Below are 57,671 nucleotides of genomic sequence, written 5' to 3'. Positions count from 1 at the left end.
AAAGAGCAAGGAATTGATCTTAAACAAGCCAAACCAATTACTATGGGAATGTGGATCGGCGGAGACCGTGATGGAAATCCATTTGTAACAGCTGAAACACTTATGCGTTCTGCTACTATCCAAAGTGAAGTGATCTTGAACTACTATATTAGCAAGATTTCTAGTCTCTATCGTACCTTCTCTCTCTCGACTAATTTATCAAAAACTAGTAAAGCTGTTGAAGAAATGGCTGCTCAGTCTGGAGATACATCAGTCTTTCGTGAGAAAGAACCCTATCGTCGTGCCTTTCATTTGATTCAGTCCAAATTGATTCAAACTCTCTTGAATTTAAAAGAATGGTCTGTTGTTGGCTCGTCAGCTGATGAACGTCATCCTGTTGAACGTCTTCTTGGTACTCAAGGGCATCAACAAGGAGTGATTACAGACTATATTAGTAATCGACTTTCAGGAGCTATTCAAGAACTGGCTGAAGATCGTCCACCATTTTACGAAACAGTTGAAGAGTTCAAAAAAGATCTATATACCATTAAGGATTCATTACTTGAAAACAAGGCAGAGTCCTTACTCACAGGTGAATTTGCAGAACTTTTAGAAGCTGTAGAAGTATTTGGTTTCTTCTTGGCTTCCATCGACATGCGTCAAGATTCAAGCGTCCACGAAGCCTGTGTAGCTGAATTGTTAGCATCTGCTGGAATCAATGACCACTATAGCGATTTGTCAGAAGATGAAAAGTGCGACTTGCTTTTGCATGAATTGTTAGAAGATCCTCGAATCTTGTCAGCGACTCATGCTGAGAAGTCTGAACTTCTCGAAAAGGAATTAGCCATTTTCCGAACTGCACGTGAATTAAAAGACCGTTTAGGAGAAGATGTCATTCGTCAAACGATTATCTCTCATGCAACCAGCGTGTCAGATATGCTTGAGTTGGCTATTATGCTAAAAGAAGTTGGCCTGGTAGATGCTGAAAAAGCGCGTGTTCAGATTGTTCCACTCTTTGAAACAATTGAGGACTTGGACCATTCTGAAGAAACAATGAGAAAGTATTTCTCTCTACCACTTGCTAAGAAATGGATTGCTTCTAAAAACAATTACCAAGAAATCATGCTTGGCTACTCTGATAGTAATAAGGATGGCGGTTATCTATCATCTTGTTGGACACTCTATAAGGCCCAACAACAATTGACTGCTATTGGTGATGAATTTGGAGTCAAAGTAACCTTCTTCCATGGTCGTGGTGGTACCGTTGGCCGTGGTGGTGGCCCTACTTATGATGCCATTGCTTCTCAACCACTCAAGTCTATCAAGGATCGTATCCGTTTGACAGAGCAAGGGGAAGTTATCGGAAACAAATACGGAAACAAGGATGCAGCCTACTATAACCTCGAAATGTTGGTTTCAGCAGCTATCAACCGTATGATTACCAAGAAGAAGAGTGATACCAATACGTCAAATCGCTATGAAGCCATCATGGATCAAGTGGTGGAACGCAGTTACGATATCTACCGTGAGCTAGTATTTGGAAATGACCATTTCTATGATTATTTCTTTGAATCTAGTCCAATCAAGGCTATTTCAAGTTTCAATATTGGTTCTCGTCCAGCAGCTCGTAAAACGATCACTGAAATCGGTGGTCTACGTGCTATTCCTTGGGTATTCTCATGGTCACAAAGTCGTGTTATGTTCCCAGGTTGGTATGGTGTTGGTTCAAGCTTTAAGGAATTTATCGACCAAAATCCAAAAAATATTGAATATCTTCGTGATATGTATCAAAATTGGCCATTCTTCCAGTCACTCCTATCCAACGTCGATATGGTCTTGTCAAAATCAAATATGAACATTGCCTTTGAGTACGCTAAACTGTGTGAAAGTGAAGAAGTTCAAGCAATTTACTATACCATTTTAGATGAATGGCAGTTGACTAAGGACGTTATCTTGGCTATTGAAGGCCATGAGGAACTCTTGGCAGAAAATACTTATTTGAAAGACAGTCTCAACTACCGCATGCCTTATTTTAATATCCTTAACTATATTCAGTTGGAATTGATTAAGCGTCAACGTCGAGGTGAGCTATCTTCAGATGAAGAAAGATTGATCCATACGACTATTAACGGAATTGCTACAGGATTACGTAATTCAGGCTGATACAAGTTAGATTTTATAAAAAACGTAGGAATTTTTGTTAATATTTAAAATATTTTATGAAAACCCTTGACAAGTTTTAGTAAAATGATATAATTTAAGCATTCAGAAAGTAATCATTGAAATTTTTTAGAGAGTCTGTGGTTGGTGGAAACAGATAGGTGGAAGTGATGAAATTGGGCTGAATGTTATTAAGAATTTGAAATCATAAGAATTCGGTGAGCACACCTTACAGTGCAACTCGTTTTAGCGAGTAAGAGCGATAGGACTAGTTCCTATAATTGAGGTGGCACCGCGCATCGACGTCCTCACACAAGTTTTTTGTGTGAGGACTTTTTCTATGGGGAGGAAAAAATTATGGAAATCAAACGATGGCGTCGCTTGAATAAGTGATTGAATAAAAAAATAATAAGATAAGAAGAAATAAGGAGAAAATTATGAAAAACAAACGTCTACTCGGTATTATCGTAGCATTAGCACTTGTAGTTGGAGGAAGCTTGGTATATTCTAGCTTAACGAAACAAGAAACTAAAACTGAGACAGCTAATAAAACAGCTAAGGTTGGTGTTCTTCAGTTTGTAAGCCACCCATCGCTTGACTTGATCTACCAAGGTATCCAAGATGGACTTGCTGAAGAAGGCTATAAAGGTGACCAAGTCAAAATCGACTTTATGAACTCAGAAGGTGACCAAAGTAAGGTTGCGACAATGAGTAAACAATTGGTGGCAAATGGAAATGATGTCGTTGTCGGTATTGCAACACCAGCAGCTCAAGGTCTTGCAAGTGCAACAAAAGACCTTCCTGTTATCATGGCAGCTATCACAGACCCAATTGGTGCTAACCTTGTACAAAACTTGGAAAAACCAGGTGGGAACATCACAGGGGTATCTGACCACAACCCTGCTGAACAACAGGTTGAATTGATCAAAACATTGACTCCTGATGTGAAAACAGTTGGAGCTCTTTACTCAAGTAGTGAAGATAACTCAAAATCACAAGTTGAAGAATTCAAAGCATACGCTGAAAAAGCTGGTTTGAAAGTCGAAACATTCGCAGTTCCTTCAACGAACGAAATTGCTTCAACAGTGAACGTTATGACTGGTAAAGTAGATGCAATCTGGGTTCCAATCGATAACACAATCGCATCTGCATTCTCAACTGTCGTTTCAAGCAATCAAACAGCTAAAAAACCAATCTACCCAAGTGCGACTGCCATGGTAGAAGCTGGAGGTTTGGCATCAGTCGTTGTTGACCAACACGATCTTGGTGTTGCTACTGGTAAAATGATTGCCAAAGTCTTGAAGGGTGAAAAACCTGCAGATACACCAGTCAATGTCTTCTCAACTGGTAAATCAGTGATCAACAAAAAAGTTGCTCAAGAACTTGGAATCACAATTCCTGAATCAGTTCTCAAAGAAGCTGGTCAAGTAATCGAATAAGAATAAAGGAGGAGTTGGAGACATCTCCTCCAATTTTTAGAATAAAGGAAACGAATCAAACATGCTAATATCAATTATTTCACAGGGATTGGTCTGGGCTATCCTAGGTTTAGGAATCTTTATGACCTTTCGTATCCTGAACTTTCCAGATATGACAACGGAGGGCTCTTTCCCCTTGGGAGGAGCTGTAGCAGTGACTCTGATTACGCAAGGAGTTAATCCTTTTCTTGCGACTTTAGCAGCCATAGGAGCAGGTTGTCTTGCTGGTTTAGCAGCGGGGTTATTATATACCAAAGGGAAAATTCCAACTCTTTTATCAGGAATTTTAGTCATGACTTCTTGTCATTCTATCATGCTTATGATTATGGGACGGGCTAACCTTGGGCTCTTAGGAACAAAACAAATCCAGGATGTTCTTCCATTTTCATCAGAGGTTAATCAATTACTGACAGGTTTAATCTTTGTGACTTTGGTTATCCTTCTCATGCTTTTCTTCCTAGATACCAAACTTGGACAGGCCTATATCGCTACAGGGGATAATCCAGACATGGCTCGTAGTTTTGGTATCAATACAGGACGTATGGAGCTTATGGGCTTGGTCTTGTCAAATGGTGTAATCGCACTTGCTGGCGCACTTATCGCTCAACAAGAAGGTTATGCCGATGTCTCTCGTGGTATCGGTGTTATCGTTGTTGGTCTTGCCAGCTTGATTATCGGTGAGGTTCTCTTTAAGAGTCTTACCCTTGCAGAACGCTTGGTTACCATTGTAGTTGGTTCCATCAGCTATCAATTCTTGGTATGGGGAGTCATTGCTCTCGGCTTTAATACTAGCTACCTCCGTCTATACAGTGCCCTTATCCTAGCAACTTGCTTGGTAATTCCAACCCTTAAGGATAAATACTTGAAAGGAGTCAAGTTAAGCAAATGACAGCAATTGTAGAATTAAGAAATGCCACAAAAATTGTGACAAATGGCTTTGACGAAGAAAAGATTATCCTAAATGATGTTTCACTTGATATTTATGAACACGACTTTATCACAATTTTGGGTGGAAATGGTGCAGGGAAATCAACCCTCTTTAATAGCATTGCGGGAACTTTACCTTTAACCAGCGGTAGCATTCGAATCATGGGTGAGGATGTGACTCATTTCAGCCCTGAGAAACGTGCTAAGTATCTCTCTCGTGTCTTCCAAGATCCCAAAATGGGTACTGCCCCTCGTATGACAGTTGCAGAAAATCTCTTGATTGCTAAGTTTCGTGGAGAAAAACGTGGTTTATTTCCAAGAAAACTCTCAGCCTATAAAGAAGAATTTCAAGCAACCATTGAGAAGGTGGGAAATGGTCTAGAAAAACACTTGGATACACCGATTGAATTCTTGTCAGGTGGACAAAGACAGGCCTTGAGCCTCTTGATGGCAACCTTGAAACGTCCAGAGCTCCTTTTACTGGATGAACACACAGCTGCTCTTGACCCTAAAACAAGTGTCGCCTTGATGGAATTGACAAATGACTTTATCAACAAGGACCATCTAACAGCTTTGATGATTACTCACCATATGGAAGATGCTCTCAAGTATGGAAATCGCTTGATTGTTATGAAAGATGGACAAATCATCCAAGATTTGAATAAGGGTGAAAAAGCCAAGATGAAAATTTCCGATTACTATCAACTTTTTGAGTAGATAATTTTTAAATCAAGCATCCTTAAAAACTTAGAAGTAGGCTTTTGCTTCTAAGTTTTTTGGTGAATTTTAAATATTGCTTTTTTTCCTTTTCGTCAGTTTTACTTTGGAGTATAATCAGTATAAGAATATTAAACTTTGATAGGAGTAGGAGATAAAAAGATGACTTACACACAAGAAGATTTTCAAGAATGGATTTTTCAAATTGGATTTAAGATGGACTATTTTACTAGGGAGTTTGCTGAGGAACAAGGCCTTCATTTAGACTATAGCATGCAGTCTTTGGATGATTTGGAGGCTTGGATCTTGGCTCACTACGAAGACCACCATTCTTTGATAGCAGACCGCCAGATGTTGGATTATTTGACCGTTTATATCGGTGAAACCTTCCGTAAGCACCTAGGAGGTAAATGGTTTATTGATCTTAATAATAAAAAGAATGCCTATTATTCTATGCCTGTATTGACCGACCCATCATATAGAGGAGAAGTTTATATAGCACCTATGACTTTTGCAACGGCTTGTATTAGTAGAAAAGATGGTCAGTATATTAGCAGAATATTGAAAAATAATCTTGAAGATCAAGTGCAATAGGATTTTATTTCTTTTGTTTTTCTTTCAAATATTAGAATGATTTGCTCAGAAGATTCAGTTTTTCATGATAGCTGGAAACTTATGAAATAGTCTCATGTAAAGTGTATGAAATGGTTTACTTTTTTTCAGAAATAAGCTATACTAGTTAGAGTAAACTGTGATAAAATGGAGGTATTGTCTATGGTTGACAAGAGACTCATCGAAGAGATCAAAAACAATACCAATATTGTCGAAATCATAGGAGAAGTGATTTCCTTACAAAAATCTGGACGGAACTTTTTAGGGCTCTGTCCTTTTCATGGTGAAAAGACACCTTCCTTTAATGTCGTTGAAGATAAGCAGTTTTACCACTGTTTTGGATGTGGTCGGTCTGGAGATGTTTTTAAGTTTATCGAGGAATATCAGCAAGTAAGCTTTGCGGATGCGGTGAGGATATTAGCTGAGAGACTTGGGATTCAGATGACAGCGCCTGTTCAAAGTTCTGTACAGCCTAGGTCACCCCATCAAAATCTCTACGATATGCATGACAAGGCTGCTCGGTTTTATCATGCTATCCTCATGACGACTAAGATGGGTGAGGAGGCGAGGAACTATCTCTATAAACGTGGCTTAACGGATGAAGTTCTCAAGCATTTTATGATTGGTTTGGCTCCAGCAGAACGCTCTTATCTATATCAGCGTTTAGCAGATGATTATAGTGAGAAGGACTTGCTGGATTCAGGTTTGTTTTATCTATCTGAGAGTAACCAATTCTTTGATACCTTTCATAATCGCATTATGTTTCCTCTTTCAAATGATCAAGGAAAGGTGATTGCCTTTTCTGGTCGTGTATGGCAAGAGACTGATTCTCAAACTGGAAAGTATAAAAATAGTCGAGCGACGGCAATTTTTAACAAAAGTTACGAATTATATCATTTGGAGAGGGTAAAAAAAGGATCGGGCAAGGCTCCTGAAATCTACCTGATGGAAGGGTTTATGGATGTCATTGCGGCTTATCGTGCTGGTATTGAAAATGCAGTTGCTTCTATGGGTACCGCACTGACGAGTGAACATGTGGAGCATCTGAAACGCTTTACCAAAAAAGTGATCGTCACCTATGACGGAGATAAGGCTGGGCAAGCTGCGACGGCTAAAACCTTGGACGAGCTTAAAGATATACCTGTCCAAGTAGTCCAGATTCCTGACGCGATGGATCCGGATGAATATTTGCAGAAAAACTCTCCTCAAGACTTGGCTTATCTCTTAACCAATACACGCATCAGTCCAGTTGAGTTTTACATCCATCATTTCAGACCGGAAAACAGTGAAAATCTACAAGCTCAGATTGAATTCATAGAGAAAATTGCTCCCTTAATCGCCAAGGAACCCTCTATCACAGCTCAGAATTCCTACATTCACATTTTGACGGATCACTTGCCATCTTTTGACTATCAGCAAGTCGAACATATTGTCAATGAAAGTCGTGTTAGACAGAGAAAGGAGAAGGTCAGGGAGACCTATAGTCCTAGTCCTATCACTATGTCTGTCACCAAGCAACTGACAGCAGTGATGAGAGCGGAGGCTCATATTCTCTACCGAATGGTGGAACATCCCTTGGTGCTCAATGACTACCGCTTAAGAGATGACTTTATCTTTGAAACTCCAGAGTTTCAGACCTTGTATGGACTCTTGATTGATAATGGAAGTATCTCATCTGAGGATTTGGCTCATCAGACTAGAGAAGTGGAGAGTGCTTGGTATCAAGTCCTAGCCTTAGATTTGCCACCTGAGATGTCCCCTCACGAGTTAGCTGAAGTGGAAGAGTCTCGAAAAAGAGCTCTTTTGAATCAGGAAAATCTGCAAATTAAAAAGAAAGTTCAGGAAGCTAGCCATGTCGGTGATACAGACACCGCATTAGAAGAGCTAGAACGCTTAATTGCCCAAAAAAGAAGAATGGAGTAAGAATGGCAACAAAACAAAAAGAAGTAACAACCTTTGACGTCCAAGTAGCGGAATTTATTCGCAATCATAAAAAGACTGGTACAGCAACTGATGATGAAATCAATAACGCCCTCGTAATTCCCTTCACTTTAGATGTGGAAGGTATTGAGAATCTTTTGCAACGCATTCAAGATGCTGGTATCTCAATTACGGACAACGAAGGAAATCCAAGTGCGCGTGTTTTGAGTACTGAGGAAGAACCAGAGTTGACTGATGAAGATTTGATCGGTTCAACCTCAGCTAAGGTCAATGACCCTGTCCGTATGTATTTGAAAGAAATCGGGGTTGTTCCTCTGCTTACAAATGAAGAGGAAAAAGAATTGGCTCTTGCTGTTGAAGCGGGTGATATCGAAGCTAAACAACGCCTTGCAGAAGCGAACCTTCGTTTGGTAGTATCTATCGCTAAACGTTATGTTGGACGTGGAATGCAGTTCCTTGACTTGATCCAAGAAGGAAACATGGGCTTGATGAAGGCCGTTGATAAATTTGACTACTCTAAAGGGTTCAAATTCTCAACTTATGCGACTTGGTGGATTCGTCAAGCTATTACTCGTGCCATTGCTGACCAAGCTCGTACCATCCGTATCCCAGTTCACATGGTGGAAACCATTAACAAGCTTGTTCGTGAACAACGTAATCTTCTTCAAGAGTTGGGACAAGATCCAACTCCTGAACAAATCGCCGAACGCATGGATATGACACCAGACAAGGTCCGTGAAATCCTCAAGATTGCCCAAGAGCCGGTTTCTCTTGAAACACCAATCGGTGAAGAGGACGATAGCCATCTTGGTGACTTTATCGAGGACGAAGTGATTGAAAATCCAGTTGACTATACAACTCGTATCGTTTTGCGCGAACAATTGGATGAAGTTTTGGATACTCTTACAGATCGTGAAGAAAATGTTCTTCGACTTCGTTTTGGTCTTGATGATGGGAAAATGCGTACCTTGGAGGATGTTGGTAAAGTCTTTAACGTGACTCGTGAACGTATCCGTCAGATTGAGGCCAAAGCTTTGAGAAAACTTCGCCAGCCAAGTCGAAGCAAACCACTTCGTGATTTCATTGAAGATTAAGTTGAGGGAGAGTGAAGATGGCTTATACAGAAGAGCAAATTGAAAATATCAAAACACGTATTTTGACAGCCTTAGAAGAAGTGATTGACCCAGAATTAGGGATTGATATTGTCAATCTAGGCTTGATCTACGAGATTCGTTTTGATGGCGATACAGGTGAGACTGAAATTGATATGACCTTGACAACCATGGGTTGTCCCTTGGCAGATCTTTTAACTGACCAAATCTATGATGCTATGACAGATGTTCCAGAAGTTACTAACGTTGAAGTCAAATTAGTATGGTATCCAGCTTGGACAGTTGAGAAAATGAGCCGTTACGCTCGTATCGCTTTAGGTATCAAGTAATTATATTATGAAAAGAGAAATAGTGTAGACGCCAGGAATTCCCAGCTTTTATGCTATCTCTCTTTTTATTTGCTGATTTTATTTGAAGAAAATGGTATAATGGTTACTATGGAAAAAGAGAAATTACGCATCAACATGCTAAGTTCAAGTGAAAAAGTGGCGGGCCAAGGTGTGTCTGGTGCATACCGTGAACTGGTGCAGCTTTTAAAACGAGATGCGAAAGACCAACTGATCGTAACAGAAAATCTTCCAATCGAAGCAGATGTTACTCATTTTCATACGATTGATTTTCCTTATTACCTCTCGACCTTTCAGAAAAAACGTTCTGGACGTAAGATTGGCTATGTTCACTTCTTACCGGATACTTTGGAAGGTAGTTTGAAGATTCCATTCTTCTTAAAGGGGATTGTCAAACGCTATGTATTTTCTTTTTATGACCGTATGGAGCATCTGGTTGTGGTCAATCCTACCTTCATTGAGGATTTGGTTGCTGCTGGAATTCCACGTGAAAAAGTGACCTATATTCCTAACTTTGTCAACAAAGAAAAATGGCATCCACTTCCTATAGAGCAAGTTGAACAACTTCGTAAAGATATGGGAATTGATGAGAATCAGTTTGTAGTCGTTGGTGCAGGTCAGGTTCAGAAGCGTAAAGGAATCGATGACTTTATCACTCTAGCTGAGGAATTACCTGATATCACTTTTATTTGGGCTGGTGGCTTCTCTTTTGGGGGAATAACCGATGGTTATGAACGCTATAAAAAGATTATGGATAATCCTCCTGAAAATCTAATTTTCCCAGGGATTGTTGATCCAGAACGGATGAGAGAACTCTACGCCTTGGCTGATCTTTTCTTGCTTCCAAGTTATAACGAGCTCTTTCCAATGACTATTTTAGAAGCTGCGAGTTGTGAAGCACCCATTATGCTTCGTGATCTAGATCTTTACAAGGTCATTCTTGAAGGAAATTACAGACCAACAAGTGATGTAGAAGAGATGAAAGCGGCTATCTTGGAATATCGCGAGCATCCAGAAGAACTAAAAGAATTAAAAGAAAAGGCTAAGGCCATTTCAAGAGAATATTCAGAAGAGCATCTTCTTGAAATCTGGCTAAAATTCTATCGGGAGCAAGCAGCTTTAGGAAAAAAATGAGGTAGTATATGCGAATTGGTTTATTTACAGATACTTATTTCCCGCAGGTCTCGGGTGTTGCGACCAGTATTCGAACCTTAAAAACAGAACTTGAAAAGCAAGGACATGCCGTCTTTATCTTTACAACAACAGACAAGGATGTTAATCGTTATGAAGACTGGCAGATTATCCGTATCCCTAGTGTTCCTTTCTTTGCCTTTAAGGATCGACGTTTCGCCTATCGTGGATTTACAAAAGCTCTTGAGATTGCCAAGCAATACAAGCTGGATATTATTCATACGCAGACTGAGTTTTCTCTTGGTTTATTAGGGATTTGGATAGCGCGTGAGTTGAAAATCCCTGTTATTCATACCTATCATACCCAGTACGAGGATTATGTTCACTATATCGCTAAAGGGATGTTGATTCGTCCAGGTATGGTCAAGTATCTTGTGAGAGGCTTCCTTCATGATGTTGATGGAGTGATCTGTCCGAGTGAAATTGTGCGCGACCTTTTATCTGACTATAAGGTAAAAGTTGAAAAGCGTGTTATTCCTACAGGGATTGAGCTAGCCAAGTTTGAACGACCTGAGATTGGACCAGAACATATCGCAGACTTACGGGTTAAACTAGGTATTAAGGAAGATGAAAAGATGCTTCTTAGCCTTTCGCGTGTTTCTTACGAGAAGAACATTCAAGCCGTTTTGGCAGCATTTCCAGAAGTTCTAAAAGAAGAGCAAAATGTTAAATTAGTCGTAGCTGGAGATGGTCCTTATCTGGAAAATCTCAAGGAGCAAGCAGCAGATTTACAGATTCAAGATTCTGTTATTTTTACAGGGATGATTGCCCCAAGTGAGACAGCGCTCTATTATAAGGCGGCTGACTTCTTTATCTCAGCTTCAACTAGTGAAACTCAAGGCTTGACCTATCTTGAAAGTCTTGCAAGTAAGACTCCGGTCATAGCTCATGGAAATCCCTATCTTGATAACCTCATCAATCATAAAATGTTTGGAACGCTTTATTATGAAGAGAGAGATCTAGCAGGGGCTATTTTAGAAGCTTTAATTGCAACTCCAAAGATGGATGAGAAACTTTTGGCTGAAAAATTGTATGAAATTTCGGCTGAGAATTTTGCTAAGAGAGTGCATGAATTCTATCTAGATGTTATTATTTCAAATAATTTTGAAAAAGAATTGACTGCAGATGAACCTGTTACGAAACGCATTTTAAAGACAGTATTCTATATACCACAACAAGCAGTGTCTATGCCAGTCAAGGGTTCAAGACGTATGTTGAAAGCTTCTAGAAAACAGTTGAGTCATTTAAGAAAATATTTGAACGATTAATCGAATCAAAGAAAGGAAAAAAAATGAAAAAGAAATTTATGAGAAGTGGTAGAGATCAAAAAATCGGTGGTGTATGCGCTGGTTTAGCTAATTATTTTGATATTGATCCTACAATTGTACGTGTGATTTGGGGAGTTCTAGCTTTCTGTTATGGTGCTGGACTTATTGCTTACTTGATTTTGTGGGCAATCGCTCCTGTATCAGATGAATTTTAAGAATAGTAAAGGAGAAAAAATGGCATTTGGTGATAATGGGAAACGTAAAAAAACTTTCTTTGAAAAACTAACAATGTTTGTCGTTTTGATTATGTTATTTGTAACCCTAGCAGGTATCTTTGCTACAGCCATAGGTGTATTTAGCAGATTTTAAAATGCTAGATTTTCTAGCAAGTTGTAATAGTTGGTGACTGGGATTTCCCAGCCCTTTTTAGAGTGAGAAAAGAATATGAGTATGTTTTTAGATACAGCCAAGATCAAGGTCAAGGCTGGAAATGGTGGCGATGGGATGGTTGCCTTTCGCCGTGAAAAATACGTCCCTAATGGCGGTCCATGGGGAGGTGATGGAGGCCGTGGTGGTAACGTTGTCTTTGTTGTAGATGAAGGTTTACGTACCCTGATGGACTTCCGTTACAATCGTCATTTCAAAGCCCAATCGGGTGAAAAAGGGATGACCAAAGGAATGCATGGTAGAGGAGCAGAGGACTTGATTGTTCGAGTGCCTCAAGGTACAACTGTACGTGATGCAGAAACTGGAAAAGTTATCACTGACTTGATTGAGCACGGCCAAGAGTTTATTGTTGCTCACGGTGGTCGTGGTGGTCGCGGAAATATCCGTTTTGCAACACCTAAAAATCCTGCGCCAGAAATCTCAGAAAATGGAGAACCTGGTCAAGAACGTGAATTACAGTTAGAACTTAAGATTCTTGCTGATGTTGGTTTGGTTGGATTCCCTTCAGTTGGAAAATCAACTCTGCTCAGTGTAATTACCTCTGCAAAACCTAAAATTGGTGCCTACCACTTTACAACAATCGTTCCTAATCTTGGTATGGTCCGTACCCAATCAGGGGAGTCCTTTGCAGTGGCAGACCTACCTGGATTGATTGAAGGTGCTAGTCAAGGCGTGGGCTTGGGAACTCAGTTCCTTCGCCATATTGAGCGTACTCGCGTTATCCTTCACATCATCGATATGTCAGCCAGTGAAGGTCGCGATCCTTACGAAGATTATCTAGCTATTAACAAGGAGTTGGAATCTTATAACCTTCGTCTGATGGAGCGTCCCCAAATCATTGTCGCTAATAAGATGGATATGCCAGAGAGTCAAGAAAATCTCGAAGAATTCAAGAAAAAATTGGCAACTAACTTTGATGAGTTCGAGGAATTACCAGCAATCTTCCCAATATCAGGTTTGACCAAACAAGGTTTAGCACCTTTACTAGATGCAACAGCAGATCTTCTTGATAAGACTCCAGAATTCCTTCTTTATGACGAGTCAGAAATGGAAGAAGAAGTTTATTATGGCTTTGATGAAGAAGAAAAACCATTTGAAATTAGTCGTGATGATGATGCAACTTGGGTACTTTCAGGTGAAAAACTCATCAAACTCTTTAACATGACTAACTTTGACCGTGATGAGTCTGTTATGAAGTTTGCTCGTCAGTTGCGTGGCATGGGAGTTGATGAAGCTCTCCGTGCCCGTGGCGCCAAGGATGGAGATTTGGTTCGTATCGGTAAGTTTGAGTTTGAATTTGTGGACTAGGAGATAGCTATGGGAGATAAACCGATATCTTTCCGTGATGCTGATGGAAATTTTGTTTCTGCAGCAGATGTCTGGAATGAGAAGAAGTTAGAAGAACTGTTTAATCGCCTCAATCCAAATAGAGCTTTGAGACTAGCAAGAACTAAAAAGCAAGCTGAAAATAGCAAATCATAAAATAAACCCGTGATGAAAGTCATCACGGGTTTTTGTTACCGATCAAAAAATAGAGGTGGTGCAAATTGTTTGAGGCGTTCAAAGCAAGATTGAGCTTGCTCCTTATCCTCGCAGATAACCAAACAGACATCATTTCCACAGATAGTAGCGACTATTTCAGGAAAATTTAGGGCGTCCAAGATAGATCCGAAGGATTGTGCCAAACCTGGATAGGTTTTGATAACAACTTGGTGTTGGACGGGTTGCATCATGTAGAGGGCTTCCTCCATATAGACTTCTAGCCGTTTTTCCCACTTGGATGTAGAGCCAGTGTTGATTGAATAATAGGAGTGTTCACCTTCACGAATCTTAGAAAGATTCATCAGGTTAATGTCTCTTGAAAGTGTTGCTTGTGTGACCTGTACTCCGTTTTCAATCAGTAGTTCTTGTAATTCAGTTTGGGTATGAATTTTTTGTTTAGTGATTAGGGCTCGGATGAGCTGGTGTCTTTGCTCGGCTTTGTTCATCTACAGTTACCTCCCTTTGAAAAGGTATCTCAAGATTGGACTGTGCAAGGTCGACAGTCAAGTGATAGTCTGTATTGTCACGTACAGTAATCTCAAAGTCTGTAGTATAAAGAACGAGACGTACTGTATCGCCTTCTTTTAGTTTGTAAATAGTTGGTTGGAGTTCAAATTGGAATTCCATCCATTCATCAGGCTTAACTTCCTCAATTTTCAGTAAATCATGACGATTTTGAAGATTGAGATAGCCTTTGGTGATAACGCGCTGTGCATTTGGGCTAAACGGTAGCTCGCAAAGATTTTCCAGCATGTGGTAACGACCATTATCAATCGTACGAGCAGACAAGACTCCTGGATACGGTTGTAGGTATTTCTTTTGACCAAGTTCGAGAAGTTGGGCAGATAGTAAGCCTTTATTTGTACTTGATTTGAGACGGAGGTTTAGTTTAACACGCCCATTGAGATGAAGGTCTTCTGTCACTGGAAGGTCAATGGTAACCTGATTGACTTTCCCTTGATAGAGTTCATTGTTAAAGGTTTGGTAAGTTTTTCCAAATCGTTCAAAATCAGAGTCTTGATAGTGGTTTTGAATGACAGCTTCTTCAGTACCTAATGTGAAAGTTTTGTGGTCAGTTTGATTTCCAAAATCTTCAAGAGTCATCCATGTTTGAGGAGCTGTATTGTCTTGCCAAACGACTCTTGGAAGTTGGTAATCAGTTTCATGCCCCAATAATTTCTGCGTCAAAAGAGCATTCATGGATTCACGGAAATCAATAGACTGCCAGTTGTTCATATAAACATGGGCCCCGTTATGATAAAAGAGATGTTTCTTAATATTGCTTGGAAGAGCATTGAACATTTGATAGACATGAAGTGGTTTTACATTCCAGTCTTGCGAACCGTGGGTAAAGACAACTTCAGCCTTAACTTTTTCAGCATTGAGTAGGTAGTTTCTGTCATGCCAAAATTGGTTATAATCCCCAGTTTTACGGTCTAGATTTTTCTTCAGTTCTTCTATAGAATCTTTATGAGCCTCGTTTCCACGGATAAAGTCACCAGCTAAGAGATTACGAGAATAAGTTAATTCATCTAATGAATCGAAGTCCTCCCCTGGATAGCCACCAGGGCTTGTTACTAGACCATTTTCACGATAATAGTTGTACCAAGAAGAAATACCTGCTTCAGCAATAATGACTTCTAAACCATCAACTCCTGTAGTAGCCAGACCATTAGACATTGTTCCTAGGTAAGAAAGACCAGTAGTTGCTACTTTACCATTTGACCAGTCAGCCTTGACCTGACGTTCACGACTATGGTCTGTGAAGGCACGACAACGACCATTGAGCCAATCAATGACATTTTTATAGGCTTCAACTTGTCGGTAATCTCCGTTGGTCATTTGACCTTGAGAATCCTTGGTTCCAAGACCAGATACGTAGATATTTGCAAATCCTCTTGGAAGGAAGTAGTCATTAAGTGTGTAGCTGCTATTGATATGAGTGAGTTTTTCTTCAGCTTCTGGAACGAGTTCAGCTTCTCCAACAGGTTCAACCAAGTCTAATGTTGGTTTTTCTAGAGAAATTTCATGCGGTTCCTTGACTTCTAGCTCAGCTTCCATTTTGTAAAGAGCTTTATCGCTAGCCTTATCATTGGTTCCTTGATGGTAAGGACTTGCCGTCATAACAGCTGGAATTTTGCCGTGGTAAGATGGACGAATAATGTTTACCTTGATAAGATCTGGCAGTCCATCATTATCAGAATCAATACGACTTTCCACATAAACAACTTCCCGAATAGCATTGTTTGCAGAAAAGGTTGCCAAACTCTTGCCATTGAAGTAGTGGTAAGAGTTGTCCTCAGGGATAAGACCGTCGCTAACCAATTGATCGATTAAGGTATTTCCCTTTTTAGTGCGCGTGTTAAGGAGTTGATAGAGATTGTCAATCAAATCTCCGTATACAATAGGGAATGCTGTTTCTTTGTGAAAAACAAGACCGTCTTCAAAGTCTGTCAAGTAATTGAAACCAAGCAACTGAAAGGCAACAGTATAGAAAATTTCTGCAGTTAATTCACGATCAGAATTGAAGAAAGTGAGCAGATCAGTTTCTTTATCAACAGCTAAAGTTGAGAGGGGATAATCTGTATTTTTGTAATTGAAAAAACAAGTTCTAACAAAAGCTTCAAACAGTTCTTTCGCAGAATTTGATTGGTCTAGCTTGAATCCAAGGCTGGATAATTCCTGTAAAGCTTCTTGCTGGCTTACAGGATAGTAACTGAATTGATTAAAACGCATAGATGCCTCCTTTGAAGAATCATTAAATTTATTATATCAAAAAATTAGGGAAAATGATAGAATCAGCTGGTTTGGAAAGGTTAAATTGCTAATTTTCTAATAGAGTTTAAGAGAGTGTTTTATCTGGCCTTATCTTGATTTTTTGAGTATCCTAAAAGGTTATGCTATACTAGAAATATGTTAGATTTGGAGAAATATGGTGTGACCATGTGGGGAGAGGAGAAAATTCTCTCTTTCCGTCAAAAATTATTAGCCTGGTATGACGAAAACAAGCGGGATTTACCCTGGAGACGGAGTAAGAATCCTTATCATATCTGGGTATCTGAAATTATGTTGCAGCAGACTCGAGTTGATACCGTCATTCCCTATTATGAACGTTTTTTAGACTGGTTTCCGACTGTAGAAAGCTTATCAAATGCTCCTGAGGAGCGCTTATTAAAAGCCTGGGAAGGACTTGGCTATTATTCTCGTGTCCGCAATATGCAAACAGCTGCGCGACAAATCATGTCCGACTTTCAAGGAGAATTTCCGTCAACTTATGAAGGCATTTCAAGCTTAAAAGGGATTGGTCCTTATACAGCTGGTGCAATTTCTAGTATTGCCTTTAACCTTCCACAGCCTGCAGTAGACGGCAATGTCATGCGTGTTTTGGCACGTTTGTTTGAAGTCAATCATGATATTGGAAATCCTAGCAATCGAAAAATATTTCAAGCGATGATGGAAGTTCTGATAGACCCTGATCGTCCAGGTGATTTCAATCAGGCTTTGATGGATTTAGGTTCAGATATTGAGGCTCCTGTTAATCCAAGACCGGAGGAGAGTCCTGTTAAGGAGTTCAGTGCTGCTTACCAACATGGGACCATGGATCGCTATCCTATCAAGGCTCCAAAGAAAAAGCCAATCCCTATTTATCTAAAGGCTCTTGTAGTACAAAATAGTCAGGGTCAGTTTTTATTAGAAAAGAATGAGAGTGAAAAACTCTTGGCTGGATTTTGGCATTTTCCCTTGATTGAAGTTGATGACTTCTCAGACCAAAATCAAGATTTGGATCTTTTTAGTCAAGTAGCGGAATCAATTTTACAGCTTGGACCATCTCCACAGGAGAGTTTTGAACAGGACTATGATCTTGAAGTTGATTGGCAAGATCTACGATTTGAAGAGGTCAAGCACATTTTTAGCCATCGTAAATGGCATATCCAGATAATTGCAGGCCGAGTTACTGAAACACAGGAATATGCAGATAGAGAAGTCCTTTGGTTAAGTCCGGAAGAATTTATCAATTATCCCCTAGCTAAACCTCAGCAAAAGATTTGGCAAGCCTACTTGAAAAGAAGCTGCTAGTATCGGTCTTTCGTGTCTTCTTTACATTTTTTTGGTATAATGAGATAAGGAAAAAGGTGACTAAATGAAAAAAATACTAATTGTAGATGATGAAAAACCCATCTCAGATATTATAAAATTTAATATGACCAAGGAAGGTTATGAAGTTGTAACTGCTTTTAATGGTCGTGAAGCTCTTGAACAATTTGAAGCTGAGCAACCAGATATTATTATCTTGGATTTGATGCTTCCAGAGATTGATGGACTTGAAGTTGCAAAAACTATTCGTAAGACAAGTAGTGTTCCTATTATCATGCTTTCAGCAAAGGACAGCGAGTTTGATAAGGTTATTGGGCTTGAACTTGGAGCGGATGACTATGTAACCAAGCCATTTTCAAATCGTGAACTACAGGCCCGTGTTAAAGCTCTTCTCCGTCGTACAGATATTGTTTCAGTTGATAACCAAGAACCTGAAACGAAATTACAAAGTCTGCAGATTGGCGATTTGGAGATTTTACCCGATGCCTACGTGGCTAAGAAATATGGTGAAGAGTTAGACCTAACCCACCGTGAATTCGAACTCTTACATCATTTAGCTTCTCATCTTGGTCAAGTTATTACCCGAGAACATCTTCTTGAAACTGTTTGGGGATATGACTATTTTGGAGATGTCCGTACAGTTGATGTAACAATTAGACGTTTGCGCGAGAAGATCGAAGACACACCAAGTAGACCTGAATACATCCTAACTCGTCGTGGAGTAGGATATTATATGAGAAATAATGATTGAAGTAATTAGACAAACAATTTTGACGAGTGACTTTATCTATATCCTCATCCTAATTGGCTTTATTTTGCTGGTGACTTTTCTCTTACTTGAGAGCCGTCGTGATAATATTCGCCTTAGACAGCTAAACCAGAAGGTTAAGGATTTGATTGCTGGTGATTATTCTCAGGTTTTGGATATGCAGGGAAGTTCAGAGATTACCAATATCACTAACAATCTTAATGATTTGTCAGAAGTAATCCGTTTGACTCAAGAAAATCTGGAACAAGAGAGTAAAAGGTTGCATAGTATCTTGTCCTACATGACAGACGGAGTACTTGCGACCAATCGTCGTGGTCAAATTATCATGATTAATGACATGGCCAAGAAACAACTTGGAGTTGAAAAGGATGATGCTCTTAATCAAAATATCTTAGAGTTGCTCAAGATTGAAGAAGAGTATGAGCTGAGAGATCTCATTACCCAAAGTCCTGAATTGATGATTTATTCCCAAAATGTGAATGGCGAGTATATCAGCTTGCGCGTGCGTTTTGCCTTGATTCGTAGAGAGTCTGGCTTTATCTCTGGTTTAGTAGCAGTTCTACATGATACGACTGAACAAGAGAAGGAAGAACGTGAGAGAAGGCTTTTCGTTTCTAACGTTAGTCATGAGTTGCGTACACCCTTGACCAGTGTAAAATCCTATCTTGAGGCCTTGGACGAAGGAGCCCTAACAGAACCAGTTGCTCCAGATTTTATCAAGGTTTCTCTGGATGAAACCAATCGTATGATGCGGATGGTGACGGACCTCTTGCACCTCTCACGGATCGACAATGAGACCAGTCACTTGGATGTTGAGTTGATTAACTTTACTGCCTTTATCACCTTTATTCTCAATCGTTTTGATAAAATGAAAAGTCAGGATGAGGAGAAGAAGTACGAGTTGGTGAGAGATTATCCGATTAACTCTGTTTGGATTGAGATTGATACGGATAAGATGACCCAGGTGATTGACAATATCCTGAATAATGCTATCAAGTATTCACCAGATGGTGGAAAAATCACTGTAAGCATGAAGACTACAGATGATCAGATGATTTTATCAATTTCGGACCAAGGGCTTGGGATTCCTAAAGAAGATCTACCAAAGATTTTTGACCGTTTTTATCGTGTTGACAAGGCAAGAAGTCGTGCTCAAGGTGGTACTGGTCTAGGACTTGCTATTGCTAAAGAAATCGTCAAACAACATAATGGATTTATCTGGGCTAAGAGTGAATACGGTAAGGGTTCAACCTTTACTATCGTACTGCCATACGATAAGGATGCCGTGAAAGAAGAGATTTGGGAGGATGAACTAGAAGACTAGAATGAGTGATATCGGTTTTAAATACAGTATTTTAGCATCGGGTTCCAGTGGAAATTCATTTTACTTGGAAACACCAAAAAAGAAAATTTTAGTAGATGCGGGCCTATCTGGCAAAAAAATTACAAGCCTTTTGAGTGAAATCAATCGTAAACCAGAGGATTTAGACGCTATCTTGATTACGCATGAACATTCAGACCATATCCACGGTGTGGGCGTTCTGGCTCGTAAGTACGGCATGGATCTTTATGCCAATGAGAAAACTTGGCAGGCTATGGAAAATAGTAAGTATCTCGGTAAGGTTGACTCATCTCAAAAGCATATTTTCGAGATGGGAAAAACCAAAACCTTTGGTGACATCGATATCGAGAGTTTCGGTGTGAGTCATGATGCAGTCGCGCCACAGTTTTATCGTTTTATGAAGGATGATAAGAGCTTTGTCATGCTGACGGATACGGGCTATGTTAGTGACCGAATGGCTGGCATTGTGGAGAACGCAGATGGCTACCTGATCGAGTCAAATCATGATGTTGAAATCCTGCGAGCTGGATCTTATGCTTGGCGACTTAAACAGCGTATCTTGTCTGACCTTGGTCACCTCTCAAATGAAGATGGAGCAGATGCTATGATTCGCACACTAGGTAATCGTACCAAGAAGATTTACCTAGGCCATTTGTCCAAGGAAAATAATATCAAAGAGCTGGCCCACATGACCATGGTTAATCAGTTAGCTCAAGCAGATCTTGGAGTTGGAGTAGACTTTCAAGTTTACGATACTTCACCAGACACTGCAACACCATTGACGGATATATAAAAAAGAAGGCACAAGCCTTCTTTTTTATAGACTATTTTACAAGCCAGCAAATTCTTTGATTTCTTGAGCTGACATTGAAGAGTCGCAACGGACATTGATTTGTCCATTTGCAACATGGACGAATCCTGGTACAGTAGGGATTTCATAGCGTGAGCGGAAGTCTTGTAAAGCTTCAAGTTGACTTGGCTCTTCGCTATTGATGAAGTAGATGTGCGCTTTGGATTCAGCCACCACACCAGCCAATGTACCAGCAAATTTACGGCAATAAGGACAAGTTTTGCGTCCGATAAAGAAAGTTGCTGTTTCTTGATTGTCAAGTGCTTCTTGAGCACGCGCTACAGTTGTAACTTCAAGATCTTTGATGTTTTCTAAAAATTGTTCCATGAGATTACCTCGCTTTCATTGATATGTCTAGTATGCCATAAAGTTTCTAAAATTGCTCAGTTTTGATACGCGAATAGATGGTGGTGCAGAAAGCAGTAGACTAAGTCTGATTTTCTAGTCCTATATTCCTGTATCTTTAAAGATATAGGAACTAAAGTTCTGGTCAAAAGAGATAGAAGAAGACATAAATTACAGTCAGTTTTTACTTTAACATCAAAAATAAAGGTCAGGATTTTTCCCGACCTTTAAATAGTTTTTTATTTTACAAAAGCATTGATTTCAGCTTCGATGTTAGCAATCTTAGCTTGTGAATCTTCGTTGCTTTCTCCAACAACTGCAATGTAGAACTTGATTTTTGGTTCAGTACCTGAAGGGCGAACTGCAATCCATGATCCATCAGCAAGCGTGTATTTCAATACATCACTTGGAGGAGTAGTTAAGGCTGTTACAGTGCCATCAGCGGCAGTGGATGTTTGTGCTTTAAAGTCTTCAACGACAGTGATAGTTGTTGCATTCCATTCTTTTGGTGCACTGTTGCGGAATTTGGCCATAATTGCTTTGATTTGCTCAGCACCGTCAACACCAGAGAGGGTAACAGAGATTGTTTTTTCAGCATAGTAGCCGTATTCTTTGTAGATTTCTTCGATACCATCGGCAAGAGTCAAACCACGTGAACGATAGTAAGCTGCAAGTTCAGCAACAACAAGAACAGCTTGGATAGCGTCTTTATCACGCACGAATGGTTTAATCAAGTAACCGAAGCTTTCTTCAAATCCCATCATGTAAGTGTGATTGTGTTTTTCTTCGAATTCTTGGATTTTTTCAGCGATAAATTTGAAACCAGTCAAGACGTTGAACATAGTTGCGCCGTAGCTTTCAGCAATCTTCGTTACCAAGTCAGTTGATACGATAGATTTGCAAAGAGCTGCGTTTTCTGGAAGTGTCCCAGCATTTTTGTGGGCTTCCAAGATGTACTTAGCCATGATAGCACCGATTTGGTTACCTGAAAGGTTGAGGTAGCTACCGTCTTTTTGAAGGACTTCAACACCGACACGGTCAGCGTCAGGGTCAGTTGCAACAAGAACATCAGCTCCTACTTGGCGACCAAGTTCTTCTGCAAGAGCAAAGGCTGCTTGACTTTCTGGGTTTGGAGATTTAACAGTTGAGAAGTCTGGGTCTGGAGTTGCTTGAGCTTCAACGACTTGAACAGAGTCAAATCCTGCTTGAGCAAGAGCACGACGAGCCAACATTTCACCAGTACCGTGAAGAGGAGTGTAGACAATCTTCATGTCCTTACCAAACTCTTCAATCAAAGCTGGGTTGATGTTAACATCTTTAACTTCTTTGAGGTATTCGGTATCGACTGCTTCGCCAATAACTTCAATCAAGCCAGAAGCTTTTTCTGCTTCTACATCAGCAACTTCAACAGCAAATGGATTTTCAATAGCACGGATGTAAGTTGTCAAAGCGTCCGCGTCGTGTGGAGGCATTTGTCCACCATCTTCACCGTATACCTTGTAACCGTTAAACGGAGCAGGGTTGTGGCTGGCAGTAATCATGATACCTGCGAAGCAGTTGAGGTGACGAACAGCAAATGAAAGTTCTGGAGTTGGACGGAGACTTTCAAAAACATAAGATTTAATACCGTGTTTAGCAAGAACTGCTGCAGATTCAAAGGCAAATTCTGGAGAAAAGTGACGGCTATCATAAGCGATGGCTACACCACGTTCTTTTTCGTTTCCACCTTTTGACTCAATCAAACGAGCCAAACCTTCAGTTGCTTGACGGACTACATAGATGTTAATGCGGTTAGTACCAGCACCGATCAGTCCACGCATACCTGCAGTACCAAATTCAAGATTGGTATAGAATGCGTCTTCTTTAGTTTTCTCGTCCATGTTTTCCAAATCTTGACGAAGGTAATCTGGAAGTTCTGCGAAATCAAGCCATTTTTGGTAGTTTTCTTGATAAGCCATAGGAAATCTCCTTTAATATATAATCTAATCGCTTACATTATACCACGATTTGAAGTTTTAGTAAAACGTTAGCGTGAGTTTAAATGTAAGAAATTTACTTTTATTTAGGTACTTTAAAATTTTATTATATTTTTAAGTTTATATTATTTTTTACAAAAATTCATTAGTCGTAGACAGAGGAAAAATGAAAATTTGTAATGAATAAATGAATATTTTATAAAAAAGCAAGTGTTAATAATATTTCCGTTTATCACTTGATACATACAGGAATTCTTTAATGTATCAAATAAATTTCTTTGAAAAAATTAGAAAATATTACATAAATTTAAGATATTTTTAATAATTTCGGTTTCTATTTTGACATTTATTCTGTGTATGGTAGAATATAATAAATAATTAAAGGAGATTTTCTATTTATGAACAAAATTCTTAAGCATTCTGCTTTAGTTTTATCAGCATTAGCGCTAGTTGCTTGTGGATCAAACAAAAAAGCAAGCGATAACGGTACTGCATCAAACTCCAACTTTGAAGTTTCGGTTAAAGATGGAATGTATGTTTTGCCCAAAGATGAAGATTCCTCTTCTCATTACCTTGCTCTTCAAGTAGAAATTAAAAATAATCGTGATAAAAAGTTTAGTTTTACAAACAGAGATATCACACTCTATAATGAAAAAGATGAAAAGGTTGAACCAATCCAAGTTTATGAATCAGATAGTAAAACTAAATTTATGGACTATGGTGATAGCCTCTCTAAAGGTAAGAGTGTAGCTGGTTATGTTGTTTACGAAGTTGATAAGGATGCTAAATATGAGCTTCACTTTGCACCAAGCTTTTATGAAGATGTAAAAGAAAATGCAAAAGAGAATAATGACGTAGCTATCAAGGTTGATCCAAGTAAATATGAAGATCATATCGATGAAGCGAAAGAAGCAATGAAAAAATATGTTGATGCTGTTTTTCTTGATGGAGAAAACACTGGAGGAGCATCAAACGTAAGTTTCACTAATGAAAAAACTCAAATTGTCGCACTCGATGATAAAAAATCAGATAAGTCCGAAGACAAGAAATCTGAAGATAAAAAATCTGATGATAAGAAGTCTTCTAATGAAACAGATGGTATCTCAAATGATGTGAAGACTGACCGAGAAGAATTCATTAAGAAATTTATCGAGTCATTTGGTAAAGGATTCTATAACTACAAGCCTTCTGATGCAGAACTTCGTACCTTTGCAGAAGCATATATCAAAGCCAATGCTAAAAGAGCAAAAGTTGATTATAAAGTAAAAACTTACCTACCAGACTACGCGGTTATTTATGTAAGACCTGAAACAATTGACTTAGACAATTTGAATGTTCATGAATTAAGCCGTAAATTCTATGAAGAAAATAAAGGTAAATACAGTAACTACTCAGAAGCTATGAAAGCTGGCGAGAAATACATTTTAGAGAATGCACCAAGCCAATTTGACTCAACTCCTCTTGATACTAGTGATAATATGAAAAGAGAAGGGTATGAAATTAAAATGACTAAGAAAGATGGTAAATGGACTATCGATACATCTTCTAAAAACTATGATTTAAAAGATATGGCTCGCACATTCCGTGGAGGCATCGGTTACTAATATAAAAAGTTCGGGTGAAAAGCTCGAACTTTTTTAGTTAGAATTGTTAAAAATGGAAAAAGATAGTAAAATAGTTACATGATTATTTTACAAGCTAATAAAATTGAACGTTCTTTTGCAGGAGAGGTTCTTTTTGATAATATAAACCTACAAGTAGATGAAAGAGACCGTATTGCCCTCGTTGGAAAAAATGGTGCTGGGAAGTCTACTTTGCTCAAGATATTGGTTGGAGAAGAGGAGCCAACCACTGGTGAAATCAATAAGAAAAAAGATATTTCCCTCTCATATCTAGCACAGGATAGTCGCTTTGAGTCTGAGAACACCATTTACGATGAAATGCTACATGTATTTGATGACTTGCGTCGTACTGAAAGACAACTTCGACAGATGGAGTTGGACATGGGTGAAAAGACTGGTGCAGAACTAGACAAACTTATGTCTGACTATGATCGCCTATCAGAAAATTTCCGTCAGGCTGGAGGATTTACCTATGAAGCCGATATTCGCTCTATCTTAAATGGATTCAAGTTTGACGAGTCTATGTGGCAGATGCGAATCTCTGAGCTTTCTGGTGGTCAAAATACTCGTCTAGCACTAGCCAAAATGCTCCTTGAAAAGCCTAATCTCTTGGTCTTGGACGAGCCGACTAACCACCTAGATATTGAAACGATTGCCTGGTTAGAAAACTATTTGGTCAACTACAGTGGTGCCTTGATTATCGTCAGCCATGACCGTTATTTTCTCGATAAGGTTGCGACCATAACACTCGACTTAACAAAACATTCTTTAGATAGATATGTAGGAAACTACTCTAGTTTTGTGGAGCAGAAGGAGCAGAAGCTCGCAACTGAAGCTAAAAACTACGAAAAGCAACAGAAGGAAATTGCTGCTTTGGAAGACTTTGTTAATCGAAATCTTGTCCGTGCTTCAACGACCAAACGTGCCCAATCTCGACGCAAACAACTGGAAAAAATGGAACGTTTGGACAAGCCTGAAGCTGGTAAAAAATCAGCTAATATGACCTTCCACTCTGATAGAGTATCTGGTAATGTTGTTTTGACAGTGGAGAATGCTGCTATTGGCTATGATGGTGAAATCTTATCAGAACCCATCAACCTTGATCTTCGTAGGATGAACGCTATTGCCATTGTTGGTCCTAACGGTATTGGTAAGTCAACCTTTATTAAATCCATTGTGGACCAAATTCCCTTTATCAAGGGTGAAAAGCGCTTTGGTGCTAATGTTGAGGTTGGTTACTATGATCAGACTCAGAGCAAACTGACACCTAGCAATACAGTCTTAGACGAACTCTGGAATGATTTTAAATTGATGCCAGAAGTAGAAATCCGTAATCGCTTAGGTGCCTTTCTTTTCTCGGGGGATGATGTTAAGAAATCAGTTGGAATGCTGTCAGGTGGTGAGCGAGCTCGTTTGCTTCTGGCTAAACTTTCCATGGAAAACAATAATTTCTTGATTCTCGATGAGCCGACAAACCACTTAGATATCGATAGCAAGGAAGTTCTGGAAAATGCCTTGATTGACTTTGATGGGACTTTACTCTTTGTCAGCCATGACCGTTATTTCATCAACCGTGTAGCCACTCATGTGCTGGAATTATCTGAGAATGGATCAACACTTTATCTGGGTGATTATGACTATTATGTTGATAAAAAAGCAGAGCTAGCAGCTAGTCAAGCAGAAGAAGCTTCAGCTTATAGCCAAGAAAAAGAGGCTTCTCCAGTTAATGACTACCAAGCCCAAAAAGAGAATCAAAAAGAACTGCGTAAATTGATGAGAAAAATTGAAAGTCTTGAGACAGAAATCGAAGAACTAGAAACTCAAGCCCAAGCTATCTCTGAACAAATGCATACCACCAATGATGCGGATGAACTCATGCAATTGCAAGCAGAACTGGATAAAATTAGCCATCGTCAGGAAGATGCTATGCTGGAGTGGGAAGAATTGTCGGAGCAGGTGTAAGATGGAAAATCTTGGAAAAGTTTTTCGTGAATTTCGAATCAGTAAAAATTACTCTCTAAAAGAAGCTGCAGGAGAGGCCTGTTCGACCTCTCAATTATCCCGCTTTGAATTGGGGGAGTCGGATCTAGCTGCATCTCGTTTCTTTGAAATATTAGATAATATTCATGTGACGATTGAGAATTTTATGGATAAGACTAGAAATTTTCAACATCATGAGCATGTGAGCTTGATGGCTCAGATTATTCCGCTTTACTACTCAAATGATATTGCAGGTTTTCAAAAGCTTCAAGAAGAACAACTTGAAAAAGCTAAGAGTTCAACAAATCCCCTCTATTTTGAGCTGAACTGGATTTTGTTACAAGGTCTGATTTGTCAAAGAGATGCTAGCTTCACTATGAAGCAAGGTGATCTGGATAAGGTGGCAGATTACCTTTTCCAAACAGATGAATGGACCATGTATGAGTTGATCCTCTTTGGCAATCTCTATAGCTTTTATGATGTGGACTATGTTACTCGCCTTGGTAGAGAAGTGATGGAGAGGGAGGATTTCTACAAAGAAATTGGACGCCATCGAAAACTGGTCTTGATTTTAGCTCTTAATTGTTACCAGCATTGTTTAGAACATCTTGCTTTTGAAAATGCCAGCTACTTTGAAGCTTATATAGAGAAGATCATAGGTAAGAGCATCAAACTCTATGAGCGTAATGTTTTCCACTTTCTTAAAGGCTTTGCCCTTTATCAGAAGGGACAAAAAAAAGAAGGTTGTAAACAAATGCAGGAAGCGATGCATATTTTTGACCTACTAGGTCTTTCAGAGCAGGTAGCCTACTATCAGGAACATTACGATAAATTTGTCAAAAATTAATTTCCCAAATATGGGAAAAATGAGAAACTCCTTCAAGTTTTGATACAATAGTTTCAAAATTTGAGAGGAGTTTTTATGAATCGATATGCAGTACAGTTGATTAGTCGTGGAGCTATAAACAAGATAGGAAATATGCTCTATGATTATGGAAATAGTGTTTGGTTGGCATCGATGGGAACGATTGGGCAAACCGTTCTAGGGATTTATCAGATCTCGGAACTCGTTACATCCATTCTAGTTAATCCCTTTGGTGGCGTGATTTCGGATCGTTTTTCCCGTCGCAAGATTTTGATGACAACAGACTTGGTTTGTGGGATTCTCTGTCTGGCCATTTCTTTTATCAGAAATGATAGCTGGATGATTGGAGCTTTGATCTTTGCTAATATTGTCCAGGCCATTGCCTTTGCTTTTTCTCGGCCTGCCAATAAAGCTATTATCACAGAGGTGGTAGCAAAGGACGAGATAGTGACCTATAACTCTCGCTTGGAGTTAGTTTTACAGGTTGTAGGAGTCAGTTCTCCGGTGCTTTCTTTCCTTGTTTTACAATTTGCAAGTCTTCATCTGACGCTCTTACTAGATGCTTTGACCTTTTTCATCGCTTTTGCCCTAGTGGCTTTACTTCCCAAAGAAGAACCAAAGGTTCAAGAGCAGAAGAGTTTTACAGGGAAAGATATTTTTGCGGACATCAAAGATGGCTTGCACTATATCTGGCATCAAAAAGAAATTTTCTTTCTCTTGTTAGTGGCTTCCAGTGTGAATTTCTTTTTTGCAGCTTTTGAGTTTTTGCTCCCTTTTTCAAATAAACTCTATGGTGTAGAAGGAGCCTATGCAACTATCTTAACCATGGGTGCAATTGGCTCAATCATCGGAGCATTGATTGCAAATAAATTTAAATCCAGTATGAATACACTTTTGTTCTTAATAATCCTCACAGGAGTAGGAGTTTTCATGATGGGATTGCCACTACCTAATTTTCTCACTTTTTCAGGAAATCTAGTTTGTGAACTCTTTATGACAATTTTTAATATTCACTTCTTTACACAAGTACAGACCAAGGTTGACGGAGACTATCTGGGGAGGGTATTGAGTACCATTTTTACACTGGCCATTCTCTTTATGCCGATTGCGAAGGGGTTAATGACCTTTCTACCAAGTGTTCATTTAGGTTCCTTTTTAATTATCGGTCTTGGAGTTATTTTTCTTTCTTTAGTATCAATGTTCTATATTCAAAGACAAGGCTAACACAGAAAAAAGGGCTCTTTGTCAACTGTAGTGGGTTGAATAAAAGCTAACATCTGGAGAGGACAATCGTTGTCCTCTCCATTTTTATATTTAGAGCGATGAAAATTCGTTTCTTAAAGTTGTCAAAGTTCCTAAAACCAAAAGCATTTCGTTTGATGAGTTTAATGAGATTATTAGTCGCTTCCAATTTAGCGTTGGAATAAGGTAATTGAAGGGCGTTGACGATTTTCTCCTTGTCCTTTAGAAATGTCTTAAAGACAGTCTGAAAAAGAGGATGAACCTTTTTTAGATTGTCTTCAATAAGTCCGAAAAATTTCTTAGGCTCTTTATTCTGAAAGTGAAAAAGCAATAGTTGATAGAGATCATAGTGGTGTTTCAAGTCTTCGGAATAGCTTAAAAGCTTGTCTAGAATCTCTTTATTCGTCAAGTGCATACGAAAAGTAGGGCGATAAAATCGCTTATCACTCAATTTACGGCTATCTTGTTGGATGAGCTTCCAGTAGCGCTTGATGGCCTTGTATTGATGGGATTTTCTATCGAATTGGTTCATAATTTGAACACGAACTCGACTTATAGCTCGGCTTAAGTGCTGAACAATGTGGAAACGATCAAGTACAATTTTTGCATTAGGAAAAAGCTGTTTAGCCAAGTTATAGTAAGGATTAAACATATCCATAGTAATGATTTTCACTCGACATCGGACCGCTCTATCGTAGCGCAGAAAGTGATTGCGGATGATAGCTTGTGTTCTTCCCTCAAGAACAGTAATGATATTGAACTGATCAAAATCTTGTGCGATAAAACTCATCTTTCCCTTGGTAAAGGCATACTCGTCCCAAGACATAATCTCTGGAAGACGAGAAAAATCATGCTTAAAGTGAAAGTCATTGAGCTTACGAATGACAGTTGAAGTTGAAATGGATAGCTGATGTGCAATATCAGTCATAGAAGTCTTTTCAATCAACTTTTGAGCAATCTTTTGGTTGATAATATGAGGAATTTGATGATTCTTCTTAACGATAGAAGTTTCAGCGACTATCATTTTCGAGCAATGATAGCACTTAAAACGACGCTTTTTAAGAAGAATTCTGGTAGGCATACCAGTCGTCTCGAGGTAAGGAATTTTCGACGGTTTTTGAAAATCATATTTCTTCATTTGACCTCCGCACTCAAGGCAAGATGGGGCGTCATAGTCCAGTTTAGCGATGATTTCCTTGTGTGTATCCCTATTGATAACATCTAGAATCTGGATATTAGGGTCTTTAATATCGAGTAGTTTTGTGATAAAATGTAATTGTTCCATATGATTCTTTCTAATGATGGTTTGGTCGCTTTTCATTATAGATCTTATGGGACTTTTTTTCTACACAAAATAGGCTCCATAATATCTATAGGGGATTTACCCACTACAAATATTATAGAGCCGAAAAAAGCAACGGCATCGTTGCTTTTTTGTTTACATCTATCCACCCTGAGGGAATCGAACCCCCATCTCAAGAACCGGAATCTTACGTGATATCCATTACACTAAGGGTGGAAACTTTAATTATTATATCAAAAAAGAGAGCTGAACTCAAGTTTTTTCTAAACTCAGCAAAAGGAGAAGTAAAAAAGGATTCAGTATGAACCGAATCCTCTAGACGATCATTTTTTCTCAAGAAGAGCTTTGATTTCTTGAAGAACTTCCAACTCAGTTGGACCAGCAGGTGCTTCTTCAGCAACCTCTTCTTTTTTGGCAAGGTTTTGAGCTTTTTCCATTGCTTTAATCACAAAGAATAGAACAGTACCAACTACAAGGAAGTTGATAACAGCACTCAAGAAGTTACCGTAAGCAACCCCATTCCATGAAAGTTCAGCAATACGTTCAATTTTTGCAGCTTTCAAAGCAGGGTTCAATAGAAGTGGAGTGATGATATCATTAACAAATGAAGTCACGATAGCACCAAAAGCAGTAGCGATGATCACACCGACAGCAAGGTCTACAACGTTACCGCGGAGCAAGAATTCTTTAAGATCTTTTAACATTTTCTTTTTCCTTTCGTAATTTTACATTCTAAATTATAACTTAATCATCTGTTGAATGCAAGAAATATGCTTATTGTTTTTTAAAAACAAAAACTTTACTGAAGATGTAATTGAGGACTATAATAGTAACTTGTGCAAAAATAGTCTCAATTGTATTGATAGTATTGAGATTATCACCTACAAACTGACCGATAATATGGGGGAAACTCGTCACAAAAATAAAGGTCAGAAGCAGGTCTAAGAGGAAAGTTATGAATCTTGCAGTCATAAACTTTATCAGACGCTTGAACCAATTTTTTCGTTTCTGCTTAAAAACAATGGTATCATTGGTGAAAAAAGCAAAAAGAATTCCAGCTATATTTCCCAGAGCAGTCGCCCATAATTCTTGTTGGAAAAAGTAAAAAATAGTGATACGAACAATGATAGAAACAAGTGTAGTTGCAACTCCGAAAAATAAGTAGGAGAGGATTTCATTGTCGAAGAATTTTTTTATGTATCTTTTCATAAAAACAGTATAGCATAAAGGACATAAATGTGCTATACTTGAAAGGTTGACTTGTTCGACCCTTGGTGCTTAGCTTCTTTCACCAAGCATATTATACGCGATATTGTCGCTAAAGGAGAAAACATGAAAAAACTAACTGTTCGTGATTTGGCAGATATTGCTATTGTCGCAGCTATTTATGTGGTTTTGACAATCACACCACCCCTTAATGCTATCAGCTATGGCGCTTATCAGTTCCGTATTTCTGAGATGATGAATTTCTTGGCTTTCTACAATCCTAAGTACATTATCGGTGTTACTCTTGGATGTATGATTGCAAATTTCTTCAGTTTTGGAATTATTGATGTCGCTGTTGGAGGCGGTTCTACACTGATATTCCTTAGCTTGGGAGTATGGTTGTTTAGCAAATACAGCAAAGACTATCTTTTTAATGGATTGATTCGAAAAGATCATTTCTACTTTTCAATTTTATTTTCAATTTCGATGATTACCGTTGCTGCTGAATTGAATATCGTAGCAGAGGCTCCATTCTTCTTTACTTGGTTTACAACTGCTATCGGAGAATTCGCTTCACTCATTGTTGGTGCTATTCTTATCGGAAAAATCGGTAAACGTCTTGATTTGACTAGATAAAGATATCACATGAAATATTATTGAAAATGGCTGAACTTTGTTCAGTTTTTTTCTTTATCCATGAATCTAGAAGCTCAACAAAAGTGGTATAATAAAGAAAAAAGGGATTATTTTAATATGTATGGTTATCGTATTTCAGTTTTTGAAGTCCTTTGGAAAAATCAGGTCATTAGATTTTTGTTAATTTTTTTAGCACTATTTTATTTCTATCTTTTTTTCCAAAGAGTTAAGACATCTTTAAAAAGTGGTGGGAGTATGTTGGATCCTTTTCATATTGCAAAGGGAAGATTATACATTCACACGATTATTCTTTTTAGAAAAAGGATTGTTCCTCTAGCTGAAATTAGACAGATTGATATTGATTACATTCGAGGGAGAAGAATGAATGGGGACAGGTATCATCTGTATTTTACAAGGAAAGATGGAAAATCTTTTACATTTCATTTTGGGAAAAGCAAAAGAAACGAGGAGTTAGTGAAAAATCTTGCCAATGTGGCCAAGAAGTGCCATATTAAAATCTATTATTATTATTAAGAGTCGATTGCTAAAATTGAATTGTTGTCACTTGTGACAATTGTCAAAGCTAGGAGAGTAGCTAATATGAATCAACTACAAGTAATAAGAGAAGATAAACAACTAAGAATTTTATTGATGCAAGAATGCGATTTTCTCTTTTATGACCAGTTGAAAGAGGTTGAATTTTCTCAGAACAATGAAGTTTATTCTCTATCGCCCATAGCCTTTGCTAAAGACGGTAGTGGGGGAGAATATGTAATTCTTGAGGATGAGAGTATCGGCTTTATAGGGAGTGAAGGCCAAGTTGGGAGAGTGGCAGAAAGCCTTGATGACCTGCTTACTTTCTTACTTCATGCTGGTTCTATCTCAGACTTTTCCTGTCGTTTGCTCTATCAAAACAAGGATTTGTTGGTAAAATTCTGTCAAGGATTTCTCAAAAAAGCACGAGAAAACTACCAGTCAAAAGGCGAAGAGTGGGATAAAGTGAGAGCTGGACTTGCACAAGAGTTGAGACTTGAATTTAAGCCAGAGAAACTGCAAGAGTTAGCCTTCAATTTTTATCAATCAGCCATAAGAACTCCACTATTTACTTGTAAATATGGTCATGGTGAGAATGAATATGTCTGCGATTCTGTTTTGTCAGATATTGTCGGCTTGTGGGTTTCAGAGCTGTTAGGGTTGACTGCAGAAGAAATTGAATCTTTTGCTGCTAGTAAAAACATTCAAATGTAAAGGCCATAAATTTATTTCCTCTTAAAATATTTTATGTTATAATATTAACAATGATATTTTAAGGAGTTTATATGAGTTCGTCAGAATTTATTTCAAAGATTGATTATTATTGCCATAAGAAAGAGGGTCTATTTGACCAAAGCAAGTTTAAATATGCCATTCGCTCGATGTTTGCAGGTGCTTTCTTAACCTTTAGTACAGCCGCTGGGGCAATAGGTGCTGATCTACTCAATAGCATCGTTCCAAGTGCTGGTTATTTCCTATTTCCCTTTGTATTTGCTTGGGGACTTGCTTATATCGTTTTCTTGAATGCCGAGTTGGTCACCTCAAATATGATGTACTTGACAGCTGGAACATTCTTGAAGAAGATTGATTGGAAAAAAGCTTTTATCATTTTACTTTATTGTGCCTTTTTCAACTTAGTTGGTGCTCTGTTAGCAGGTTGGTGCTTTGCTAATTCATCGGCTTTTTCACACCTGACACACGATAGTTATCTTCCAAAGATTGTAGCTAAGAAGTTGGCACGTCCTAGTGAGTTGGTCTTGTTGGAAGGGATTTTGGCAAATATGTTCGTAAATATTGCCATTCTATCTTCAATTTTGGTTAAGGATAGCAATGCCAAACTCTGGATTATCTTGTCAGCTATTTCTATGTTTGTTTTCTTATCTAACGAGCATATTGCAGCCAATTTTTCGTCTTTTAGTATTATTAAATTTAGTATTGTAGCTGATCAGATTGCAAACTTTGATATTCCAAATATCCTCCGTCATTGGAGTGTTACCTTCATTGCTAACTTGATAGGTGGAGGATTCCTGATAGGTTTACCATACGCTTATCTTAATAAAAATGAAGAGACTTATGTTGATTAGGACAAGCTTTTGAAAATAAAATGAATATTAATAATTGAGGAGGTCGGGGAAAAAAATCCAGACCTCGATTTTTTTTCCAAAGAACCTGTTGATAAAAACGTTATTTTCTCTGTCTATAAATTCAAACAAATTATTAGTACATGGACTTTAGCTGAAAACCAAAGAAACTCTTTTGTATATTCAATATAGAACAAAACGAAAACATATATTAAATATATAGAATAGAGAATTTGAAAATAAAGAGTTGAAAACATTAAATATGCTGATACAAAGCAAATGGAAACGATTGCTAAAAATGATAAAAATATTGTAAATAGAATTAAGAAAGCCTTCCCATAATTTCGATTTTATGTTATAATATTCACAAATAAAAGTTTTAGGAGTTTATATGGTTTCTTCAGAATTTATCTCAAAAATTGAGTTTGCTTGTAAGAAAAAGGAAAGTCTTTACAGTCAAAGTAAATTCAAGTATGCTATCCGTTCAATGTTTGCTGGTGCATTCTTAACATTTAGTACAGCAGCTGGTGCAGTTGGAGCTGACTTGATTAATAAGATTGCTCCTGGTAGTGGACGTTTCCTCTTCCCATTTGTTTTCGCTTGGGGATTGGCTTACATTGTCTTCTTAAATGCTGAGTTGGTAACATCTAATATGATGTTCTTGACAGCTGGTAGCTTTTTGAAAAAGATTAGCTGGAGAAAAACAGCTGAAATCCTTCTATATTGTACACTCTTTAATTTGATCGGTGCGCTTATAGCAGGTTGGGGCTTCGCCCATTCAGCGGCTTATGCAAACCTAACACATGATAGCTTTATTTCTGGAGTTGTGGAAATGAAGTTGGGCCGTTCAAATGAACTAGTCTTGCTTGAAGCTATCTTGGCTAATGTCTTTGTAAATATCGCAATTCTTTCATTTGTTTTAGTCAAAGATGGTGGTGCTAAACTTTGGTTGGTTCTATCTGCTATTTACATGTTTGTATTCTTAACTAACGAGCACATCGCCGCAAACTTTGCATCATTTGCTATCGTGAAATTCAGTGTTGCTGCTGATTCAATCGCAAACTTCGGTATTGGAAATATTCTTCGTCACTGGGGTGTGACCTTTATTGGTAACTTTATCGGTGGTGGTCTACTGATGGGATTACCTTACGCATTCTTAAATAAAAACGAAGATACATACGTAGATTAAAAGTTGGATTGATTCCAACTTTTTCTTTTTGTTTATCCATGCTATAATGAATGTAGAATAGATAAATATAGAGGAATAACATGAACGAGATTAAATGTCCAAATTGTGGCGAAGTATTTACAGTCAATGAAAGTCAATATGCAGAATTGATTTCTCAAGTTCGAACTGTAGAGTTTGATAAGGAATTGCATGAGCGAATCAAGCAAGAATTGACTTTAGTAGAACAAAAAGCCTTAAATGAACAACAGGCAAAACTGGCTCAAAAAGATCAAGAAATTGCCCAGCTTCAAAGTCAAATTAACAACTTTGATACAGAAAAAGAATTGGCAAAAAAAGAAGTAGAGCAAACTGCTAGTCAAAGCCTGCTAGAGAAAGAAAAAGAAGTTCAAGCTCTCGAAAACCAATTGGCTACCTTGCGCTTGGAGCATGAAAATCAACTACAAAAAACTCTTTCTGATCTTGAAAAAGAACGTGATCAGGTTAAAAATCAGCTCCTCTTACAAGAAAAAGAAAACGAACTTTCTCTTGCTTCTGTTAAACAAAACTACGAAGCCCAGCTCAAGGCAGCTAGTGAGCAGGTTGAATTTTACAAGAATTTCAAGGCGCAACAATCAACCAAGGCAATCGGTGAAAGTTTGGAACACTATGCGGAGAGTGAATTCAACAAGGTTCGAAGCTTTGCCTTTCCAAATGCCTACTTTGAAAAAGACAACAAGGTTTCAGCACGTGGTTCTAAGGGCGATTTTATCTTTCGTGATTTTGATGAAAATGGACTAGAATTCATTTCCATCATGTTTGAGATGAAAAATGAAGCTGATGGGACAGAGAAGAAACATAAGAATGCGGATTTTTACAAAGAGTTGGATAAGGATCGTCGTGAGAAAAACTGTGAGTATGCAGTTTTGGTAAGTATGCTTGAGGCTGATAACGACTACTTCAATACTGGGATTGTCGATGTTAGTCACGAATATGAGAAGATGTATGTCATTCGTCCCCAGTTCTTTATCCAGTTGATTGGACTCTTGCGCAATGCTGCAATGAATTCTCTCAAATACAAGCAGGAATTGGCTTTGGTTCGCGAGCAAAATATTGACATTACGCATTTCGAGGAAGACTTGGATGCCTTTAAGGTAGCTTTCGCCAAGAACTATCAGTCTGCTTCGACAAACTTTGGCAAGGCCATCGAAGAGATTGACAAGGCCATCCGTCGGATGGAAGAAGTCAAGAAATTCTTGACCACATCAGAAAATCAACTCCGCCTCGCTAATAACAAATTGGAAGATGTTTCAGTAAAAAAATTGACCCGAAAAAATCCAACCATGAAAGCAAAGTTTGAAGCATTGAAGGGGTAATAGGAGGATCCTATGCAGATACGAAAAGCAACCATGAAAGATGCTGAAGCCCTACTGTCTTTATATGAAGACTTGGGCTATCCAACGACCGCTTCTAAGCTGTCTCGACGTTTAGAAATAATTCTTTCTCAACCACATTATGGCTGTCTTCTAGCTGAAAGAAACGGAGAAATTTTAGGTTTGTTAGGTTATGCAAAGCTCTTCTTTTTTGAAGAAGATGGATCTTACTATCGTATTTTAGCTTTGTCAGTTGCAAAAGAAACAAGACGACAAGGAATTGCTAGTAGGCTAATTGATGAATTGAAAAAACAAGCGGTAAAAGAAGGTGTTAGGGCACTAGCTCTAAATAGTGGATTAACCGCTGAACGAAATGCTGCACATCAGTTTTATCAGGCAGTTGGATTTGAAAAAGTGACTGCCGGCTTTGCCTTGCATTTAAAAACTCAACATAAATAAATTATGAAAAAATAGTAGAGGGAACGAAGTAATGTCTTCAACAAAAGGGAAAACCTTATATTTTAACGAAAAGAGCATGGACTATGTGACATTTGGAAAAGGAAAGGACCCTCTAGTAATTATACCAGGCTTGGGCGATGGACTGCAGACGGTTAAAGGTATGGCTATGCCTTTTTCAATCACATACCGTATACTTGCCAAACGTTACAAAATTTATGTTTTTTCTCGAATCAATGAGCTGAGACAGGGCTATACGACGCGAGATATGGCAGCAGATGTAGCAGAAGCAATGGAGGTATTGAATATTACCAGTGCCTATGTTATGGGGATTTCGCAAGGTGGAATGATTGCCCAATGGTTGGTGGCGGATTTCCCTGAAAAGGTTGAAAAGCTAGTATTGGCTGTTACAACTGCAAAACTAAGTAATCTAGGCAGGGAGAGAATTAGTTGCTGGCTGAACCTGAGTCAAACAGGAACTTATAAAGATCTGATGATTGATATCGCTCGTCATTCTTACACGACTAAATCCTTTGGAAAATTTAAATACCTTTATCGAATAATGGGAATTTTTGGTCATATTAAAGATAAACAACGTATTGATATTCAGTCTGTATCTTGTTTGAAACATGATAGTCTAGATTTTTTGGAAAAAATCAACTGCCCTACGTTAATCATTGGAGCAGAAAAAGATGATGTTCTTGGCGTAGATGGTTCGTTTGGATTGCATCATCATATCAGAGGTAGCCAACTGATTATTTTACCAGGGTGTGGACATGCACTCTATGAACAGAATAAGGATTTCCAAAAAAGAGTTTTAGTATTTTTAGAAAGTTAAACAATGAACGGTATTATCAACTTAAAAAAAGAGGCGGGGATGACCTCGCACGATGCAGTTTTCAAGCTGCGTAGGATTTTAGGAACTAAGAAGATTGGTCATGGAGGGACTTTAGACCCTGATGTTGTCGGTGTTTTGCCGATTGCCGTCGGTAAGGCAACCCGCATGGTCGAGTTTATGCAGGACGAGGGTAAAGTCTATGAAGGTGAAATCACCCTAGGCTATTCAACGACAACTGAAGACGCTAGTGGTGAGGTTGTTGCAGAGACGCCAGTTTTGTCTCCCTTAGATGAAAAGATTGTTGATCAAGCGATTGCCAGTCTGACAGGTCCGATCACTCAGATTCCACCTATGTACTCGGCTATCAAGGTCAATGGTCGCAAACTCTATGAATATGCGCGTGCTGGTCAGGAAGTGGAGCGTCCAGAACGTCAGGTGACGATTTATAGTTTCGAAAGAACCAGTCCCATTTCCTATATGGAGACTCTTGCTCGATTTAGCTTTCGTGTAAAATGTAGCAAAGGGACTTATATCCGTACCTTGTCAGTTGACTTGGGAGAAAAACTTGGCTATGCAGCTCATATGTCTCATTTAACACGAACAAGCGCTGCGGGCTTGCAGTTAGATGATGCTTTGACCTTGAATGAAATTGAGGAAAAGGTTCAAGCTGGCGAGTTAGATTTTCTTCATCCATTAGAGATTGGGACAGGTGACTTAGTTAAGGTTTATTTGACACCAGAGCAGGCTGAAGAAGTGCGTTTTGGTCGCTTTATTGAATTGGAACAAACTGAGAAGGAATTGGCTGGTTTTGAAGGTGATAAGTTATTAGCCATTTTAGAGAAACGGGATACTCTTTATAAACCAAGAAAGGTTTTCTATTGATTAGAGCTGGTGGCAAAATTGTAAACTAATGTTTAGTTTGAAAAAGTTGATAGACAGTTTAGTTTAGAAGAAAAATTATTTTGAAAAAGGGTTGAAAACACGGTGATATTTGACAGTTTTGCTTGCTTATGATAATATTTAAATAAAGAAAAGCTAGAAAACTTTCAGAGGATATTATGAGTATTGAGATGACTGTTAGTGAGATTGCTGAGGTCTTGGGCTTGTCCCGTCAAGCAATCAATAACCGTGTCAAGGAATTACCTGAAGAAGATACGACTAAAAATGATAAAGGAGTCACTGTGGTAACTCGTAGTGGCTTGATTAAGCTTGAAGAAATCTACAAAAAAACTATTTTTGAAGATGAACCTGTTAGTGATGATGTGAAGCAACGTGAGTTAATGGAGATTCTTGTTGATGAAAAGAACGCTGAAATCATCCGTCTTTATGAGCAATTAAAAGCCAAAGACAAACAGTTAGCTGAAAAAGATGAACAGATGCGTGTTAAAGACCGTCAAATCGCAGAAAAAGATAAGCAATTGGATCAACAACAACAGTTAACCCTACAAGCCATGAAGGACCAAGAAAACCTTCAGTTGGAGTTGGATCAGGCTAAGCAAGAAGTACAAGCAACGAAGAAAGGCTTCTTTGCTCGCTTATTTGGAGGATAAGAAAAAACTGCTTGGTTTCTAGGTATAACCAAGTAGTTTCTTTTTACACATACAGTAAGGGATGGATAAAATGGAAAAATTAAGAGATTACATTTCATTTGATTTGGAATTTAATGAACACCAAGATAAAACTCACTTGATTCAGGTATCTGCTGTCCGTTTTAAAGATGGTGAAGAAATTGGAGCTTTTGACTCTTATGTTCATACCGATGTGCCTTTGAAAAGTTTTATTAATGGTTTAACGGGTATCACGTCTGAAACCTTGAAAGATGCTCCGATGGTGGAGGAAGTTCTTAAGAATTTTCAAGACTTTGTGGGTGAGTTACCCCTTGTTGGTTATAATGCAGCCAAGAGTGATTTACCGATTTTGTTGGAATATGGTTTGGATTATAGTGGCCAATATCTAGTTGATCTCTATGATGAAGCTTTTGAGCGACGCAGTTCTGATCTTCACGGCATTGCAAATCTCAAGTTACAGACTGTGGCTGAATTTCTAGGATTTAAGGGTCAATCTCATAATAGTTTAAAGGATGCGCGAATGACTGCGCGTGTTTATGAAGCTTTCCTAGAATCTGATGAAAGTAGAATCTTACTGGACTCCAAGAGTAGTCTAAACTCTAATCCTTTCGGTGGTTTAGATTTATCACAGCTGTTTGATTAGGAGGTTTTATGAAACCTGAAAAACCTAAAAAATTGGGTTTTAAAAAGATTTACTTGAATCTGGATAAAATCCTCTTTCTATTTTTTTTAATCTTCATGCTAGTAGATTATATTTGGTTGCCACTGAACTCATTGATAGCAGGCTTTTTACTAAGTCAGACGGGCTATTTGTTTATTTCTTACAATAATATTTTTGAGATTATCAAAAATGCGCCTTTAGTCAGCTTTGGTTTTTTAATCTTAATAGCCATTAACCTTTTAGTAGCCTATTTTCAAATTAGCCTTCTCTTCATTGGGGCTCGACACCTTCTCTATCATGAAAAACGAACCTTGATTGAGTATAGTCGCAAAGTCTTTCGTGAAAGTATAGCCTTCATGAAACGTCTGACTCTTTCCAAGGCCTTGTTTATCTTCGTATATATTGCTATGATTTTTCCGTTTATCAGGAAGATTTTTAAAATTTATTATTTTAATAAAATAGTGATACCTGAATTTATTCAGACCTATATGGAAGACAAATACTGGATGTGGTGGTTATCTATTTTTATCTTAACTATCCTATTTCTCTACATCTCTGTAAGAGTGATGTTTGCCCTTCCTAAAATCTTTTATGACAAGATGACAGTTAAGGATGCTGTAGTCTACAGTCTAGAAAAAACCAGGAATCATTTTTGGTTTTACGCTTGGCATCTCTTTCTAATCCTTGTCAAAACGAATCTTTTCTTCTATTTGCTTTTAATACCTCTATTGTTGATACAGTCTTTAGCGGATGGTTTCACACATCGAGAATCATTGGTTCTTGCTATTTCGAACTATATATTGATTAAAAATATCCACTATATGGCTTTGACTTACTTCTTGGTTAAGTTTACCTCCTTTTTAACTGGTGAGGAGTTGGATATTATGCCAAGACGAAAGAAAGATCATATCATGAGATGGGGTGTAATGGGGTGTGCAAGTGTCTTCTTTGCGATTGAGGGTTATGTTTATCTAGAGGCACCCGTAGTCAATCCTCCACTTGTCATCTCTCACAGAGGTGTTTCTAATGGAAATGGTGTCCAAAATACAGTTGAATCCTTAGAAAAAACAGCTCAGTTAAAACCAGATTTAGTTGAGATGGATGTACAAGAAACTAAGGATGGTCAGTTTGTCATGATGCATGATGCGAACCTAAAAAGTTTAGCGGGATTAAATGTAACACCGCAAGACTTAACTTTAGATGAGTTGAAGCAATTAGATATTTATGAAAATGGTTATCAGACCAAAATATCCAGCTTTGATGATTATATAAATCGTGCCAATGACCTTCATCAGAAATTGCTGATCGAAATAAAAACAAGTCGAAAAGATAGTGCCCAAATGATGGATCATTTTCTAGATCAATATGGGGCAAAGATCAAAGTCTATGGGCATCAGATGCAATCTTTGGATTATCATGTTATTGAAAAAGTAACTCAGTATGATAAGGAAATTCCAGTCTATTTCATTCTGCCCTACAATTCCGTTTTTCCAAGAACGAATGCAACAGGCTATACCATGGAATATTCTACCTTAGATGAATATTTTGTAACCAAGCTTTGGAATACAAAACAAAAACTCTATGTATGGACAATCAATAGTTCGGAATCCTTTGATAAGTCCCTACGTTTGGGAGTTGATGGTATGATAACAGATGATCTAGAAAGAATTAAAGAAGAGCTTGAGACCGCTCAGGAAGATCCTGAATATACGGACTTGCTTCTCAAGAAAGCAGCAGAAATATTTACTTTCTAGGTAAGACAAAAGAGGCTGAATTGAACATCAGCCTCTTTTTATGCTATTAGAAAGGTAATTTACCAGCAAAAGCACCTAGTTTCTTCTTAGTTGCTTCATCAATTTGTTCAAGAGCAGCATTGACTGCTTGAACAGTCATATCTGATAGAGTTTCAATATCTTCTGGGTCAACAACTGCTGGATTGAAATCAATTTTTGTAACTTTCTTGTCTCCTGTTAGTGTGGCAGTTACAAGGTTTTGGGCAGAAGTTCCAACAAATTCTGTAGCAGCAAGTTCAGCCTGACTCTGCTCCATTTGTTTTTGAAGTTTTTGAGCTTGACGCATCATGTTTTGCATATTCATCATGGTGGTAAATAGCTTCCTTTTCTTTTATTTTCCCTATTATTTTAACAATTTTAACTAGAAAAGTCTATTCAAACTTTAACGACAAAACATTAAATTTTCTGACAATTTATTGAATGATTAGAAAAACTATGATATAATAAATTTAAAAAATGGGATTCCCATGATTTAATAGGAGCGTTATATGAAAAAACTTGGTTTTATCCTTTTATCTTCGGCATTGTTGTTATCTGCTTGTGCAGTTCGTTTTGAACAATCGTCAACTACAAGTAATTCCTCTCAGGTTACAAAATTGTCAGAAGATAACCAAAAATTATTGGATAAGGCAACTAGTGACTACAAAACCTTTGTGGAAGAACAGATTGATAAACTTTTAACGGATACAGAAGGTTTTGTTCAACTATTGAAGGATGGTAAGCTAGAAGAAGCTAAAAAGGCATACCCTTTAATCCGTATGTCCTATGAGCGCTCAGAACCGATTGCAGAAAGCTTCGGAGAATCTGATGTTAAGATTGATTTTCGATTAGCAGACTATCTAGATGAAAACAAGACCGAAGAAGGTTGGTCTGGTTTCCACCGTATCGAGCGCATCCTTTGGGAGGAAAACACAACCAAAGGAACTGAGTCTTATGGTGACCAACTGGTAAATGACATCAAGGAATTGAAGGCTAAGATTGCAACTGTAGATGTTGATTACAAGATTATGCTAACTGGGGCTGTTGATCTTTTAAATGAAGTAGCGACAAGTAAGATTACTGGAGAAGAGGAGATTTACTCTCATACTGATTTGTATGATTTTCGTGCCAATATCCAAGGTGCTGAGAAGATTTTCCAACTCTTTAAACCCTTGCTTGAAAAATCAGATGCGGCCTTGGTCAAGGAGTTAGAGGAAGATTTCAAATCTGTCAATAGTTTGTTAGACAAACACATGACGGACAAGGAACACTATAAGCTCTATACAGACTTAACGAAAGAAGACACTAAAGAATTGTCTGAAGCAGTAACAAAACTTGGTGAACCATTATCACAAATGGGCAAATTTCTTGGTGGAGAATAAGTAATATGACAAACAAAGGCGAAAAATTTTTTGAACGAAAAATGGACCGTCGAGAATTTCTAAAAAAAGCAGGTATTGGAGGTGCTGGTCTCGCACTTGGTCTCTCCGGTGCTTCTGCTTTTTTCACACCTAAGCTTGATGGTCAGGAGAAAATCTCGTACGGGGATGAAAAAATAGCCTTCTATGGCAAACACCAAGCTGGCATTACAACTGTCATGCAGAAAAACATTTATTTTGTGGTTTTAGATTTGCATACAACTGACAAAGAGAAAATCATCCAGTTATTTAAAGATTGGACGGATTATAGTGCCAAACTTGTAGAAGGAGAATTGGTTAAAAAAGATGGTAACAATAGCCTTCTACCTCCAAGTGATACTGGAGAAACAGTTGGGCTTAATCCTCATCGTTTAACCTTGACCTTTGGAGTTTCGGCTAGTTTCCTAGAAAAGATGAAACTAGAGAACAAACGTCCAAAACTCTTTAGAGATTTACCTCCATTTCCAAAGGAACAATTACGAGAAAAGTACACGGGTGGAGATATAGTTATCCAAGCTTGTGCTGATGATGAGCAAGTTGCCTTTCATGCTATTCGTAACCTTATTCGTAAGGGTAGAAATGCCGTTACTCTTCGTTGGAGTCAATCTGGTTTTGCGGCTATCGGTAATCGTATGGAAACACCTCGGAATCTATTTGGTTTTAAAGACGGGACTGCTAATGTTACCACTGAGAAAGAATTTGATCAGGTTGTTTGGGCTGACAGTAAGGATTGGATGGAAAATGGTTCCTACATGGCAGTTCGTCGCATCCAGATGTTCCTTGATACTTGGGACCGAACCAATCTGGAGGAGCAAGAAAATACCTTTGGGCGCTATAAGGAAAGTGGAGCTCCTTTTGGTAAGAAAAACGAATTTGATGAGGTGGACTTGAGTCTTCTTCCTGACGATTCTCATGTTCGCTTAGCAAAAGAAGTGGACAAACCTCTCCTGCGTCGCTCTTATTCTTATTCTGATGGCATTGATGAAAAGACTGGTCAGTTTGACACTGGTTTACTCTTTATCTCCTTCCAAAAGGATCCAGATAGCTTTGTTAAGGTGCAGACCAATCTAGGTGCTACGGATAAAATGAATGAGTACGTTACCCATATAGGCAGTGGACTTTTTGCCTGCTTTGGTGGAGTAGAGAAGGGAGGTTACATTGGGCAGAAATTATTGGAATCCTAAAAGTATTATCCTCCTATTTGCTTGTTTCTTCCTGTTGATTTTTCCGGTAGAAGCTAAGGAAAATTTGAGTCCCTACTTTGTGAAAATAACTGATGCAACTAAAGCTGTTAAAGAAGGCAAACAAGATCAGGCAAGAAAACTAATCGATGAAATGACCAAAGACTTCGAGAAAGTCGATAATTCTGACTCTGAAGCAGGACGTAAAGTTCAAGAAAAGTTAGCCTTAACTGGTGATATTACTGAAGACCAGCTTACTCAGATTTCTTTAGCCATTTTGACATTTGAGAAAGAGCAAAATCCAGTCGATCTAGATGCAGAAAAAGAGAAACTTGTAAGTCGCTTAGAACCTCGTTTTCAAGCCTTAGACAAGGCAATCACTTCTCAAGATCTGGAAGCAGTAAGAGAAGCCTATAAAAAAATGAATTCAACCTGGACCATCAATGAAGCAGTGGTTCGCGACCATAGTACAGCTCATTACGGACAAGTGGAAACAGCTATTTCTTTCCTGCGTAGTAGCATTGAGACTGAACCAACGAACTTTGATTATATTCAGGCATCGTTTGATGATTTGAAAAAAGCCATTTCTAACTTTGTTGAAGGTACAGAAATAGCGACTACATCTTCGAATCTGACCCTGAAGGATGGGATAGAACTTTTAAAGAAGGCTTTGACCCAATTTCAAGCTGGTCAAGATAGTGATGCAGCTGCGACGATGAAGGAGTTTATTACTATTTGGCCCACCATCGAGGGTTCTGTAAGTACAACCAATCCTTCGCTTTATACCAAGGTTGAAAGTGAAAGTCCTGTCATTATGGTTAAGGGAAAGGAAAGGGAATATCAAGAAAAGCTTTCTAGCTTGATTGCAGAGCTATCTCAAATTGATACTAGCGCTTCCTATAATGCATTTGACGCCATGCTCATCTTGCTCCGAGAAGGTGTAGAAGCCCTCTTGATTGTCATGGCGCTTGTGACAACTTTGAAAGCTGCTAAGATGAGAAAGGGCCTCAAGTGGGTCTATGGTGGTGCATTTGCGGGAATAGTGGCCAGTCTTTTAATTGCCTATATCCTACAGATTGCCTTTCCAGCAGTCACCTCAGGAACTAACCGTGAAATCATCGAAGGTGCAGTCGGGATTTTTGCAGTTATCATGATGATTTTAATCGGTATTTGGCTTCATAGCAAATCTTCTGTAAAAAAATGGAATGCTTTTATGGAATCGCGGATGCAAACTGTCACGAAAACAGGATCGTTCCTTTCTATGTTTGCTCTGAGTTTTCTAGCCGTATTCCGTGAAGGTGCTGAGACGATTTTATTCTATGTGGGGATTCTGCCAAGGATTTCTAGTTTTGATTTTGTCCTTGGAATTTCTCTGGCCCTCTTAGTCTTAATCGTGATTGCTTTTGTGATGAACAAGGCTAGTCAATTTTTCCTACCTCACAAGGTTTTCTTTATCCTGACTTGGATGATTTATGCCTTAGCCTTTAAGATGACGGGAGTCAGTATCCATGCCTTACAGTTGACAAATATGATTCCAAACCATCTGATCTCAGGAATACCAAGTATTGATATATTGGGAATTTACCCTAGTTGGGAAGGGTTAGCAGGTCAGACTATCTTTATCCTCGTAGTTTTTCTAATTACCATTAGACAGGGTGAAAAGTGATGGATCAAAAGGAATTGACAATTATTGAACATTTGGTAGAATTTAGAAAGAGATTGCTAGCAGTAGTTGTTTGCTTCTTTCTAGTATTCTGCGTTTCACTATTATTTGCTGATCAGGTTTATCAATTTATCACACAAGGCTTTAGTCAGAAGTTGATTGTCTTAGGGCCGAATGATATTTTATGGATTTATCTCCGTTTAGCAAGTTTAATGGCTTTTAGTCTTACCTTACCTTTTACGGTCTATCAAGTCTGGAGTTTCGTCCGACCAGCCCTTAAAAATGAAGAAGCAGGAGCGATTTTTGCTTATATCCCTGCAACTTTCCTTTGTTTTATCTTGGGATTAGCCTTTGGTTTTTATTTTGTCACACCAGCTATACTTCAGGTCTTACTGGGACTAGGTGAAAACTTAGTTGAAACGCAGCTGACAGCACAAAATTATCTAGCTTTTGTCTTTCAAACTACTGTACCACTAGCGTTTATCTTTGAATTGCCAGTTATCATTGCTTTTTTAACCTCAATTGGTTTGATTGGGCCTGGCCTACTCATTGCTTATAGACGTTATGCTTACTTCATTTTATTGGTATTGGCAGTTATATTGACGCCGGCCGATTTTATTAGCGATTTAGCGATGACTGTCCCTTTAATCTTATTGTATGAGGTTAGTATCGCTATTAGTAAATGGATAATTAAGAGAAAAAGGAAAGGAGAAAAAGATGGGAATTTTACGTGATATTGGTGCACCAGGCTTGATAGTCATTGTTCTTGGAGCACTGTTAATTTTTGGACCAAAACGCTTACCAGAGCTAGGCGAATCAGTAGGAAAAATGCTTGCCGAGTTTAAGAAAGCCGTTAAGGGCATCGGTGAGCAAGAAGAAAAATAAACGAAAAATAATTGAATAGAGTTGAGAATTGTTAGCTTGGAATTATCTCTGGCTACAATCTCAACTTTTTTATTTTGTTTAAGGTTTCTTTAAGGTTTCTATAATATTCTAAAGAACTCTATATTAATGGAAAGATGGATTTGAAAACCTACTTTTTATCATTCAAGATACCTTCCCAAAAAGTATGTAATAACTCTCTTTCTGACTAGAGAATTCTAGTATTTATTTCGATAAAGGGCTAGGTTGTGATATAATAGTAAAGAATGAGTTTTTTTAAGAACAGACTAAAGGAGTATTAAAATGATCTACGCTGGAATTTTAGCAGGTGGAACCGGCACACGCATGGGGATTAGTAATTTACCTAAACAATTTCTTGAGTTGGGAGACCGCCCAATCCTAATCCATACAATTGAAAAATTTGTCTTAGAGCCAACTATTGAAAAAATTGTAGTTGGAGTTCACGGAGACTGGGTGACACACGCAGAAGATTTAGTTGAAAAATTTCTTCCACTCCACAAGGATCGTATCATCATCACAAAAGGTGGTGCTGATCGTAATTCGAGTATTGAAAAGATCATCGAAGCTATTGATGCTTACCGTCCAATTACGGAAGATGATATCGTAGTCACTCATGACTCAGTTCGTCCTTTTATCACACTTCGCATGATTCAAGATAACATTGCTCTTGCACAAAATCATGATGCTGTTGATACTGTAGTTGAAGCCGTGGATACCATTGTTGAAAGTACAAATGGTCAGTTCATTACAGATATTCCAAATCGTGCACATCTCTACCAAGGACAAACTCCACAAACCTTCCGTTGTAAAGACTTTATTGACTTGTATGGTTCTTTATCAGCAGAAGAAAAAGAAATTTTAACAGATGCATGTAAGATCTTTGTCATTAAGGGTAAAGACGTAGCCTTAGCTAAAGGTGAATACTCAAACCTTAAAATTACAACAGTTACAGACTTGAAGATTGCTAAAAGCATGATTGAGAAAGACTAGAGACATGATTAATCAAATTTATCAACTGACAAAACCAAAGTTTATTAACATCAAATATCAAGAAGAGGAGATTGATCAAGAGAATCATATCCTTATTCGACCAAATTTTATGGCTGTTTGTCATGCGGATCAACGTTATTATCAAGGAAAGCGTGATCCAAAAATATTATCTAAAAAGCTTCCAATGGCTATGATTCACGAGTCTTGTGGGACTGTTATTTCTGATCCAACAGGTACCTATAAGGTTGGTCAGAAGGTTGTCATGATTCCAAATCAACCACCTATGCAGAGTGATGAGGAATTTTATGAAAACTATATGACAGGAACTTATTTCTTGTCTAGTGGTTATGATGGCTTTATGCGTGAGTTTGTTTCTCTACCTAAGGATCGTGTGGTAGCTTACGAGGACATCGAAGATACAGTAGCTGCCATTACTGAATTTGTCAGTGTGGGCATGCACGCTATGAATCGTTTCATGACAATTTCTCACAGTAGACGTCAACGAATTGCGGTTATTGGTGATGGTAGTTTAGCTTTTGTTATGGCTAATATTATTAACTATACTTTGCCTGAAGCTGAGATTATTGTTATTGGACGTCATTGGGAGAAATTAGAACTCTTTTCATTTGCAAAAGAGCTTTACATTACTGATAATATTCCAGAAGATTTAAGTTTTGACCATGGTTTCGAATGCTGTGGTGGTGATGGATGCGGACCTGCTATCAATGACTTGATCCGTTACATCAAACCACAAGGGACCATTTTGATGATGGGTGTTAGTGAGTATAAGGTTAATATCAACACTCGGGACTCATTGGAAAAAGGCTTGCTATTAGTAGGCTCTTCACGTTCTGGAAGAATTGACTTTGAAAATGCTATCCAAATGATGGAGATTAAGAGATTTGCCAATCGTTTGAAAAATATCATTTATTTAGAAGAACCAGTCAGAGAAATCAAAGATATTCACCGAGTTTTTGCAACTGACTTAAATACCGCATTTAAGACAGTCTTTAAGTGGGATGTCTAATGGAGGAAGATTGTGGAAAAAATCATTAAGGAAAAACTTACCTCTTTACTATTAATTGATGAGGACATTCTGAGCGTTGAACAATTAGGTGGTATGACCAATCAAAACTACTTGGTCAAAACAAGCTCAAACCAATATATTGTTAAGTTTTTCGGAAAAGGTACAGATAAACTAATCGATCGCCAGAATGAGAAGTTCAATCTTGAATTGTTGAAAGATTTGAAATTAGATGTAGAAAATTATCTTTTCGATATTGAAGCAGGAATTAAGGTTAATCAATACATTGAAAATGCTGAGACACTTGATTCAACTATCATTAAAACCAAATTTGAAAAGATTGCACCAATTCTACAAACCATTCACGCTTCTGGTAAAGAATTAAAAGGAGAGTTTGCTCCTTTTGAGGAAATCAAAAAATATGAATCTTTGATTCAAGGGGAGATTTCCTATCCGAACTATGAAACTGTCAGAAAGTTAGTATTTTCTCTGAAAGACCAACTTGAAGAAATTGGTATCGATAAGAAATCATGTCACATTGATTTGGTTCCTGAAAATTTCATAGAAGGACCAGATGGTCACCTTTATCTCATTGATTGGGAGTATTCATCTATGAATGATCCCATGTGGGATTTAGCCGCCCTTTTCCTAGAATCAGAGTTTTCTTTAGAAGAGGAAGAAAACTTCCTTAGTCATTATGAGAGCGATAAGACTCCAGTTTCAAGAGAAAAAATTCGTATCTACAAGATTTTGCAGGACATCATTTGGAGTCTTTGGACTATATACAAAGAAGAAAATGGTGCAGATTTCGGAGATTATGGAATCTCTCGTTACAATAGAGCTGTAAAGGAATTGGATTCTATGGGAGGTTCCAATGAAGACTAAAAATGGAGTTTCTTTTGGGCTACTATCAGGTGTGTTCTGGGGATTAGGATTAACTATTAGTGCCTATATCTTTTCAATTTTTACTGATTTGTCACCCTTTGTAGTAGCGGCAGCACACGACTTTCTCAGTATTTTTATCTTACTAGGATTTCTTCTAGTTAAGGAAGGAAAAGTACGTTTTTCAATCTTCTTGAATATTCGAAATGTTAGTGTTATTATTGGTGCTTTACTGGCAGGACCGATTGGTATGCAGGCCAATCTCTATGCAGTTAAGTATATTGGAAGTTCTCTAGCATCGTCTGTTTCGGCGATTTATCCTGCTGTCTCAGTTTTGCTTGCCTTCTTCTTTTTGAAGCACAAGATTTCCAAAAATACAATTTTTGGTATCTTTTTAATCATTGCAGGAATTATTGCTCAGACCTATAAAGCAGAGCAAGTGAATTCTTTCTATATCGGAATTTTATGTGCCTTGATTTGTGCCCTTGCCTGGGGAAGCGAAAGTGTTCTTAGCTCTTTTGCTATGGAAAGTGATCTCAGTGAAATTGAAGCCCTCTTGATTCGACAAGTCACATCCTTCTTGTCTTATCTAGTCATTGTACTCTTTACACATCATTCATTTGCAGAAGTGGCAAACGGCCAATTGTTTGGTCTATTGATAGTCTTTGCAGCGTTTGATATGATTTCTTACCTTGCCTACTACATTGCTATCAATCGATTGCAACCAGCAAAGGCAACTGGTCTAAATGTCAGTTATGTAGTATGGACTGTTTTGTTTGCAGCAATTTTCTTGGGGTCGCCCCTTAATTTACTAACCATCATTACTTCACTTATCGTAATGGCTGGTGTTTACATTATTATTAAAGAATAAAGGAGAAAGCGCGTGAAAGCGATTATCTTAGCAGCTGGTTTGGGAACTCGTTTGAGACCCATGACAGAAAATACTCCCAAAGCCTTGGTTAAAGTTAATCAAAAACCTTTGGTTGAATATCAAATTGAATTTTTAAAAGAACGTGGAATTGATGATATTATCATCGTTGTAGGTTATTTGAAAGAACAATTCGACTACCTTAAAGAGAAGTATGGCGTTCGTTTGGTCTTCAACGATAAGTATGCTGATTACAATAACTTTTACTCTCTTTACTTGGTAAAAGAAGAGTTGGCTAACAGCTACGTTATCGATGCGGATAACTATCTTTTCAAGAATATGTTCCGAAATGATATTGAACGTTCAACTTACTTTAGTGTTTACCGTGAGGATTGTGACAATGAATGGTTCTTGGTTTATGGTGATGACTATAAAGTACAAGATATCATCGTTGATAGCAAGAATGGACGTATCTTGAGTGGAGTATCGTTCTGGGATGCTCCAACAGCTGAGAAGATTGTTGGATTTATAGACCAGGCCTATGCAAGTGGCGAATTTGTTGACCTATATTGGGACAACATGGTCAAAGACAACATTAAAAAATTAGATGTTTACGTAGAGGAATTGGAAGAAAACTCTATCTATGAAATTGATAGTGTTAAAGATTATCGAAAATTGGAGAAGATTCTCTCTTCACAAAAATAAGTAAACTAAAATACGTCTGACACCTTACCTATTTTTGCTTGACTTTTTAGGATTGATACAGTATACTAGTAAAAATTTAACCTTTAAGGGAAGTCCAGAGAGGCTCACAAGGTGTCAGATAGAAAATAGATTACACAAACTTCGAATAAACACAGTTTATTTGATTCTTTTCTGTAAGTATCTTACTGAAACCTTGCGATTGCAAGGTTTTTCTTTTTCTGAACCCCTTGAAATTTAAGGAGGAAAAGTTATGAATCCAAATTGTAAAAAACGCATGGGTGCCATTCGCTTGGAAACCATGAAAGTAGTATCTCAACAGGAAATCGCACCAGCGATCTTTGAACTCCTACTTCAAGGAGAGATGGTTGAAGCTATGAAAGCAGGCCAATTTCTTCATTTACGAGTTCCTGATGATGCTCATCTCTTGCGGCGTCCGATTTCAATCTCGTCTATAGATAAGGCTAATAAACAATGCCGTCTTATCTATCGTATCGAAGGTTCTGGCACGGCAATTTTTTCAACCTTAAAAACAGGTGATAGCTTAGATGTTATGGGACCTCAGGGGAATGGTTTTGATTTATCTGATTTAGAGCAGCATAGTCGTGTTCTCTTAGTTGGTGGCGGAATTGGTGTTCCTCCTTTACTTGAAGTAGCTAAGCAACTGCATGAGCGTGGTGTAGATGTCACAACGGTTCTAGGATTTGCGACCAAAGATGCAGTTATTTTGGAAGATGAATTATCTCAATACAGCAAAGTCTTTGTGACCACTGATGATGGATCTTATGGGATCAAGGGAAATGTCTCAGTTGTGATTAAGAAATTTGATAACGAATTCGATGCAATTTACTCATGCGGTGCACCTGGTATGATGAAATATATCAATCAAACTTTTTCCGACCATCCAAGAGCTTATCTATCTCTTGAATCCCGTATGGCCTGTGGTATGGGGGCTTGCTATGCTTGCGTCTTGAAAGTACCTGAAAGTGAAACAGTTAGTCAACGTGTGTGTGAAGATGGCCCTGTATTTAAAACAGGCACAGTAGTTTTATAAGGAGAGTGTCATGACTGCAAATCGATTACAAGTTTCTCTACCGGGTTTAGAATTAAAGAATCCTATCATTCCTGCTTCAGGTTGTTTTGGCTTTGGTCAAGAATATGCTAAATACTATGATTTAGATCTCTTAGGTTCTATCATGATTAAGGCGACTACCTTGGAACCACGTTTTGGAAATCCAACTCCACGAGTAGCAGAAACGCCTGCTGGGATGCTCAACGCTATTGGTTTGCAAAATCCAGGTTTAGAGGTTGTTCTATCTGAGAAACTACCTTGGCTTCAAAGAGAATATCCAAATCTTCCCATTATCGCCAATGTTGCTGGCTTTTCAAAACAAGAGTATGCAGCCGTATCTCATGGAATTTCTAAGGCAACTAACGTGAAAGCAATTGAGCTCAATATCTCTTGTCCTAACGTCGATCATGGAAATCATGGACTTTTAATTGGACAAGATCCTGAGTTAGCCTATGATGTGGTGAAGGCTGCCGTAGAAGTATCAGAAGTGCCCGTTTACGTCAAATTAACCCCTAGTGTGACGGATATCGTGACGATTGCAAAAGCAGTAGAAGATGCTGGAGCTAGTGGTCTCACAATGATCAATACCCTTGTTGGGATGCGTTTTGACCTTAAAACCAGAAAGCCGATTATCGCAAATGGGACAGGTGGCATGTCTGGACCTGCTGTATTTCCTGTAGCCCTAAAACTAATCCGTCAAGTAGCTCAAACAACCAAGCTTCCAATCATTGGTATGGGAGGAGTGGATTCAGCTGAAGCGGCCTTAGAAATGTATCTGGCAGGAGCCTCAGCAATCGGTGTCGGAACAGCCAACTTTACGAATCCCTATGCTTGTCCTGATATTATCGAAAATCTACCAAAAGTCATGGATAAGTACGGGATCGAGAGTCTAGAAATGTTGCGAAAAGAAGTCAGAGAAAGTTTGCTCTAAGTTTTATGTACTGAATTCAGTCTAAATTGTTTTGAAAGCGCCATTTTTTTGGTATAATAAATACTATGATTATTACAGTACCTATTAAAACAGAAAAAGATATTGCAACACCAGGATCAAACGTCCTTGTACTTGGTTATTTTGATGGAGTTCACCTTGGACATCAAAAATTATTTGATATAGCTTCTAACATTGCTGCTGAAAAGCGCCAGGGAGTAGCTCTAGTAACTTTTAACGAATCACCAAAACTAACTCTGAATCAATACTCACCTGAACACTTATTGCATATTTTGAATGCTAGCGAACGTGAACGTCGATTAAAGCGAGCTGGAGTTGAGAGCTTGTATTTGATGGATTTCACTAGTCGAGTAGCAAATATGACTGCAAAAGAATTCATTGATACCTACGTCAAGGAAGCAAAGGCAGATACGATTGTAGTTGGTTTTGACTATACTCTTGGTTCAGATAGAAAAACAGCTGAGGATTTAAAAGAACTCTTCCATGGAGAAGTAGTTGTTGTTCCACCAGTTGAGGACGAAAAGGGGAAAATTAGTTCAACGCGCATTCGCCAAGCCATTCTAGAAGGAGATGTAAAAGAGGCAGGCAAACTTCTGGGATTTCCTTTACCAACGAGAGGTGTAGTGGTTCACGGAAATGCTCGAGGTCGAACTATTGGCTTCCCGACAGCTAATCTAGTCAACTTGGATCGGACATATATGCCAGCTGATGGTGTTTATGCCGTTGACGTTGAAATTCAAAGAAAAGTCTATCGTGGTATGGCGAGTCTAGGTAAAAATGAAACCTTTGATGGCGAAGAAGAGCGTTTTGAAGTTCATATCTTTGATTTTTCTGAGGATATCTATGGCGAAACTGTCATCGTTTCCTGGTTGGACCGTATCCGTGATATGGTAAAATTTGATAGCGTTAATCAATTGGTTAAGCAACTAGAGGAAGATGAAAAGATAGCTAGACAATAATATCAGAAATAGTAGAGTTTGGGATTTTCTCAAACTCTTTTTAGATAGGAAATTAACAATCTAAAAATGTATTTTAAAAACTGAACAATTTTGATATAATTTAATGTTCAAACTAAAGGAGACGCTTATGTTTAAGGAAAAAAGAAATAAAGGATTTATTTCTGCCCTAGTCATTGCGCTGATTTTCTTGGCTTTGGCAGGATTGATGGGATTTTTGGGGAGTAAGCATAAAAATCCCACAAAAGAATTTGCCAGTGATAGTTATTCAGGAGTTGAAGTACGAATGCCGGTTTATGATATCTATCCAGAAGTGGTAGGGGAAGTTGAAGGCGGAAGTGTACTTTATCTTGTCCAATATAGTAAGGACGGAGATGGGAAATATGCAGTGATTGAAGCTAGCGAGAATGATGCCACAATTAAGAGTATCATGGAGCAAGCAGAGGCTAGAACGCTTTACGATCATCCAGCAACTATAATTGGAACTCAACTACAACCACTTGCTACCAAAAAGAATAAGTCAAGAAATAATCGTATTGTCGATTTATCAGGTTTTTTAAAGTCTATCCTTGAACCATCATCAGTTCTTTATCAAAATATGAATAGCAATCTTTATTTAAGTACGACTGAACATGCCAATGATGGCTGGATATTTATCATTGGGGTGATTTTCTTTGGAGGAACAGGAGTGTTTTTAGTAGTAAGTGCCTTTCTTATTCGAAAAAAAACGATTGCTTCTCTGGAAGAAATTTATCAAGCCTATCCAGAATTGCAAGGAAACGTTGAAAATATGGCTGGTTTAGCAGAATTTTATGATGAAAATCTAAAAGTAATTCTCTATAAAAACCACCTCATCACCTACTATAAAGGAACGCAAGCTTTAGATCTAAGAGATGTAGACCATCTTTATCTTGTAGAAACGAAGATTAATAAATCATTGTTTTCGAAAGAAATTTATCAATTTTGTTATATCCGTAAGAATGGCAAGAAAAAACAAGATATGGTTTTGAAATCAACAAAAACAGTTCAAGAAGAGCTTGAAGAACTTTGGAGTCTTATCTCAATAAATTATCCTGATATTCAACTTGGAGTGTAAAACTAAGGCATCGAATTTTCGATGCTTTTTTTAGTATTAATCTAATGAATTCCTATAAAATATCTTTTCTTTTTTCTTTTATTATTTTATGAAAACTGGTATAATAAGAAGCGGGATAAGAGTTTTATTTTCCTAAAATCCGAACATAAGGAGATAAAAAAATGTTTTTTAGACGTCAGGAAGGACGATATAGAGAAACAGACCGAGTAACAAGGTATAAATTGATTAAGTCAGGGAAACACTGGCTTCGAGCATCTACCTCTCTTTTTGGTTTGTTCAAGGTTCTTCGTGGGGGTATTGATACAGCTCAAGTTACAACAGAAGTCGTTGAAGATCGTGCTTCATCTTCCCTAACTGGGCTTGATATCCTCAAGGGGATAGCTGCTGCAGGGACTGTCATAGGTGGAGGGATTGCGACTCAATCTCATGTTCATGCTAATGAACAGACTGCTGTCGAAAAAGTAGTTGAAGGTAAGGAAGTTCTTGCTAATGCAGATCAAACTACCTTGGGAACAGTTGAGCAAGGTGATCAAGAAACACCAACTTCAGATTTAACTTCTAAGTCATTAAGTGTGAGTGAATCTTCGTCAGAATCAGTAAGCGCTTCAGTTTCAGCATCTGCTAGTACAAGTGTTAGTCAGTCAGCAAGCACATCAGCGTCTGAGTCTGCAAGTACCTCTGCTTCAGCATCTGCTAGTACAAGTACCTCTGCTTCAGCATCTGCTAGTACAAGTACCTCTGCTTCAGCATCTGCTAGTACAAGTGCCTCTAAATCAGCAAGTACAAGCGCATCTGAGTCTGCTTCAACAAGTATCTCTGCTTCATCAACTGTAGCAGGATCACAAACAGCTACGAAAGAAACTGTAACCGAAGCTGGCAAAGAAACAAGCTCGCTAACTGATAAAGTAGGTGAATCATCAGAAACTGTATCGACAACTTTAGAGGGTAAGGTAACCTTTGCTAACCAAATTTCTAAAGTAGAGAAAGTTGCAGATTCAACTACCAACTTCTCAGCGTCTGCAACGGATCTTGTAGCCACAACTGCTGCTACAGAAGCAACTGCTAAGAAGTTAGAAGAAGATCGTAAGAAACTTGCTAAACTTTCAGCTGAAATGGGTGAATATCTTGCAAAAACAGTAGATTTGCCAGATGCTGATTCAGCTATCACTAAGGTAAATTCGGCTATATTAGAAATTGAAAAAGCTTTAGCAGATTCAAATAGCGATTTGACCGTGGCAGTGAGTAAGGCTACTTTAGCTCGTGATTCTATAGCAGCTTTTGTTTCTCAAAGTACTTCTAATCAAGATTTGAAAGAAGGAGAAACAACTAGTCAAGGTTCGTCATCACCTGCTAAAGTTCTTTTGGATCAAAACTTATCAGAAGCAGAAATACTTGCAAATCTTGCAGGAAATTATTCATCAAAAGTAACAAACTTGGGGCACAAGGCTTCTTTGGATGCTGCTATTGCAAAAATTCAGTTTGAAATTTCTAATAGTGATCGCTTACTGAAATCAAATGCAACTTTGGAACAATATGCTCAACAACGGGAACAACTCGGAAGTGCAGTTGATGAGTTAATGTCAGCCTTGACTACTGCAGGTTTTTCGGGCAACACAACTGTTAATGGCAGTCCTGCTATAAGTGCAAGCTTAGACATTGCAGTAGGCGATACAAAAGTGTACACAGGTAAAGGGACAGTTCCAACTTATAATATTCCAATCTATTATAAGTTGACTGTGACAAATGATGGGTCTAAAATGACTTTTGTCTATACTATTACTTTTGATAATCCTGCAACAACTTCAACAGTTGAAAAACCTACAAATTTACCTGATGGGTATCCTTTGTATAACACTGGAACATCTAGACAAACCATGTTTACTTTGGGTAGTGGTTTTGGTGCTCCATCTGATGTAGAAAATTATATAACAAACTCGAGTGGTAAAGTCGTTACGAAGTATAATACTTCTACAACAACAACACAAGGTAGTGGTTATAGTTGGGGAAATGGTGGCATGCTAATGGGGAGGCAGGCCAAGCTAGGTCAAAGTTTCAACTCGTCGTGGAC

General features: G+C 38.2%; 57 protein-coding genes, 1 tRNA gene, 1 riboswitch and 1 other annotated feature (1 of these 60 running past the window's edge). Of the genes, 49 read left to right on the top strand and 9 right to left on the bottom strand.

The features are described 5' to 3' along the window. The 14 genes from ppc to HMPREF1116_RS12190 all read left to right on the top strand — a co-directional run. Nucleotides 1–2,142, top strand: partial view of a phosphoenolpyruvate carboxylase gene (gene ppc / locus HMPREF1116_RS11450; RefSeq protein WP_000058214.1) — the 3' portion only. Its footprint begins 684 nt before the window's first position; 2,142 of the gene's 2,826 nt are visible here — the last part of the coding sequence; the start codon falls outside the window, past its left edge; its stop codon occupies nucleotides 2,140–2,142. Nucleotides 2,143–2,236: 94 nt separating this feature from the next. Further along, nucleotides 2,237–2,452, top strand: a binding site (T-box leader). Nucleotides 2,453–2,576: 124 nt separating this feature from the next. Beyond that, the gene (gene trpX, locus HMPREF1116_RS11445) at nucleotides 2,577–3,578 is read left to right on the top strand and encodes a tryptophan ABC transporter substrate-binding protein (RefSeq protein ID WP_000792189.1); all 1,002 of its coding nucleotides are present in this window, start codon (nucleotides 2,577–2,579) and stop codon (nucleotides 3,576–3,578) included. Between the two features lie 61 nt (nucleotides 3,579–3,639). Further along, nucleotides 3,640–4,506: an ABC transporter permease gene (locus HMPREF1116_RS11440; protein ID WP_000908764.1), complete on the top strand. Its 867-nt coding sequence runs from the start codon at nucleotides 3,640–3,642 to the stop codon at nucleotides 4,504–4,506. Continuing rightward, nucleotides 4,503–5,261 carry an ABC transporter ATP-binding protein gene (locus HMPREF1116_RS11435; RefSeq protein WP_000125446.1) on the top strand — a complete coding sequence of 253 codons (759 nt, stop codon included), beginning with the start codon at nucleotides 4,503–4,505 and terminating at the stop codon, nucleotides 5,259–5,261. Before HMPREF1116_RS11440 ends, HMPREF1116_RS11435 begins: the two co-directional genes overlap by 4 nt. A gap of 162 nt (nucleotides 5,262–5,423) precedes the next feature. Next, on the top strand, nucleotides 5,424–5,855 hold the full coding sequence (locus HMPREF1116_RS11430) for a hypothetical protein (RefSeq protein ID WP_000222727.1): 432 nt from the start codon (nucleotides 5,424–5,426) through the stop codon (nucleotides 5,853–5,855). A gap of 180 nt (nucleotides 5,856–6,035) precedes the next feature. Beyond that, on the top strand, nucleotides 6,036–7,796 hold the full coding sequence (dnaG, locus tag HMPREF1116_RS11425; protein WP_000227932.1) for a DNA primase: 1,761 nt from the start codon (nucleotides 6,036–6,038) through the stop codon (nucleotides 7,794–7,796). 2 nt (nucleotides 7,797–7,798) lie between these two features. After that, the gene (gene rpoD, locus HMPREF1116_RS11420) at nucleotides 7,799–8,908 is read left to right on the top strand and encodes an RNA polymerase sigma factor RpoD (protein ID WP_000201894.1); all 1,110 of its coding nucleotides are present in this window, start codon (nucleotides 7,799–7,801) and stop codon (nucleotides 8,906–8,908) included. Nucleotides 8,909–8,925: 17 nt separating this feature from the next. Beyond that, nucleotides 8,926–9,255: a metal-sulfur cluster assembly factor gene (locus tag HMPREF1116_RS11415; RefSeq protein WP_000331926.1), complete on the top strand. Its 330-nt coding sequence runs from the start codon at nucleotides 8,926–8,928 to the stop codon at nucleotides 9,253–9,255. Between the two features lie 99 nt (nucleotides 9,256–9,354). Next, the gene (locus HMPREF1116_RS11410; RefSeq protein WP_000258269.1) at nucleotides 9,355–10,407 is read left to right on the top strand and encodes a glycosyltransferase family 4 protein; all 1,053 of its coding nucleotides are present in this window, start codon (nucleotides 9,355–9,357) and stop codon (nucleotides 10,405–10,407) included. An 8-nt stretch (nucleotides 10,408–10,415) separates the two neighbouring features. After that, complete coding sequence (locus HMPREF1116_RS11405; protein ID WP_001219448.1) at nucleotides 10,416–11,732, top strand: glycosyltransferase family 4 protein; 1,317 nt, start codon at nucleotides 10,416–10,418, stop codon at nucleotides 11,730–11,732. A gap of 23 nt (nucleotides 11,733–11,755) precedes the next feature. Continuing rightward, nucleotides 11,756–11,947, top strand: a complete 192-nt coding sequence (locus HMPREF1116_RS11400) for a PspC domain-containing protein (RefSeq protein WP_000726417.1) — start codon at nucleotides 11,756–11,758, stop codon at nucleotides 11,945–11,947. Between the two features lie 19 nt (nucleotides 11,948–11,966). Further along, complete coding sequence (locus HMPREF1116_RS11395) at nucleotides 11,967–12,101, top strand: DUF4044 domain-containing protein (RefSeq protein WP_000863850.1); 135 nt, start codon at nucleotides 11,967–11,969, stop codon at nucleotides 12,099–12,101. 75 nt (nucleotides 12,102–12,176) lie between these two features. Continuing rightward, nucleotides 12,177–13,487: a GTPase ObgE gene (gene obgE, locus HMPREF1116_RS11390; RefSeq protein WP_007556074.1), complete on the top strand. Its 1,311-nt coding sequence runs from the start codon at nucleotides 12,177–12,179 to the stop codon at nucleotides 13,485–13,487. Between the two features lie 9 nt (nucleotides 13,488–13,496). Continuing rightward, nucleotides 13,497–13,661 carry a hypothetical protein gene (locus tag HMPREF1116_RS12190; RefSeq protein WP_000502583.1) on the top strand — a complete coding sequence of 55 codons (165 nt, stop codon included), beginning with the start codon at nucleotides 13,497–13,499 and terminating at the stop codon, nucleotides 13,659–13,661. Nucleotides 13,662–13,696: 35 nt separating this feature from the next. On the opposite strand, the gene HMPREF1116_RS11380 is transcribed toward HMPREF1116_RS12190, so the two are convergent. Then, nucleotides 13,697–14,167, bottom strand: coding sequence for an arginine repressor (locus HMPREF1116_RS11380; RefSeq protein ID WP_001030117.1), 471 nt, complete (start codon nucleotides 14,165–14,167; stop codon nucleotides 13,697–13,699). Beyond that, nucleotides 14,118–16,457 carry a Xaa-Pro dipeptidyl-peptidase gene (locus HMPREF1116_RS11375; protein ID WP_001212026.1) on the bottom strand — a complete coding sequence of 780 codons (2,340 nt, stop codon included), beginning with the start codon at nucleotides 16,455–16,457 and terminating at the stop codon, nucleotides 14,118–14,120. Before HMPREF1116_RS11375 ends, HMPREF1116_RS11380 begins: the two co-directional genes overlap by 50 nt. 177 nt (nucleotides 16,458–16,634) lie before the next feature. On the opposite strand from HMPREF1116_RS11375, the gene mutY reads away from it, so the two are divergent. The 4 genes from mutY to HMPREF1116_RS11355 all read left to right on the top strand — a co-directional run bounded on the left by mutY (nucleotide 16,635) and on the right by HMPREF1116_RS11355 (nucleotide 20,720). Next, nucleotides 16,635–17,798, top strand: coding sequence for an A/G-specific adenine glycosylase (mutY, locus tag HMPREF1116_RS11370; protein WP_007556079.1), 1,164 nt, complete (start codon nucleotides 16,635–16,637; stop codon nucleotides 17,796–17,798). A gap of 64 nt (nucleotides 17,799–17,862) precedes the next feature. Next, nucleotides 17,863–18,567: a response regulator YycF gene (yycF, locus tag HMPREF1116_RS11365; protein ID WP_000722070.1), complete on the top strand. Its 705-nt coding sequence runs from the start codon at nucleotides 17,863–17,865 to the stop codon at nucleotides 18,565–18,567. Beyond that, a complete protein-coding gene (vicK, locus tag HMPREF1116_RS11360) occupies nucleotides 18,560–19,909 on the top strand; it encodes a cell wall metabolism sensor histidine kinase VicK (RefSeq protein WP_000573602.1) in 1,350 nt (449 codons plus the stop codon). The genes yycF and vicK overlap by 8 nt, the downstream gene beginning before the upstream one ends. Nucleotide 19,910: 1 nt before the next feature. Beyond that, on the top strand, nucleotides 19,911–20,720 hold the full coding sequence (locus tag HMPREF1116_RS11355) for an MBL fold metallo-hydrolase (RefSeq protein WP_001279898.1): 810 nt from the start codon (nucleotides 19,911–19,913) through the stop codon (nucleotides 20,718–20,720). A 36-nt stretch (nucleotides 20,721–20,756) separates the two neighbouring features. Here the strand turns inward: HMPREF1116_RS11355 and HMPREF1116_RS11350 are convergent, their stop codons facing one another. After that, the gene (locus tag HMPREF1116_RS11350) at nucleotides 20,757–21,104 is read right to left on the bottom strand and encodes a thiol reductase thioredoxin (RefSeq protein ID WP_000434664.1); all 348 of its coding nucleotides are present in this window, start codon (nucleotides 21,102–21,104) and stop codon (nucleotides 20,757–20,759) included. A gap of 257 nt (nucleotides 21,105–21,361) precedes the next feature. Beyond that, nucleotides 21,362–23,080, bottom strand: coding sequence for a phospho-sugar mutase (locus HMPREF1116_RS11345; protein ID WP_000331247.1), 1,719 nt, complete (start codon nucleotides 23,078–23,080; stop codon nucleotides 21,362–21,364). Between the two features lie 416 nt (nucleotides 23,081–23,496). Between HMPREF1116_RS11345 and HMPREF1116_RS11340 the strand changes: the two genes are divergently transcribed. From HMPREF1116_RS11340 to HMPREF1116_RS11325, 4 genes are all read left to right on the top strand, one after another. Further along, nucleotides 23,497–24,702 carry a DUF4352 domain-containing protein gene (locus tag HMPREF1116_RS11340; RefSeq protein ID WP_001033671.1) on the top strand — a complete coding sequence of 402 codons (1,206 nt, stop codon included), beginning with the start codon at nucleotides 23,497–23,499 and terminating at the stop codon, nucleotides 24,700–24,702. 78 nt (nucleotides 24,703–24,780) lie between these two features. After that, nucleotides 24,781–26,682 carry a ribosomal protection-like ABC-F family protein gene (gene abc-f / locus HMPREF1116_RS11335; protein ID WP_000584895.1) on the top strand — a complete coding sequence of 634 codons (1,902 nt, stop codon included), beginning with the start codon at nucleotides 24,781–24,783 and terminating at the stop codon, nucleotides 26,680–26,682. Between the two features lies 1 nt (nucleotide 26,683). Continuing rightward, entirely contained in the window at nucleotides 26,684–27,547 is an 864-nt protein-coding gene (locus HMPREF1116_RS11330; RefSeq protein ID WP_000429208.1) for an XRE/MutR family transcriptional regulator, read from the top strand. A 75-nt stretch (nucleotides 27,548–27,622) separates the two neighbouring features. Next, nucleotides 27,623–28,789, top strand: coding sequence for an MFS transporter (locus HMPREF1116_RS11325; RefSeq protein ID WP_001083008.1), 1,167 nt, complete (start codon nucleotides 27,623–27,625; stop codon nucleotides 28,787–28,789). 46 nt (nucleotides 28,790–28,835) lie between these two features. Here the strand turns inward: HMPREF1116_RS11325 and HMPREF1116_RS11320 are convergent, their stop codons facing one another. The 4 genes from HMPREF1116_RS11320 to HMPREF1116_RS11305 form a co-directional block, all read right to left on the bottom strand. Beyond that, nucleotides 28,836–30,092, bottom strand: coding sequence for an ISL3 family transposase (locus HMPREF1116_RS11320; RefSeq protein ID WP_025171315.1), 1,257 nt, complete (start codon nucleotides 30,090–30,092; stop codon nucleotides 28,836–28,838). A gap of 162 nt (nucleotides 30,093–30,254) precedes the next feature. Then, nucleotides 30,255–30,326, bottom strand: a tRNA-Arg gene (locus HMPREF1116_RS11315). 107 nt (nucleotides 30,327–30,433) lie between these two features. After that, the gene (gene mscL / locus HMPREF1116_RS11310) at nucleotides 30,434–30,814 is read right to left on the bottom strand and encodes a large conductance mechanosensitive channel protein MscL (protein ID WP_000910211.1); all 381 of its coding nucleotides are present in this window, start codon (nucleotides 30,812–30,814) and stop codon (nucleotides 30,434–30,436) included. Nucleotides 30,815–30,884: 70 nt separating this feature from the next. Then, entirely contained in the window at nucleotides 30,885–31,319 is a 435-nt protein-coding gene (locus HMPREF1116_RS11305) for a GtrA family protein (protein ID WP_000833173.1), read from the bottom strand. Nucleotides 31,320–31,347: 28 nt separating this feature from the next. Then, nucleotides 31,348–31,445, top strand: a riboswitch (PreQ1 riboswitch). Here HMPREF1116_RS11305 and HMPREF1116_RS11300 point away from each other — a divergent pair. The 12 genes from HMPREF1116_RS11300 (at nucleotide 31,443) to HMPREF1116_RS11245 (ending at nucleotide 41,881) form a co-directional block, all read left to right on the top strand. Further along, nucleotides 31,443–31,952, top strand: coding sequence for a QueT transporter family protein (locus HMPREF1116_RS11300; protein ID WP_000737299.1), 510 nt, complete (start codon nucleotides 31,443–31,445; stop codon nucleotides 31,950–31,952). (Overlaps the previous riboswitch by 3 nt.) A gap of 60 nt (nucleotides 31,953–32,012) precedes the next feature. Then, nucleotides 32,013–32,486, top strand: coding sequence for a hypothetical protein (locus HMPREF1116_RS12425; RefSeq protein ID WP_001047144.1), 474 nt, complete (start codon nucleotides 32,013–32,015; stop codon nucleotides 32,484–32,486). 66 nt (nucleotides 32,487–32,552) lie between these two features. Continuing rightward, the gene (locus tag HMPREF1116_RS11290; protein WP_001072788.1) at nucleotides 32,553–33,200 is read left to right on the top strand and encodes a hypothetical protein; all 648 of its coding nucleotides are present in this window, start codon (nucleotides 32,553–32,555) and stop codon (nucleotides 33,198–33,200) included. A 71-nt stretch (nucleotides 33,201–33,271) separates the two neighbouring features. Beyond that, nucleotides 33,272–34,069, top strand: coding sequence for a formate/nitrite transporter family protein (locus tag HMPREF1116_RS11285; protein WP_000098922.1), 798 nt, complete (start codon nucleotides 33,272–33,274; stop codon nucleotides 34,067–34,069). Nucleotides 34,070–34,457: 388 nt separating this feature from the next. After that, complete coding sequence (locus HMPREF1116_RS11280) at nucleotides 34,458–35,255, top strand: formate/nitrite transporter family protein (RefSeq protein WP_000254784.1); 798 nt, start codon at nucleotides 34,458–34,460, stop codon at nucleotides 35,253–35,255. Between the two features lie 80 nt (nucleotides 35,256–35,335). After that, nucleotides 35,336–36,607, top strand: a complete 1,272-nt coding sequence (locus HMPREF1116_RS11275) for a DUF2130 domain-containing protein (protein WP_001002596.1) — start codon at nucleotides 35,336–35,338, stop codon at nucleotides 36,605–36,607. Nucleotides 36,608–36,619: 12 nt separating this feature from the next. Beyond that, nucleotides 36,620–37,063 carry a GNAT family N-acetyltransferase gene (locus HMPREF1116_RS11270; RefSeq protein WP_001167065.1) on the top strand — a complete coding sequence of 148 codons (444 nt, stop codon included), beginning with the start codon at nucleotides 36,620–36,622 and terminating at the stop codon, nucleotides 37,061–37,063. A 31-nt stretch (nucleotides 37,064–37,094) separates the two neighbouring features. Then, nucleotides 37,095–37,898 (top strand): alpha/beta fold hydrolase, encoded by an 804-nt coding sequence (locus HMPREF1116_RS11265; protein ID WP_000099423.1) that lies wholly within the window; start codon nucleotides 37,095–37,097, stop codon nucleotides 37,896–37,898. 3 nt (nucleotides 37,899–37,901) lie between these two features. Further along, nucleotides 37,902–38,780, top strand: coding sequence for a tRNA pseudouridine(55) synthase TruB (truB, locus tag HMPREF1116_RS11260; RefSeq protein ID WP_001013291.1), 879 nt, complete (start codon nucleotides 37,902–37,904; stop codon nucleotides 38,778–38,780). A gap of 176 nt (nucleotides 38,781–38,956) precedes the next feature. Beyond that, a complete protein-coding gene (gene rocS, locus HMPREF1116_RS11255; protein WP_000021254.1) occupies nucleotides 38,957–39,448 on the top strand; it encodes a chromosome segregation protein RocS in 492 nt (163 codons plus the stop codon). A gap of 70 nt (nucleotides 39,449–39,518) precedes the next feature. After that, nucleotides 39,519–40,109 (top strand): 3'-5' exonuclease, encoded by a 591-nt coding sequence (locus tag HMPREF1116_RS11250; protein WP_000413635.1) that lies wholly within the window; start codon nucleotides 39,519–39,521, stop codon nucleotides 40,107–40,109. An 8-nt stretch (nucleotides 40,110–40,117) separates the two neighbouring features. Beyond that, nucleotides 40,118–41,881 carry a glycerophosphoryl diester phosphodiesterase membrane domain-containing protein gene (locus HMPREF1116_RS11245; protein WP_000801696.1) on the top strand — a complete coding sequence of 588 codons (1,764 nt, stop codon included), beginning with the start codon at nucleotides 40,118–40,120 and terminating at the stop codon, nucleotides 41,879–41,881. A gap of 46 nt (nucleotides 41,882–41,927) precedes the next feature. Here the strand turns inward: HMPREF1116_RS11245 and HMPREF1116_RS11240 are convergent, their stop codons facing one another. Beyond that, nucleotides 41,928–42,227 carry a YbaB/EbfC family nucleoid-associated protein gene (locus tag HMPREF1116_RS11240; protein WP_000981533.1) on the bottom strand — a complete coding sequence of 100 codons (300 nt, stop codon included), beginning with the start codon at nucleotides 42,225–42,227 and terminating at the stop codon, nucleotides 41,928–41,930. Between the two features lie 181 nt (nucleotides 42,228–42,408). On the opposite strand from HMPREF1116_RS11240, the gene efeO reads away from it, so the two are divergent. The 15 genes from efeO to HMPREF1116_RS11165 form a co-directional block, all read left to right on the top strand. Further along, on the top strand, nucleotides 42,409–43,281 hold the full coding sequence (efeO, locus tag HMPREF1116_RS11235; protein ID WP_000732971.1) for an iron uptake system protein EfeO: 873 nt from the start codon (nucleotides 42,409–42,411) through the stop codon (nucleotides 43,279–43,281). Nucleotides 43,282–43,286: 5 nt separating this feature from the next. Further along, nucleotides 43,287–44,501, top strand: a complete 1,215-nt coding sequence (gene efeB / locus HMPREF1116_RS11230; RefSeq protein ID WP_000182321.1) for an iron uptake transporter deferrochelatase/peroxidase subunit — start codon at nucleotides 43,287–43,289, stop codon at nucleotides 44,499–44,501. Beyond that, entirely contained in the window at nucleotides 44,476–46,164 is a 1,689-nt protein-coding gene (locus tag HMPREF1116_RS11225) for an FTR1 family iron permease (protein WP_000533387.1), read from the top strand. Before efeB ends, HMPREF1116_RS11225 begins: the two co-directional genes overlap by 26 nt. Continuing rightward, on the top strand, nucleotides 46,164–46,895 hold the full coding sequence (tatC, locus tag HMPREF1116_RS11220) for a twin-arginine translocase subunit TatC (protein ID WP_000372149.1): 732 nt from the start codon (nucleotides 46,164–46,166) through the stop codon (nucleotides 46,893–46,895). The genes HMPREF1116_RS11225 and tatC overlap by 1 nt, the downstream gene beginning before the upstream one ends. Further along, nucleotides 46,879–47,046 (top strand): twin-arginine translocase TatA/TatE family subunit, encoded by a 168-nt coding sequence (locus HMPREF1116_RS11215; protein ID WP_000512114.1) that lies wholly within the window; start codon nucleotides 46,879–46,881, stop codon nucleotides 47,044–47,046. The genes tatC and HMPREF1116_RS11215 overlap by 17 nt, the downstream gene beginning before the upstream one ends. A gap of 300 nt (nucleotides 47,047–47,346) precedes the next feature. Further along, nucleotides 47,347–48,054: an IspD/TarI family cytidylyltransferase gene (locus HMPREF1116_RS11210; protein WP_000638523.1), complete on the top strand. Its 708-nt coding sequence runs from the start codon at nucleotides 47,347–47,349 to the stop codon at nucleotides 48,052–48,054. A gap of 4 nt (nucleotides 48,055–48,058) precedes the next feature. Continuing rightward, nucleotides 48,059–49,081, top strand: a complete 1,023-nt coding sequence (locus tag HMPREF1116_RS11205; RefSeq protein ID WP_000609867.1) for a ribitol-5-phosphate dehydrogenase — start codon at nucleotides 48,059–48,061, stop codon at nucleotides 49,079–49,081. Between the two features lie 12 nt (nucleotides 49,082–49,093). Next, complete coding sequence (locus tag HMPREF1116_RS11200) at nucleotides 49,094–49,963, top strand: choline/ethanolamine kinase family protein (RefSeq protein ID WP_000411232.1); 870 nt, start codon at nucleotides 49,094–49,096, stop codon at nucleotides 49,961–49,963. Next, nucleotides 49,953–50,831 (top strand): DMT family transporter, encoded by an 879-nt coding sequence (locus tag HMPREF1116_RS11195; protein WP_000850668.1) that lies wholly within the window; start codon nucleotides 49,953–49,955, stop codon nucleotides 50,829–50,831. The genes HMPREF1116_RS11200 and HMPREF1116_RS11195 overlap by 11 nt, the downstream gene beginning before the upstream one ends. 12 nt (nucleotides 50,832–50,843) lie before the next feature. Next, the gene (locus tag HMPREF1116_RS11190; RefSeq protein WP_000643946.1) at nucleotides 50,844–51,533 is read left to right on the top strand and encodes a sugar phosphate nucleotidyltransferase; all 690 of its coding nucleotides are present in this window, start codon (nucleotides 50,844–50,846) and stop codon (nucleotides 51,531–51,533) included. Between the two features lie 250 nt (nucleotides 51,534–51,783). Continuing rightward, on the top strand, nucleotides 51,784–52,584 hold the full coding sequence (locus HMPREF1116_RS11185) for a dihydroorotate dehydrogenase electron transfer subunit (RefSeq protein ID WP_001069012.1): 801 nt from the start codon (nucleotides 51,784–51,786) through the stop codon (nucleotides 52,582–52,584). 10 nt (nucleotides 52,585–52,594) lie between these two features. Next, nucleotides 52,595–53,533, top strand: coding sequence for a dihydroorotate dehydrogenase (locus HMPREF1116_RS11180; RefSeq protein ID WP_000126395.1), 939 nt, complete (start codon nucleotides 52,595–52,597; stop codon nucleotides 53,531–53,533). Between the two features lie 65 nt (nucleotides 53,534–53,598). Continuing rightward, nucleotides 53,599–54,510 (top strand): bifunctional riboflavin kinase/FAD synthetase, encoded by a 912-nt coding sequence (locus HMPREF1116_RS11175; protein ID WP_000587636.1) that lies wholly within the window; start codon nucleotides 53,599–53,601, stop codon nucleotides 54,508–54,510. 127 nt (nucleotides 54,511–54,637) lie between these two features. Then, nucleotides 54,638–55,603 (top strand): hypothetical protein, encoded by a 966-nt coding sequence (locus HMPREF1116_RS11170; protein ID WP_000471932.1) that lies wholly within the window; start codon nucleotides 54,638–54,640, stop codon nucleotides 55,601–55,603. A gap of 161 nt (nucleotides 55,604–55,764) precedes the next feature. Then, the coding region (locus HMPREF1116_RS11165; RefSeq protein ID WP_007556090.1) for an accessory Sec-dependent serine-rich glycoprotein adhesin at nucleotides 55,765–57,671 on the top strand (1,907 nt) is incomplete at its 3' end.

This window comes from Streptococcus sp. SK140 (assembly GCF_000259525.1).
In the GTDB taxonomy this organism is placed as follows: Bacteria; Bacillota; Bacilli; order Lactobacillales; family Streptococcaceae; genus Streptococcus.
The sequence above is the reverse complement of the archived record's forward strand: the minus strand, read 5'-3'. Positions and strand labels throughout refer to the sequence as shown.

Coding starts and splice junctions, on each gene's coding strand:
- HMPREF1116_RS11405 (WP_001219448.1), top strand. CDS start 10,416: ATGCGAATTGGTTTATTTACAGATACTTATTTCCCGCAGGTCTCGGGT.
- HMPREF1116_RS11265 (WP_000099423.1), top strand. CDS start 37,095: ATGTCTTCAACAAAAGGGAAAACCTTATATTTTAACGAAAAGAGCATG.
- trpX (WP_000792189.1), top strand. CDS start 2,577: ATGAAAAACAAACGTCTACTCGGTATTATCGTAGCATTAGCACTTGTA.
- HMPREF1116_RS11435 (WP_000125446.1), top strand. CDS start 4,503: ATGACAGCAATTGTAGAATTAAGAAATGCCACAAAAATTGTGACAAAT.
- HMPREF1116_RS11270 (WP_001167065.1), top strand. CDS start 36,620: ATGCAGATACGAAAAGCAACCATGAAAGATGCTGAAGCCCTACTGTCT.
- HMPREF1116_RS11285 (WP_000098922.1), top strand. CDS start 33,272: ATGAGTTCGTCAGAATTTATTTCAAAGATTGATTATTATTGCCATAAG.
- HMPREF1116_RS11355 (WP_001279898.1), top strand. CDS start 19,911: ATGAGTGATATCGGTTTTAAATACAGTATTTTAGCATCGGGTTCCAGT.
- efeO (WP_000732971.1), top strand. CDS start 42,409: ATGAAAAAACTTGGTTTTATCCTTTTATCTTCGGCATTGTTGTTATCT.
- mscL (WP_000910211.1), bottom strand. CDS start 30,814: ATGTTAAAAGATCTTAAAGAATTCTTGCTCCGCGGTAACGTTGTAGAC.
- HMPREF1116_RS11180 (WP_000126395.1), top strand. CDS start 52,595: ATGACTGCAAATCGATTACAAGTTTCTCTACCGGGTTTAGAATTAAAG.
- HMPREF1116_RS12190 (WP_000502583.1), top strand. CDS start 13,497: ATGGGAGATAAACCGATATCTTTCCGTGATGCTGATGGAAATTTTGTT.
- mutY (WP_007556079.1), top strand. CDS start 16,635: ATGTTAGATTTGGAGAAATATGGTGTGACCATGTGGGGAGAGGAGAAA.
- dnaG (WP_000227932.1), top strand. CDS start 6,036: ATGGTTGACAAGAGACTCATCGAAGAGATCAAAAACAATACCAATATT.
- vicK (WP_000573602.1), top strand. CDS start 18,560: ATGATTGAAGTAATTAGACAAACAATTTTGACGAGTGACTTTATCTAT.
- HMPREF1116_RS11215 (WP_000512114.1), top strand. CDS start 46,879: ATGGGAATTTTACGTGATATTGGTGCACCAGGCTTGATAGTCATTGTT.
- HMPREF1116_RS11250 (WP_000413635.1), top strand. CDS start 39,519: ATGGAAAAATTAAGAGATTACATTTCATTTGATTTGGAATTTAATGAA.
- HMPREF1116_RS11395 (WP_000863850.1), top strand. CDS start 11,967: ATGGCATTTGGTGATAATGGGAAACGTAAAAAAACTTTCTTTGAAAAA.
- rpoD (WP_000201894.1), top strand. CDS start 7,799: ATGGCAACAAAACAAAAAGAAGTAACAACCTTTGACGTCCAAGTAGCG.
- HMPREF1116_RS11240 (WP_000981533.1), bottom strand. CDS start 42,227: ATGATGAATATGCAAAACATGATGCGTCAAGCTCAAAAACTTCAAAAA.
- rocS (WP_000021254.1), top strand. CDS start 38,957: ATGAGTATTGAGATGACTGTTAGTGAGATTGCTGAGGTCTTGGGCTTG.
- HMPREF1116_RS11275 (WP_001002596.1), top strand. CDS start 35,336: ATGAACGAGATTAAATGTCCAAATTGTGGCGAAGTATTTACAGTCAAT.
- HMPREF1116_RS11415 (WP_000331926.1), top strand. CDS start 8,926: ATGGCTTATACAGAAGAGCAAATTGAAAATATCAAAACACGTATTTTG.
- HMPREF1116_RS11400 (WP_000726417.1), top strand. CDS start 11,756: ATGAAAAAGAAATTTATGAGAAGTGGTAGAGATCAAAAAATCGGTGGT.
- HMPREF1116_RS11345 (WP_000331247.1), bottom strand. CDS start 23,080: ATGGCTTATCAAGAAAACTACCAAAAATGGCTTGATTTCGCAGAACTT.
- HMPREF1116_RS11410 (WP_000258269.1), top strand. CDS start 9,355: ATGGTTACTATGGAAAAAGAGAAATTACGCATCAACATGCTAAGTTCA.
- HMPREF1116_RS11300 (WP_000737299.1), top strand. CDS start 31,443: ATGAAAAAACTAACTGTTCGTGATTTGGCAGATATTGCTATTGTCGCA.
- truB (WP_001013291.1), top strand. CDS start 37,902: ATGAACGGTATTATCAACTTAAAAAAAGAGGCGGGGATGACCTCGCAC.
- HMPREF1116_RS11380 (WP_001030117.1), bottom strand. CDS start 14,167: ATGAACAAAGCCGAGCAAAGACACCAGCTCATCCGAGCCCTAATCACT.
- HMPREF1116_RS11245 (WP_000801696.1), top strand. CDS start 40,118: ATGAAACCTGAAAAACCTAAAAAATTGGGTTTTAAAAAGATTTACTTG.
- HMPREF1116_RS11210 (WP_000638523.1), top strand. CDS start 47,347: ATGATCTACGCTGGAATTTTAGCAGGTGGAACCGGCACACGCATGGGG.
- HMPREF1116_RS11205 (WP_000609867.1), top strand. CDS start 48,059: ATGATTAATCAAATTTATCAACTGACAAAACCAAAGTTTATTAACATC.
- HMPREF1116_RS11185 (WP_001069012.1), top strand. CDS start 51,784: ATGAATCCAAATTGTAAAAAACGCATGGGTGCCATTCGCTTGGAAACC.
- HMPREF1116_RS11330 (WP_000429208.1), top strand. CDS start 26,684: ATGGAAAATCTTGGAAAAGTTTTTCGTGAATTTCGAATCAGTAAAAAT.
- HMPREF1116_RS11340 (WP_001033671.1), top strand. CDS start 23,497: ATGAACAAAATTCTTAAGCATTCTGCTTTAGTTTTATCAGCATTAGCG.
- HMPREF1116_RS11440 (WP_000908764.1), top strand. CDS start 3,640: ATGCTAATATCAATTATTTCACAGGGATTGGTCTGGGCTATCCTAGGT.
- HMPREF1116_RS11320 (WP_025171315.1), bottom strand. CDS start 30,092: ATGGAACAATTACATTTTATCACAAAACTACTCGATATTAAAGACCCT.
- yycF (WP_000722070.1), top strand. CDS start 17,863: ATGAAAAAAATACTAATTGTAGATGATGAAAAACCCATCTCAGATATT.
- HMPREF1116_RS11170 (WP_000471932.1), top strand. CDS start 54,638: ATGTTTAAGGAAAAAAGAAATAAAGGATTTATTTCTGCCCTAGTCATT.
- HMPREF1116_RS11280 (WP_000254784.1), top strand. CDS start 34,458: ATGGTTTCTTCAGAATTTATCTCAAAAATTGAGTTTGCTTGTAAGAAA.
- efeB (WP_000182321.1), top strand. CDS start 43,287: ATGACAAACAAAGGCGAAAAATTTTTTGAACGAAAAATGGACCGTCGA.
- HMPREF1116_RS11375 (WP_001212026.1), bottom strand. CDS start 16,457: ATGCGTTTTAATCAATTCAGTTACTATCCTGTAAGCCAGCAAGAAGCT.
- HMPREF1116_RS12425 (WP_001047144.1), top strand. CDS start 32,013: ATGAATCTAGAAGCTCAACAAAAGTGGTATAATAAAGAAAAAAGGGAT.
- tatC (WP_000372149.1), top strand. CDS start 46,164: ATGGATCAAAAGGAATTGACAATTATTGAACATTTGGTAGAATTTAGA.
- HMPREF1116_RS11195 (WP_000850668.1), top strand. CDS start 49,953: ATGAAGACTAAAAATGGAGTTTCTTTTGGGCTACTATCAGGTGTGTTC.
- abc-f (WP_000584895.1), top strand. CDS start 24,781: ATGATTATTTTACAAGCTAATAAAATTGAACGTTCTTTTGCAGGAGAG.
- HMPREF1116_RS11290 (WP_001072788.1), top strand. CDS start 32,553: ATGAATCAACTACAAGTAATAAGAGAAGATAAACAACTAAGAATTTTA.
- HMPREF1116_RS11350 (WP_000434664.1), bottom strand. CDS start 21,104: ATGGAACAATTTTTAGAAAACATCAAAGATCTTGAAGTTACAACTGTA.
- HMPREF1116_RS11305 (WP_000833173.1), bottom strand. CDS start 31,319: ATGAAAAGATACATAAAAAAATTCTTCGACAATGAAATCCTCTCCTAC.
- HMPREF1116_RS11430 (WP_000222727.1), top strand. CDS start 5,424: ATGACTTACACACAAGAAGATTTTCAAGAATGGATTTTTCAAATTGGA.
- obgE (WP_007556074.1), top strand. CDS start 12,177: ATGAGTATGTTTTTAGATACAGCCAAGATCAAGGTCAAGGCTGGAAAT.
- HMPREF1116_RS11175 (WP_000587636.1), top strand. CDS start 53,599: ATGATTATTACAGTACCTATTAAAACAGAAAAAGATATTGCAACACCA.
- HMPREF1116_RS11325 (WP_001083008.1), top strand. CDS start 27,623: ATGAATCGATATGCAGTACAGTTGATTAGTCGTGGAGCTATAAACAAG.